At 66.8% G+C, this 55,498-nt stretch carries 56 protein-coding genes, 2 tRNA genes, 1 rRNA gene and 1 other RNA gene (1 of these 60 cut by a window edge); 37 read left to right on the forward strand and 23 right to left on the reverse strand.

The annotated features are described in order from the left end of the window. The 3 genes from rrf to KZ498_RS18990 all read left to right on the forward strand — a co-directional run. Positions 1 to 113, forward strand: a 5S ribosomal RNA gene (gene rrf, locus KZ498_RS18980); the annotation flags it as partial. A gap of 97 nt (positions 114 to 210) precedes the next feature. Beyond that, the gene (locus tag KZ498_RS18985; RefSeq protein WP_312620787.1) at positions 211 to 468 is read left to right on the forward strand and encodes a hypothetical protein; all 258 of its coding nucleotides are present in this window, start codon (positions 211 to 213) and stop codon (positions 466 to 468) included. Between the two features lie 46 nt (positions 469 to 514). Beyond that, positions 515 to 590: transfer RNA gene (locus KZ498_RS18990), tRNA-Cys, on the forward strand. Positions 591 to 698: 108 nt separating this feature from the next. Here KZ498_RS18990 and KZ498_RS18995 read toward each other — a convergent pair. After that, positions 699 to 1,334, reverse strand: a complete 636-nt coding sequence (locus KZ498_RS18995; RefSeq protein ID WP_312620789.1) for a hypothetical protein — start codon at positions 1,332 to 1,334, stop codon at positions 699 to 701. 139 nt (positions 1,335 to 1,473) lie between these two features. On the opposite strand from KZ498_RS18995, the gene KZ498_RS19000 reads away from it, so the two are divergent. The 3 genes from KZ498_RS19000 (at position 1,474) to KZ498_RS19010 (ending at position 3,021) form a co-directional block, all read left to right on the forward strand. Continuing rightward, on the forward strand, positions 1,474 to 1,653 hold the full coding sequence (locus KZ498_RS19000; RefSeq protein ID WP_312620790.1) for a hypothetical protein: 180 nt from the start codon (positions 1,474 to 1,476) through the stop codon (positions 1,651 to 1,653). 57 nt (positions 1,654 to 1,710) lie between these two features. Next, entirely contained in the window at positions 1,711 to 2,043 is a 333-nt protein-coding gene (locus KZ498_RS19005) for a hypothetical protein (RefSeq protein WP_312620792.1), read from the forward strand. A gap of 111 nt (positions 2,044 to 2,154) precedes the next feature. Next, on the forward strand, positions 2,155 to 3,021 hold the full coding sequence (locus tag KZ498_RS19010; RefSeq protein WP_312620794.1) for a hypothetical protein: 867 nt from the start codon (positions 2,155 to 2,157) through the stop codon (positions 3,019 to 3,021). A gap of 39 nt (positions 3,022 to 3,060) precedes the next feature. Here the strand turns inward: KZ498_RS19010 and KZ498_RS19015 are convergent, their stop codons facing one another. The 4 genes from KZ498_RS19015 to KZ498_RS19030 all read right to left on the reverse strand — a co-directional run bounded on the left by KZ498_RS19015 (position 3,061) and on the right by KZ498_RS19030 (position 4,480). After that, complete coding sequence (locus KZ498_RS19015) at positions 3,061 to 3,288, reverse strand: hypothetical protein (RefSeq protein WP_312620795.1); 228 nt, start codon at positions 3,286 to 3,288, stop codon at positions 3,061 to 3,063. A gap of 205 nt (positions 3,289 to 3,493) precedes the next feature. Beyond that, positions 3,494 to 3,567, reverse strand: a tRNA-Lys gene (locus tag KZ498_RS19020). Positions 3,568 to 3,601: 34 nt separating this feature from the next. Then, entirely contained in the window at positions 3,602 to 4,279 is a 678-nt protein-coding gene (locus tag KZ498_RS19025) for a hypothetical protein (RefSeq protein ID WP_312620796.1), read from the reverse strand. A gap of 48 nt (positions 4,280 to 4,327) precedes the next feature. Continuing rightward, positions 4,328 to 4,480 (reverse strand): hypothetical protein, encoded by a 153-nt coding sequence (locus KZ498_RS19030; RefSeq protein ID WP_312620797.1) that lies wholly within the window; start codon positions 4,478 to 4,480, stop codon positions 4,328 to 4,330. Positions 4,481 to 4,752: 272 nt separating this feature from the next. Between KZ498_RS19030 and KZ498_RS19035 the strand changes: the two genes are divergently transcribed. From KZ498_RS19035 to KZ498_RS19050, 4 genes are all read left to right on the forward strand, one after another. Next, positions 4,753 to 5,094, forward strand: a complete 342-nt coding sequence (locus KZ498_RS19035) for a hypothetical protein (RefSeq protein ID WP_312620799.1) — start codon at positions 4,753 to 4,755, stop codon at positions 5,092 to 5,094. Positions 5,095 to 5,186: 92 nt separating this feature from the next. Continuing rightward, a complete protein-coding gene (locus tag KZ498_RS19040; RefSeq protein ID WP_312620801.1) occupies positions 5,187 to 6,950 on the forward strand; it encodes a ferredoxin--nitrite reductase in 1,764 nt (587 codons plus the stop codon). 333 nt (positions 6,951 to 7,283) lie between these two features. Further along, an RNA gene (gene rnpB / locus KZ498_RS19045) (RNase P RNA component) lies at positions 7,284 to 7,735 on the forward strand. Positions 7,736 to 7,796: 61 nt separating this feature from the next. After that, the gene (locus tag KZ498_RS19050) at positions 7,797 to 8,405 is read left to right on the forward strand and encodes a rubrerythrin family protein (RefSeq protein ID WP_312620802.1); all 609 of its coding nucleotides are present in this window, start codon (positions 7,797 to 7,799) and stop codon (positions 8,403 to 8,405) included. Between the two features lie 42 nt (positions 8,406 to 8,447). On the opposite strand, the gene KZ498_RS19055 is transcribed toward KZ498_RS19050, so the two are convergent. Beyond that, a complete protein-coding gene (locus KZ498_RS19055) occupies positions 8,448 to 9,041 on the reverse strand; it encodes a hypothetical protein (RefSeq protein ID WP_312620804.1) in 594 nt (197 codons plus the stop codon). A 206-nt stretch (positions 9,042 to 9,247) separates the two neighbouring features. Here KZ498_RS19055 and uvrB point away from each other — a divergent pair, with 206 nt between their 5' ends. The 14 genes from uvrB (at position 9,248) to KZ498_RS19125 (ending at position 22,972) form a co-directional block, all read left to right on the forward strand. Beyond that, entirely contained in the window at positions 9,248 to 11,305 is a 2,058-nt protein-coding gene (uvrB, locus tag KZ498_RS19060) for an excinuclease ABC subunit UvrB (protein WP_312620805.1), read from the forward strand. 99 nt (positions 11,306 to 11,404) lie between these two features. Next, positions 11,405 to 12,949, forward strand: a complete 1,545-nt coding sequence (locus tag KZ498_RS19065) for an ATP-binding protein (protein WP_312620806.1) — start codon at positions 11,405 to 11,407, stop codon at positions 12,947 to 12,949. 82 nt (positions 12,950 to 13,031) lie between these two features. After that, the gene (gene cbiT, locus KZ498_RS19070; protein WP_312620808.1) at positions 13,032 to 13,640 is read left to right on the forward strand and encodes a precorrin-6Y C5,15-methyltransferase (decarboxylating) subunit CbiT; all 609 of its coding nucleotides are present in this window, start codon (positions 13,032 to 13,034) and stop codon (positions 13,638 to 13,640) included. Beyond that, entirely contained in the window at positions 13,637 to 14,434 is a 798-nt protein-coding gene (locus tag KZ498_RS19075) for a cobalt-factor II C(20)-methyltransferase (protein ID WP_312620810.1), read from the forward strand. Before cbiT ends, KZ498_RS19075 begins: the two co-directional genes overlap by 4 nt. Further along, on the forward strand, positions 14,427 to 15,305 hold the full coding sequence (locus tag KZ498_RS19080; RefSeq protein WP_312620811.1) for an SAM-dependent methyltransferase: 879 nt from the start codon (positions 14,427 to 14,429) through the stop codon (positions 15,303 to 15,305). Before KZ498_RS19075 ends, KZ498_RS19080 begins: the two co-directional genes overlap by 8 nt. Then, complete coding sequence (gene cbiG / locus KZ498_RS19085; RefSeq protein ID WP_312620812.1) at positions 15,305 to 16,276, forward strand: cobalt-precorrin 5A hydrolase; 972 nt, start codon at positions 15,305 to 15,307, stop codon at positions 16,274 to 16,276. Before KZ498_RS19080 ends, cbiG begins: the two co-directional genes overlap by 1 nt. Continuing rightward, positions 16,273 to 17,196 (forward strand): SAM-dependent methyltransferase, encoded by a 924-nt coding sequence (locus tag KZ498_RS19090; protein ID WP_312620813.1) that lies wholly within the window; start codon positions 16,273 to 16,275, stop codon positions 17,194 to 17,196. The genes cbiG and KZ498_RS19090 overlap by 4 nt, the downstream gene beginning before the upstream one ends. Positions 17,197 to 17,198: 2 nt before the next feature. Continuing rightward, positions 17,199 to 18,281, forward strand: a complete 1,083-nt coding sequence (gene cobJ, locus KZ498_RS19095) for a precorrin-3B C(17)-methyltransferase (protein WP_312620814.1) — start codon at positions 17,199 to 17,201, stop codon at positions 18,279 to 18,281. Beyond that, a complete protein-coding gene (locus KZ498_RS19100) occupies positions 18,281 to 18,565 on the forward strand; it encodes a ferredoxin (RefSeq protein WP_312620815.1) in 285 nt (94 codons plus the stop codon). The genes cobJ and KZ498_RS19100 overlap by 1 nt, the downstream gene beginning before the upstream one ends. After that, a complete protein-coding gene (locus KZ498_RS19105) occupies positions 18,562 to 19,221 on the forward strand; it encodes a cobalamin biosynthesis protein (protein ID WP_312620816.1) in 660 nt (219 codons plus the stop codon). The genes KZ498_RS19100 and KZ498_RS19105 overlap by 4 nt, the downstream gene beginning before the upstream one ends. Continuing rightward, complete coding sequence (locus tag KZ498_RS19110) at positions 19,218 to 20,441, forward strand: CbiX/SirB N-terminal domain-containing protein (protein ID WP_312620817.1); 1,224 nt, start codon at positions 19,218 to 19,220, stop codon at positions 20,439 to 20,441. The genes KZ498_RS19105 and KZ498_RS19110 overlap by 4 nt, the downstream gene beginning before the upstream one ends. A gap of 29 nt (positions 20,442 to 20,470) precedes the next feature. After that, positions 20,471 to 20,842, forward strand: a complete 372-nt coding sequence (locus KZ498_RS19115; protein ID WP_312620819.1) for a DUF3209 family protein — start codon at positions 20,471 to 20,473, stop codon at positions 20,840 to 20,842. Continuing rightward, a complete protein-coding gene (locus KZ498_RS19120) occupies positions 20,835 to 22,097 on the forward strand; it encodes a PQQ-binding-like beta-propeller repeat protein (protein WP_312620820.1) in 1,263 nt (420 codons plus the stop codon). The genes KZ498_RS19115 and KZ498_RS19120 overlap by 8 nt, the downstream gene beginning before the upstream one ends. Before the next feature lie 143 nt (positions 22,098 to 22,240). Further along, positions 22,241 to 22,972, forward strand: a complete 732-nt coding sequence (locus KZ498_RS19125) for a hypothetical protein (RefSeq protein WP_312620821.1) — start codon at positions 22,241 to 22,243, stop codon at positions 22,970 to 22,972. 35 nt (positions 22,973 to 23,007) lie between these two features. Here the strand turns inward: KZ498_RS19125 and KZ498_RS19130 are convergent, their stop codons facing one another. After that, positions 23,008 to 23,151, reverse strand: a complete 144-nt coding sequence (locus KZ498_RS19130) for a hypothetical protein (protein WP_312620823.1) — start codon at positions 23,149 to 23,151, stop codon at positions 23,008 to 23,010. Positions 23,152 to 23,224: 73 nt separating this feature from the next. Here KZ498_RS19130 and KZ498_RS19135 point away from each other — a divergent pair, with 73 nt between their 5' ends. Then, complete coding sequence (locus KZ498_RS19135) at positions 23,225 to 23,416, forward strand: hypothetical protein (RefSeq protein ID WP_312620824.1); 192 nt, start codon at positions 23,225 to 23,227, stop codon at positions 23,414 to 23,416. A gap of 6 nt (positions 23,417 to 23,422) precedes the next feature. Here the strand turns inward: KZ498_RS19135 and KZ498_RS19140 are convergent, their stop codons facing one another. From KZ498_RS19140 to KZ498_RS19150, 3 genes are read right to left on the reverse strand one after another with little or no spacing between them, the layout of a single operon-like run. Next, positions 23,423 to 24,133, reverse strand: coding sequence for a CbtA family protein (locus KZ498_RS19140; RefSeq protein WP_312620825.1), 711 nt, complete (start codon positions 24,131 to 24,133; stop codon positions 23,423 to 23,425). Further along, on the reverse strand, positions 24,133 to 24,339 hold the full coding sequence (locus KZ498_RS19145; protein ID WP_312620826.1) for a CbtB domain-containing protein: 207 nt from the start codon (positions 24,337 to 24,339) through the stop codon (positions 24,133 to 24,135). Before KZ498_RS19145 ends, KZ498_RS19140 begins: the two co-directional genes overlap by 1 nt. Positions 24,340 to 24,392: 53 nt before the next feature. Further along, positions 24,393 to 26,543, reverse strand: coding sequence for a VWA domain-containing protein (locus KZ498_RS19150; protein ID WP_312620827.1), 2,151 nt, complete (start codon positions 26,541 to 26,543; stop codon positions 24,393 to 24,395). A gap of 35 nt (positions 26,544 to 26,578) precedes the next feature. Between KZ498_RS19150 and cobN the strand changes: the two genes are divergently transcribed. The 3 genes from cobN to KZ498_RS19165 all read left to right on the forward strand — a co-directional run bounded on the left by cobN (position 26,579) and on the right by KZ498_RS19165 (position 32,069). Then, entirely contained in the window at positions 26,579 to 30,481 is a 3,903-nt protein-coding gene (gene cobN / locus KZ498_RS19155; RefSeq protein ID WP_312620828.1) for a cobaltochelatase subunit CobN, read from the forward strand. Beyond that, complete coding sequence (locus tag KZ498_RS19160) at positions 30,471 to 31,241, forward strand: precorrin-8X methylmutase (protein ID WP_312620829.1); 771 nt, start codon at positions 30,471 to 30,473, stop codon at positions 31,239 to 31,241. The genes cobN and KZ498_RS19160 overlap by 11 nt, the downstream gene beginning before the upstream one ends. Before the next feature lie 66 nt (positions 31,242 to 31,307). Then, positions 31,308 to 32,069 (forward strand): cobalt-precorrin-7 (C(5))-methyltransferase, encoded by a 762-nt coding sequence (locus KZ498_RS19165; protein ID WP_312620831.1) that lies wholly within the window; start codon positions 31,308 to 31,310, stop codon positions 32,067 to 32,069. Between the two features lie 12 nt (positions 32,070 to 32,081). Here KZ498_RS19165 and KZ498_RS19170 read toward each other — a convergent pair whose 3' ends face one another. After that, the gene (locus KZ498_RS19170; protein ID WP_312620832.1) at positions 32,082 to 32,549 is read right to left on the reverse strand and encodes a DUF2062 domain-containing protein; all 468 of its coding nucleotides are present in this window, start codon (positions 32,547 to 32,549) and stop codon (positions 32,082 to 32,084) included. 69 nt (positions 32,550 to 32,618) lie between these two features. Continuing rightward, positions 32,619 to 33,392 carry a CbiX/SirB N-terminal domain-containing protein gene (locus tag KZ498_RS19175; RefSeq protein ID WP_312620833.1) on the reverse strand — a complete coding sequence of 258 codons (774 nt, stop codon included), beginning with the start codon at positions 33,390 to 33,392 and terminating at the stop codon, positions 32,619 to 32,621. Between the two features lie 161 nt (positions 33,393 to 33,553). On the opposite strand from KZ498_RS19175, the gene KZ498_RS19180 reads away from it, so the two are divergent. Both KZ498_RS19180 and KZ498_RS19185 read left to right on the forward strand, forming a co-directional pair. Next, entirely contained in the window at positions 33,554 to 34,042 is a 489-nt protein-coding gene (locus KZ498_RS19180) for a TrkA C-terminal domain-containing protein (RefSeq protein ID WP_312620834.1), read from the forward strand. Between the two features lie 34 nt (positions 34,043 to 34,076). After that, a complete protein-coding gene (locus KZ498_RS19185; protein WP_312620835.1) occupies positions 34,077 to 35,288 on the forward strand; it encodes a cation:proton antiporter in 1,212 nt (403 codons plus the stop codon). Between the two features lie 22 nt (positions 35,289 to 35,310). Here KZ498_RS19185 and KZ498_RS19190 read toward each other — a convergent pair whose 3' ends face one another. Then, positions 35,311 to 36,351, reverse strand: a complete 1,041-nt coding sequence (locus KZ498_RS19190; RefSeq protein ID WP_312620836.1) for a zinc-binding dehydrogenase — start codon at positions 36,349 to 36,351, stop codon at positions 35,311 to 35,313. 463 nt (positions 36,352 to 36,814) lie between these two features. On the opposite strand from KZ498_RS19190, the gene KZ498_RS19195 reads away from it, so the two are divergent. Then, positions 36,815 to 37,009, forward strand: a complete 195-nt coding sequence (locus tag KZ498_RS19195) for a XapX domain-containing protein (RefSeq protein WP_058993102.1) — start codon at positions 36,815 to 36,817, stop codon at positions 37,007 to 37,009. 68 nt (positions 37,010 to 37,077) lie between these two features. Here the strand turns inward: KZ498_RS19195 and KZ498_RS19200 are convergent, their stop codons facing one another. Further along, a complete protein-coding gene (locus KZ498_RS19200; RefSeq protein ID WP_312620840.1) occupies positions 37,078 to 37,788 on the reverse strand; it encodes a hypothetical protein in 711 nt (236 codons plus the stop codon). Between the two features lie 3 nt (positions 37,789 to 37,791). Further along, positions 37,792 to 41,250, reverse strand: a complete 3,459-nt coding sequence (locus KZ498_RS19205; protein ID WP_312620842.1) for a CehA/McbA family metallohydrolase — start codon at positions 41,248 to 41,250, stop codon at positions 37,792 to 37,794. A 363-nt stretch (positions 41,251 to 41,613) separates the two neighbouring features. Between KZ498_RS19205 and KZ498_RS19210 the strand changes: the two genes are divergently transcribed. After that, positions 41,614 to 42,540 (forward strand): nucleoside hydrolase, encoded by a 927-nt coding sequence (locus KZ498_RS19210; protein WP_312620843.1) that lies wholly within the window; start codon positions 41,614 to 41,616, stop codon positions 42,538 to 42,540. Positions 42,541 to 42,718: 178 nt separating this feature from the next. Here KZ498_RS19210 and KZ498_RS19215 read toward each other — a convergent pair whose 3' ends face one another. The 5 genes from KZ498_RS19215 to KZ498_RS19235 form a co-directional block, all read right to left on the reverse strand. Beyond that, positions 42,719 to 43,585 (reverse strand): MBL fold metallo-hydrolase, encoded by an 867-nt coding sequence (locus tag KZ498_RS19215; protein ID WP_312620844.1) that lies wholly within the window; start codon positions 43,583 to 43,585, stop codon positions 42,719 to 42,721. A 45-nt stretch (positions 43,586 to 43,630) separates the two neighbouring features. Next, positions 43,631 to 44,713, reverse strand: coding sequence for a D-xylose 1-dehydrogenase Gfo6 (gene gfo6 / locus KZ498_RS19220; protein WP_312620846.1), 1,083 nt, complete (start codon positions 44,711 to 44,713; stop codon positions 43,631 to 43,633). A gap of 426 nt (positions 44,714 to 45,139) precedes the next feature. After that, positions 45,140 to 46,585 (reverse strand): aldehyde dehydrogenase family protein, encoded by a 1,446-nt coding sequence (locus tag KZ498_RS19225; protein WP_312620847.1) that lies wholly within the window; start codon positions 46,583 to 46,585, stop codon positions 45,140 to 45,142. 789 nt (positions 46,586 to 47,374) lie between these two features. Continuing rightward, entirely contained in the window at positions 47,375 to 47,764 is a 390-nt protein-coding gene (locus tag KZ498_RS19230) for a metalloregulator ArsR/SmtB family transcription factor (protein WP_312620849.1), read from the reverse strand. Positions 47,765 to 47,989: 225 nt separating this feature from the next. Continuing rightward, the gene (locus KZ498_RS19235) at positions 47,990 to 48,946 is read right to left on the reverse strand and encodes a M56 family metallopeptidase (protein ID WP_312620850.1); all 957 of its coding nucleotides are present in this window, start codon (positions 48,944 to 48,946) and stop codon (positions 47,990 to 47,992) included. 247 nt (positions 48,947 to 49,193) lie between these two features. On the opposite strand from KZ498_RS19235, the gene KZ498_RS19240 reads away from it, so the two are divergent. Continuing rightward, positions 49,194 to 49,916, forward strand: a complete 723-nt coding sequence (locus KZ498_RS19240; RefSeq protein WP_312620851.1) for a fumarylacetoacetate hydrolase family protein — start codon at positions 49,194 to 49,196, stop codon at positions 49,914 to 49,916. 94 nt (positions 49,917 to 50,010) lie between these two features. On the opposite strand, the gene KZ498_RS19245 is transcribed toward KZ498_RS19240, so the two are convergent. Then, the gene (locus KZ498_RS19245) at positions 50,011 to 51,756 is read right to left on the reverse strand and encodes an excinuclease ABC subunit C (RefSeq protein WP_312620852.1); all 1,746 of its coding nucleotides are present in this window, start codon (positions 51,754 to 51,756) and stop codon (positions 50,011 to 50,013) included. 33 nt (positions 51,757 to 51,789) lie between these two features. After that, positions 51,790 to 52,416, reverse strand: a complete 627-nt coding sequence (locus tag KZ498_RS19250; RefSeq protein WP_312620854.1) for a hypothetical protein — start codon at positions 52,414 to 52,416, stop codon at positions 51,790 to 51,792. Positions 52,417 to 52,490: 74 nt separating this feature from the next. Between KZ498_RS19250 and KZ498_RS19255 the strand changes: the two genes are divergently transcribed. Continuing rightward, positions 52,491 to 53,030, forward strand: coding sequence for a hypothetical protein (locus KZ498_RS19255; protein WP_312620855.1), 540 nt, complete (start codon positions 52,491 to 52,493; stop codon positions 53,028 to 53,030). Here KZ498_RS19255 and KZ498_RS19260 read toward each other — a convergent pair. Further along, positions 52,996 to 53,157, reverse strand: coding sequence for a hypothetical protein (locus KZ498_RS19260; RefSeq protein WP_312620857.1), 162 nt, complete (start codon positions 53,155 to 53,157; stop codon positions 52,996 to 52,998). The genes KZ498_RS19255 and KZ498_RS19260 overlap by 35 nt on opposite strands. 173 nt (positions 53,158 to 53,330) lie before the next feature. Between KZ498_RS19260 and KZ498_RS19265 the strand changes: the two genes are divergently transcribed. From KZ498_RS19265 to ligA, 3 genes are all read left to right on the forward strand, one after another. After that, a complete protein-coding gene (locus tag KZ498_RS19265) occupies positions 53,331 to 54,434 on the forward strand; it encodes an alanine--glyoxylate aminotransferase family protein (RefSeq protein ID WP_312620859.1) in 1,104 nt (367 codons plus the stop codon). 139 nt (positions 54,435 to 54,573) lie between these two features. Beyond that, a complete protein-coding gene (locus KZ498_RS19270; RefSeq protein ID WP_312620861.1) occupies positions 54,574 to 54,891 on the forward strand; it encodes a HalOD1 output domain-containing protein in 318 nt (105 codons plus the stop codon). 148 nt (positions 54,892 to 55,039) lie between these two features. Then, on the forward strand, positions 55,040 to 55,498 hold the beginning of the coding sequence (ligA, locus tag KZ498_RS19275; protein ID WP_312620862.1) for an NAD-dependent DNA ligase LigA. Its footprint extends 1,614 nt past the window's final position; only the first 459 of its 2,073 coding nucleotides appear in the window; the start codon lies at positions 55,040 to 55,042; its stop codon lies beyond the right edge, outside the window.

Raw genomic sequence — 55,498 nt, forward strand, 5'->3', positions numbered from 1 at the left:
ACAGCGGTGGGGTTGCCTCCCGTACCCATCCCGAACACGGAAGATAAGCCCACCAGCGTTCCGGGGAGTACTGGAGTGCGCGAGCCTCTGGGAAATCCGGTTCGCCGCCACCATTCATATCTCAGCCTACCACAGAGAGTCATCTCTGCGGTGGGCCTTTCGTATTTATAAGCAGTGCGTAACTACGTGACTGGACCGAGAGAGTGCCGTATGACTCGTGAAATCAAACTGAACGAACTCACGGAACTCCTCGAAACGGCGACGTACCCGCTACCGGTCGAAACCGCCCGAACTGAGTTCGACGACGTACAGCTCGTGTACGCAGACGGCTCCGAACGATTAGCTTCGCTACTGGCACGGGTCAACGACGAGCAGTTCGCCTCTCCGGACGAGGCACAATCGTCGATCTACAGTGCCATCCCGGTCGAGGGGGTCGGAGAACCAGGCCAGTCAGAGGGTGAGGGCTGATCGAATTCGCTACGCTTAAACGACCGAGTTGACTACCTCTATTCGCGCCAAGGTGGCAGAGTCTGGCCTAACGCAGCGGCCTGCAGAGCCGCCCATCGCCGGTTCAAATCCGGCCCTTGGCTTCGTTCTACCGAAGAACTCGTTGCGAGAACCCCTCTCGACCTGCTCCGCATCGCGGCTGGCGTAACTGCCGTTCCGGATGTGAGGTATTGCCGCCTCTGACCGGGTCGTCACTCTGTTTCGACAGGAATCGTGTGAACGCGCCGGAGCGATTCGATGTGGGTTTTCGCCGTCTCGTCCAGTGGAAAAGTCCCGTGGACGTCGGCCGGGACTCGGCCGTGGACGACACGCCCGAACGGCGCGGCGGCGGCAGGATACACTTGCTTGGCCAACCGAGCCACGGGGGCTGCGACGTCAAGTTCTTCCAGCGCTTCCTTCACAGCCGCTTCGCCGACGTGGACGGACTCCCCTTCGATCAGAATGAACGCGAACGGCAGGTCGTCGAACTGCGCCTGGAGGAACGCCTGGATCGCATCGGATTCCCAGGGGACGGGCGTGATGTCCGTGGCACAGCGGGTGACCGTCTCGGCAGCGCGCCGGAACAGATCGGTACTGCCGTCGTAGACGAGAAGGGACTGAGTCACACCTGCAGTACGGGTTTCGGCCGCTTGAACGTTGTGTAGTGTCACACCGAGCGGCCACTCCTGGTTCGACTGCTTGACCGCGAGCTCGCGGTCGAAAGGAGCGCTGGTCCCGGCGGGCAACGGTGGACGGTCGCGGTACGTGCGGACGGTGCGGTCGTGAGCAAGTTCGGGCAGTTCGAGACGGGCGACGGCGTCGTCGAGACGGTTGAATCGCCTGGACACTCTGACAGCCGGACTCGGGTTGCTGTGACGGCTAACGAGTGGCTGGAGCCCGTCAAACCACCCCAGTGGGTGTGTTCCAGCCAGCTACACATCGCTGGTGGGTAATCTCTATACGAGTTCAACGCCAACGAGCACGCGTATGAGTCTGCTCAAGAACAAGCACCTCCTCAACGGAATCGTCTCGCTGGTACTCAGCGTTGCTATCACTGTCTGGCTGGCCGACGACGAAGACGCGCCGTGGGGCCTGACTGACATGGCCCTGGCCGTCGCCATCTCTTCGTTCCTGTCCGGCTTTTTCACCAGCTATTTCGCTGACTGAGTCGAGCGACTCGGTGAACGGGGGAACACCGATGCCGTTCCAGCCCGTTCGAACAGTATGGATGAGCCAGAACCTGTCGACGACTGGCAGCACCGCCCGTTTTCGCCGGCGGAAGCCAGCGCCTTGCTGGACGATATCGACGACGCTGTCGCAGTCTGGGTGATGCACCACGACAACGACGTTCGGTCGGCCGTCGTTCTCGATGACGCCCCCGAGGACGCAGTCATCGATATCATCGTCGAGACTGGCTCCACCTTCGAAATGTACAGTTACACGAGCGGCGTCTGGATGGACTACGGCACACAGCGCAAAGACGACCCGGAGGCCCCGCCGATGGCAGGGACGCTGGACAGCTACGACGTTCTCGCGGGGAAATCTGAGACAGCTTGACCGGTGCAGTGCATTGCCACCTCCCCTGCCGGGCCGATAGCCCCTTGCCACCCGCCCACCGATACGCTCGAAAAGTAATCATTAAACGGCGCGGCGACTGACCGTCCTGATATGCAACGACGAGCCGCGGCGGCGTACTTCGCGTTCTTCCTCGTTATCAGTGTTGCTGCGTACGCCTACATCGGCGTCGCGGAGAGTCAGCGGCCGGCGGTGTCGCTCGACGCTGACGCCGAACTGACAAACGAGAGCACGTTCACTGTCGACGGAACGGAATACACAGCCACGAACATCCACATGTCCTCCGGCGGCGGTGGCGGCCACGGCGGTGGCGGTGGCAGTATGGCGGCTGACCTCTCGTGGACGAACGAGTCGTCACGGTATACGGCGACCCTAGAACACAACACCACGACGACCTACCAGAACGAATCCTACCGCGTGTACACTGACGGCAACGAGAGCACGGTCACGCTCGAAGAGGAGTTCAACGTCAGCGCGCTCCTCGTCGCGGACTCCTCGGTCCAGAACACGCTGGCGACCCAGAACGGGACCCAGTACGTGGTCTACCGGTCGAACAACACGCAGACCCCGCTGAGCGAGTGGCTGCCAGAGCCGGAGACGGTTTCGTTCACCACCGGCGATACTTACCCCCACGCGACCGATAGCGGGACCCAGGAGGCCACTATCTCCGAGGTGACCGACAGCGGCGCGACGCTCGAGTGGTTCGCACCGCGTGAGAACACAATCGAACTCTCAGAGGGCGGAAACGTCACGCTGAGCGGGCAGCAGTTCTTCACGCACTTCCCCGACCACAGCACCGTCGAAATCGTCTCGGTTCAGCAGTACGGCCAGTACCAGGCGACGCTCGACCGGCAGGACTACTTCCACGAGCGCAAGAACGGCATCTGGGGCGTCTCGATACTTTCGGGTATCGCCGCCGTGCTGATGCTGGGGATGGCGTACATGCCCGTCCGCGGATAACAACGACGCCTGTTTTCGACTCTGTTTTCGACGACCGACTTACGCGTCGGCTGCCCAGCTAATGTATGCGAGTGCCACGCCGATCACACCCATCCCGAGCGCCGCGACCAGTTGTACAATCACCGCTCCCATCGACGAGTATGTCTGCCACGGCGTGCTGGCAATCGCGGCGAGCGTGGCGGCGACGAGCAATACGCCGACAGTCACGCCCAGTGGGCGCAGCGGCCGCGCGAGTACGCGCTGAATTGTATCGGTATTTCCAGCCATACTGTTGGCATCCGCCGTCTCGGTGGTAAATGAACCGGTCTCGGACGACTCACCGCCGGACCCTTCCTTCTACCTGGACCAGCGAACCGGGAGGATTGAACCGAAGAGAGACGGTCGACCTCGCTCCGCTCGACCGCTGCGACTCTCAGGTTCAACGCCTTCCTGCCAGTTTTCACCGACTCGCAGTGCTCGTCGGTTCGTTGCACGGGCCGGGAGGGAGTTGAACCCCCGACCATCTGGTTAAAAGCCAGACGCTCTGCCTAACTGAGCTACCGGCCCTCGCTATTCGCTCGGGGGAGTGGCGATTAAGACCTTACGGTCCGCCGTCGAAGTACGACTCGACAGCCTCGCTGATGACTTCCCCGGGGGAGGCCCCGTCGAGTGCGGCCTGCCGGCGGAGTCGGCAGTAGGCGTCGCGACCGAGCTGTGTCCGCAACTCGCCCAGCGCGTACCCCTTTCTGGCGAGCGCCGCGTCTACGGACGCGCCGTCGTTGACGCTGCTGGCAACTGACCGTATCTGACGGACGGTGAGGTCGTGGTCGAGGGCGGCCCACGCCAGCAGGAGGCGGGACTCGCCGGAGACTCTGGCGATGTGTTTGGCCGCCGTCGGCGCGATCTCTCCCTTGGCGACGTGAATACGGACGGACCGGGGGAGGTCGTGCACGCGGGACCACTTTCGGATGAACGAGACCGAGGCTTCGCCCCCGGCCCGTTCGGCAGCGGCCTTGTAGGACCCTTCACCGCGAACCAGGGCTGCACACGCGGCCGCGCCACGCAGAATGAACACGTTGTCGTCGGCGCCGGCGGTGTTCTCGGAGAATTTCTTGACTGTTCTGGCGGCGAGCTCGAGGCTCTCGGGGTCGTCGGGATCGAACTCGATGGCCTCCTCGGGCCGCTGTCCAGTGAGTGCTGGGTCCCCGCGGATGACCGGTTTGCCGACCGGGGACTCACGGTCGGTCGATGGAATTTCGTTTTCGGGCCCCTCAGGCATCGATACGTGTTTGGGGAGCGCCGCACAAAAGTATCCCGTACAGGGGTGTCAGTCGTCGGATGCGCTCTCGCCGTCGCGCTCCTCGCTCATGTGCTCCCAGATCTCTGTGCAGCCACACCCGTCCTCGACATTGTCGAGGTGGTCTGTCGTTGGCTCTTCGCGCTCGGCGTCGTCGTCATGGGTTTGGTGTGCGTTCGTCATCGTTTCTCTCACAGCGACGACCGGGGTGGCCGCCACGGAACGTCGTACTCCTCCGTAATATCCCCATTATGTTAAGCACGGACTCTCCTGTAAGCTTGGCCCGCACTGCGACTTACAGGCAACATCTGTGTGTATCTTGTACAGCGCTCGATACGCAGCGTGTGTTGGTAACAACACACACTTACCACCCGAGGGCTGTCGTTCCGCCCCGGTTTCGGTGATACTTGCGACCGCCGATGCCCTCAGGTGTCTCGGGAATCTAATGACATGTAATGACGACCGACGTTCACCAGCTTGACGACGGGGCCTGGATCTCCGTCAACGACTCGCGTGAAGTGAACGTTTCGGACCTGTGGTTGTTGGCTCGAAGCGACTTCTGCGGGTGTGAGACGACGGATTTACTCGCTGAGGGGTTCGTGAAAGTGGGCATCGATTACCCTGATATTCAGGCACGAATAGCCGGGCAGTGCATCTCCTGTGGCGAAAGCGGCGTTACCGACTGGCTGACGGTCGGTCGCGTCGTAGACCCCGACTCCGGCGAGTTCCACGGCGTTGTCCACGAGAGCGTCCATTTCCCGGAGAAGCGAACCCGCCTTGCCCGCCCCGAAGAGTAGGCAACAATCTCCTGTTTCGGGGAGTGGGGGAGACGGTTGACGGCAAAGTGTGGTGTATAAGTCTGTGAGACTTCTGGAAAACCACATTAGCTATGCCCAGTAAAGTCGAGAAATGGAAGGACGATATTTACGGTAACGAGATCCGGGAGCATCTGATGGAGTTCGCAGAGCAAGGCTGGGACGCCATCCCGGAAGACGAACACGACGCCTGGTTCGAGCGCTTCAAGTGGTGGGGCCTGTACCACCAGCGCTCCGGTCAGGAGTCGTATTTCATGATGCGTATCGGGACGCCGAACGGCGTCATCAAGCCCGGCCAGCTCGAGGTCATCGGCGAAGTCGCGAAGGAGTACGCGACCGGTCCCGCCGACAACCCCGAGTTCGGCGACGCCTACTGTGACTGGACGACCCGCCAGAGCATCCAGCTCCACTGGATCAAGCTGGAGGACATCCCGGAGATCTTCGAGAAGCTCGAAGCCGTCGGTCTGGGAACACAACAGGCCTGTGGCGACTCCTGGCGGAACATCGTCGGCTGTCCCGTCGCCGGCAAGGACAAACACGAGCACGTCGACGCCTGGCCCGTCGCCGAGGACCTCCACGAGACGTTCAAGGGCAACGACGACTACTCGAACCTCCCGCGCAAGTGGAAGGTCGCCATCGCCGGCTGTGACGAGGGCTGTGGGCAGGGCGATATCAACGACCTCGCCTTCGAACCGGCCGAGAAGGACGGCGAACTCGGCTTCAACGTCCGTATCGGCGGCGGCCTCTCCCGCAAGGAACCGCGCCTCGCCCGCGACATCGACGTGTGGGTCCCGCCGGAGCAGGCCGCCGACGTGGCCCACGGCATGTCCGCGCTCTTCCGCGAGCACGGCGACCGCGAGGACCGCTTCAACGCCCGCATCAAGTTCCTCATGGACGAGTGGGGCCCCGAGAAGATGCGCTCGGTCCTGCAGGAGGAGTTCGTCGACTTCGAACTGCCGACCGCCGGCGAGGACATGCGCGACCAGTACAGCTACAACACCGGGTCCCAGGACGGGCACAACGACCACGTCGGGATTCACGAGCAGAAGGACGGCAACTACTACGTCGGCCTGAACGTGCTCGTCGGCCGCATGGGCGCCGACGACGTGCTCGAACTCGCGGAACTCGCCGACGAGTACGGCTCCGGCGAGGTCCGGCTGACCCAGCGCCAGAACATCATCGTCACTGACGTCCCCGAGGCGGACCTCGACGAGTTCACCAGCGAACCCCTGCTGGAGCACTACTCTCCCGAGCCGTCGCCGTTCATGCGCGGCTCTATCGCCTGTACGGGCACGGAGTACTGCTCGCTGTCTATCGTCGAGACGAAGAACCGCCAGGTCCGCTACGCCCGCTGGCTCAAGGACAACGTCGAACTGCCCGCGGACCACACGGACTTCCACATCCACCTCTCGGGCTGTACGGCCTCCTGTGCCCAGCCCCAGATCGCCGACGTGTCCTTGCGCGGCATGAAGACCCGCAAGGACGGCGAACCGGTCGAGGCGCTGGACATCGGTCTCGGCGGCGGCCTCGGCGACGACCCGCGCTTTGCCGACTGGGTGGAGATGCGTGTCCCGGCCGACGAGGTGCCCGGCGCGATAAAGAACCTCGTCAACAACTTCAAAGACGCCCGCGAGGACGGCGAGACCTTCCGTGACTTCGTCGAGGACCGCGACGAGGAGACGCTGGCCGAGATGGTCGACCCCGAAGAGACGGACTACCACGACCCGTACATGCACAACACGAAGATGACGTGGTACCCCTACGCGGAGGACGACGACATGCAGGCCTCGCCCGCGCCGACCGACGGCTCCGGCGAACCGCTGCCGTCTGACGACTAAGTCACACTGCTGGGAATTCGCGTCTCGACTGTTGTCGAATTGCGCTGTGACCCGCTTTCTCACACAGTTTCTCCCGACGCTGTGGCCGGGAGCGCGCTCTGTCGCGCGACCCGGGGGAGGGCAGGTCTGCCTGAGAATCAGACACAGACGTTGTAGTCGCTGTCGGTGAGCATACCGCGAGCGGAGCGAGCGGTTTCCCCGGACTCGCCGCGGTGTGGCGAGTCCGGCCTTTTTCGTCGACGTTTTTCAAGGAGTGGTTCGCGCTTCGCGCGAACCCGACGCAGAAAAAGGTCGTTGGTAAGCCTTATTCGCGGCACTGGCGTAGCAGTAACTGGCAGCGGGAGGCCGGCTCCCGTGGCGCAAGCCATGAGGAAAGTCCCCCCACCTGTCGGACAGGTGACCGGGCGCAAGCCCGGGGCGGGAGACCGTCGGCTCTGGAACAGCAACGACACGTCGTCGCCGGACCGATGAGGTGTGCGAATCCCGAGCGAGGCGACCCGTGCTCCACCAGACGGTGCAACACGCCGTCAAAGCGAGGGAGAGTTAACCCACCGAGGGCAGTCGCGACCCGGTGACTCCGGGGCGCGCGTTCGTGGACCACAATCCGTGCTCCACACGTGGGCCATCTTCGATGCCCCACGCTCCCGGCGACGGACCGATGGAACGGCGAAACCTCACCGGTGCAAGGCCGCGTCGACAGGTAGTCCGACACCGCGCGCAAGCGCTGGACGTGGCCGCTCAGCCGAATGCTGGCCCGAACAGAAGGGGGCTTACTCCCCGCAGCCGCGTTAGCCGCCGAGCGACGGGTCCGATGGTTACAAGCCCGCGCCGGCCGCAGGCCCGAGTATGACAGCAGCCGATCTTATCGACGCCGTTCGTGACGACCAGCAGACGGAACTCTCCCGACTGGGCTCCTCGAAGACGCTGTACGCCGACACCCGCGGCGAGATGGAACCGGACGTGGTACTGGCGGCGGCGGCCGCCCGCGAGGGGGCGGCCCACGAGACGTTCGACGCCTGGGACGACGACCACGACGACGCGGCGGCGCTGTTTGCCGACGCGGCGGCCGAGACGGCCGAGCGCCGCGATAGCATCGACGCCGACCCGGTCGACCGGACGCCGGCGATGCACGGCGTACTCGATTCCTTCGACGGGACCGTCGAACGCCTCGGCGGCTTCCTCGGCTGGACGCTCGTCGACAAGAAGGTCAAAGAGCAGTACACGGGCTTTTTCACCGGCCAGGCGGACCCACGGACGGCGAGTACGTTCCGCAGTGCCGGGAGCGACGTGGTGGCCCTCAGAGAGGAAGCCGCGGAACTGCTCGACGCTGTCTGTGAGAGCGACGACGACTGGGACGCCGCGGAGGCGGCCGCTATCGAGGTCATCTCGACGGCCTACGACGAGTACTTCGAGACGCTCGAGGACCTCGGCGTGAACCCGAAGCCGGTCTGCTAACCGGGCGGTTCGACCCGAGCCCCCGGTGACCGACGGGACGCGTCAGTCGTTCCCGCCGACGGCTTCGTCCGAGTCAGGTCGCCGGTCCGTCGACCCGCCGTCGGCCTCGCGTGTCGGCGTCACCGCCTCTCTGTCCGGTTGCCGGCCGAGCAGGCGGTCGGCCAGCCCGCCGAGCCACTCGTAGGCAACGTTGACGTAGAGACCGACGAGGAACGGGAGCCCGGTGGCCAACTGCGTCGACCCCAGTGCCGTCGAACTGAGTGCGAGGCTCCCGAACTGGTACACCCCGGCAGCAAGGAGCCACGCCGCGGGGATCCGCATCCCCATCTCGGCGAGGTTCTCGAAATCGCTCCACTTGTCGTACTCTTTGAGCGATGTCATCAGCTTGGTGAACACGTAGCCCAGCGCCCCGAGCGTCGCGTACAGGAAGACGGCCAGCGGCACGGTCACAGTGGAGCCGTCCCCGCCTACCGTTTCGGTCAGGAGGCCACGGCCGAACAGCCCGGCGCTCATCGCCACACCGATGACGGTGAGGAGAAAGAACACCCCGATAACTGCCCAGTTGCCGACCGACCAGCGGCCAGTGTCGAGCACGTCCTCGCTCCCGGTCGATGAGTCGGTTTCTGTCTTGCTCATATCAAATACCTAATTATGACACAGATTAAAACGAGGTGACCGTTCATTTACCGGTCGGAACCGAATGAGTTGCTTACTTTCGGCCGCTGTCCGACGGAAATACGGCCCCGCTTCCAGGGTGTTCTATCAACTTTACAATACAAGTTCTCAGGCTCACATTCGCGTGAACCACGCGGCTCAAGTCCGTCCAGCCCGAGGTGTAGGCAATGAGCGACACCGGCGGACCACTCTCTATCGACCGACCAGACGTCGACCGCGAGTTCCGCGTCGACGCCCCGTTCGACCCCGCGGGCGACCAGCCCGAGGCTATCGAGCAGCTCGCGTCGGGCTTTCGCCAGGGGATGGACCGACAGACCCTGCTCGGTGTGACCGGTTCCGGGAAGACCAACACCGTCTCGTGGGTCGTCGAGGAGATCCAGCAGCCGACCCTCGTCATCGCCCACAACAAGACGCTCGCGGCCCAGCTCTACGAGGAGTTCCGCGAGCTGTTCCCGGACAACGCCGTCGAGTACTTCGTCTCCTACTACGACTACTACCAGCCAGAGGCCTACGTCGAGCAGACGGACACCTTCATCGATAAGGACGCCTCAATCAACGACGAGATCGACCGGCTGCGCCACTCCGCGACGCGCTCGCTGCTCACCCGGGACGACGTCATCGTCGTCGCGTCGGTGTCGGCCATCTACGGTCTCGGTGACCCGCGCAACTACGTCGACATGTCCCTCTCGCTCGAGGTGGGCCAGGAGATCGAGCGCGACGAACTGCTCGGTCAGCTGGTCGACCTGAACTACGAGCGCAACGACGTGGACTTCACGCAGGGGACCTTCCGCGTGCGCGGGGACACGCTGGAGATATACCCGATGTACGCCCGCTACGCCCTGCGCGTGGAGTTCTGGGGCGACGAGATCGACCGGATGCTGAAGGTCGACCCGCTCGAGGGCGAGGTCAAAAGCGAGGAGCCCGCCGCCCTGCTCCACCCGGCGGAGCACTACTCGATTCCGGAACAGCGGCTCCAGCGCGCCATCGACGAAATCGAGACACTGCTGGACCAGCGCATCAGCTACTTCGAGCGCCAGGGCAACCACATCGCCGCCCAGCGCATCGAGGAGCGGACCACGTTCGACATCGAGATGATGCAGGAGACGGGCTACTGCTCGGGCATCGAGAACTACTCGGTCCACCTCTCGGACCGCGAGACCGGCGAAGCCCCCTACACGCTGCTGGATTACTTCCCCGATGACTTCCTGACTGTCGTCGACGAGTCCCACCAGACGCTCCCCCAGATCCGCGGCCAGTTCGAGGGCGACAAGAGCCGCAAGGAGAGCCTCGTCGAGAACGGCTTCCGCCTGCCGACGGCCTTCGACAACCGCCCGCTCACCTTCGAGGAGTTCGAGGAGAAGACCGACCAGACGCTGTACGTGAGCGCCACGCCCGGCGACTACGAGCGCGAACACAGCGACCAGGTCGTCGAGCAGATCGTCCGCCCGACCCACCTCGTGGACCCGGCCGTCGAGATCGCATCGGCGACGGGGCAGGTCGAGGACCTGCTCGAGCGCATCGACGAGCGAACCGAGCGCGACGAGCGGGTCCTCGTCACGACCCTGACAAAGCGGATGGCCGAGGACCTCACCGAGTACCTCGAGGAATCCGGCGTCGATGTGGCGTACATGCACGACGAGACGGACACGCTGGAACGCCACGAACTCATCCGGTCGCTCCGCCTGGGCGACATCGACGTGCTGGTCGGCATCAACCTCCTCCGGGAGGGGCTTGACATCCCGGAGGTGTCGCTGGTCGCGATTCTCGACGCCGACCAGGAGGGCTTTCTCCGCTCGGAGACGACGCTCGTCCAGACGATGGGGCGCGCAGCCAGAAACGTCAATGGCGAGGTGGTGCTGTACGCCGATGAGCGCAGCAACGCCATGCAGTCGGCCATCCAGGAGACCCAGCGCCGCCGGCGTATCCAGCAGCAGTACAACGAGGAACACGGCCTCGAACCGACGACCATCGAGAAGGCAGTCGGCGAGACGAACCTGCCGGGGAGCAAGACCGACACCGGCGGCATCTCGGGCGATGGCGCGAGCGACGCCGACGAGGCCGCCCGTCAGATCGAGCAACTGGAAGCGCGGATGCGGGAGGCCGCGGATAACCTGGAGTTCGAACTGGCCGCGGACATCAGAGACCGCATCCGGGACCTGCGAGCGGAGTTCGACCTGGACGGCGACGACAGCGACGGCGTCCCGGCGCCCGACCCGGAGTTCTGACCGGTCGGTTCGCACAGCTCACGCCGGGCCTGGGGAACCGATTTGTACTCTGAAGTAAAATGGTACGTATCTCGATGGTATCTCTGTCGGGGTTAGACCATGTTCGACTCCATCCGTTCCCTGGCCCGTGGCGTCTCGCCGACCGGACTCGTCGTCGCCGGCCTCGGCTTTTTGCTGACCCGGTTCACGGTCACGCTGGCGGTCAGTGACGGCCCGACGGCGTTCGTCTTCGGCGGTGTGGTGCCGCTGGTCCTGGGCCTGGGGCTGTCGGCGTTCGGTGTCGCCCTCACTGTCGGTGAGTTCGAACGCGGGTTCGTTCGGACGGTCACGCTGTGGTGTCTCGCCGGGACCGGCGCGATGTTCGTCCTCGTCCTGTTGACGCTGGTCGGCAACGGGAGCATGGGGCCGCTGTCCACTGGCGCGAGCCGGACGTACCTGTCGAACTTCCTCATCGGCGGGGGCGTCGGCGGGGCGCTCACCGGCGTCTACGCCGGCCGCTCGAACCGACAGCGACACGAACTCGAACAGCAGGCCGCCAGGCTGGACCTGGTCAACCGCATCCTCCGTGACAGGGTGCTGAACGCCCTGACGGTCATCCGGGGCCGGGTCGAGATCGCGGAGTCGCGAGAGGGTATCGGAACGGCCGACGTCCTGTCGGTCGTCGACGACCGCTCGGCTGGCGTCCAGCAGGTCGTCGAGAACATGAAACACATCACCAACGGCGGGGCCGACCTGTCGCTGGACGCCGTGCCCGTGGTCCCGTGCGTTGAATCGGGCGTCGACGCAGTCCGGGAGACCCACCCGACCGCGGAGTACGACCTGCAGACCGACGTGCCTGCGGACCTCCGAGTGCGAGCCAACACGATGCTCGACAATCTCGTCGCGCATCTGGTCGAGAACGCGGTCGTCTACAGCGACAGCTCCCGCGTCGAGGTTGCGGTCACCGACTCCGAGGACACTGTCACCATCAGCGTCAGCGACGACGGCCCGGGGTTGCCCGACCGGCAACTCGACCTGCTGGAGCGCGGCGAGATCGGCTCCTACGAGGACCGCTCGACCGGCTTCGGGCTGGACCTCGTTCGCCTGCTCGTCCGGAGCTACGGCGGGCGGACGGCGGCCACCGTCACGGACGGCGGGACGACGATAACGGTGACACTGCCGCGAGTCTCGACCGACGGCGGCGTCGCGACGCTCCAGTCGACGGACGTGCTGGGACTGTCGCCGCGCCGTCTGGGCCTTGCGGTCGGGACGTCGCTCGTCGCTGCCGTCGTCATGGGCCTCCCGTTGCAGTTCCTCTCCGGGGGCGTCCCGGTCATCGGCGCGCTGTACGGCGTCCAGAACCCCCTGGTCGGGTGGCTCACCCACGGGTTCCACAGCGTCGTCTTCGGGCTGGTGTACGCCGCGCTGGTCCAGACTGCGCCGGGCCACCTCTCCGACCGGGTCCGATACTACGGGGTGGCTCTCGGCTGGTCGCTCGCGCTCTGGCTCGTCGCCGCCGGGTTCATCATGCCGCTGTGGCTCTCGCTTGTCGGTATCGAGGCGGGTCTCCCGAATCTCGGTGTGGTGGCGTTGCTGGGCCATCTCCTCTGGGGCGGTTCCCTGGCTGCGCTCTACCGCTACGGCTGCCGCGTCTGGACTCCCTGACTCTCCCCGAACCCTGCTATCAGCTGAATTTGGACTAATACAACCAAAATTGTTTTACGCGCTACTGTAGTTGTATAGCGTGATGTCCCGCGTCTCGCTCCCACACGATGCGAAGGCCGGTCCCACCAAGCCGGAGGTCCGGGCCGTCCTCGCCAGCAAACTCGCTCTCACCGGGTCCGACCACTTCGCGGAGGTCGGTTCCTGTACCGGTGCCGTCACCATCACGGCGGCGCGCCGGGCCGGGCGGGTCACTGCGCTCGAACGCAAGGGGAACCGACTCGACGTGACTCGCAAGAACCTCGCGGCCAACGACGTCGACGCCGACGTCGAACTGCGCGAGGCCGAGGCCCCGGAGGGCCTACCGGACGACGCCGACGCCCTCTTTCTGGGCGGGTCGCGCAACTACGAGACCGTCCTCGACCACGCGGTCGAGACCGGCGTCGACCGGATCGTGATGAACGTCTCGCGGCTCGAAGTCGCCGGCGCGGCCACGGAGGCCTTCCGCGAGCGCGAAATTCTGGAGGAGGTCGTCCAGTTCCAGGTGAGCCACGGCTACGAACTCGCCGGCGCGACGAGCTTCGACTCGGAGAACCCGGTATACATGCTCGTCGGCAGCGCCAGCGAGGACGTCGCCGCCGACGGCGCTGGCGGACCGAGTGACGCCGATGCCGAAAGCGGAGGCGAGCGATGACCCTCTACGGCATCGGCCTCGGACCCGGCCAGCCCGACCTGGTGACGGTGCGGGGGAAGCGCGCGCTCGAATCGGCCGACGTGGTGTACTCGCCCGGGCGGCTCTCGCGGTCGGTCGCGACCGAGCACGTCCCCGAGGAGCGCATCGGCGACCTCGACTTCCCGATGACACGCGACGAGGAGAAGCTCCGGACGGCCTGGAAGGAGGCCGCCGCCGAAATCGCGCCGACCGCCCGCGACGGCGACGCCGCCTTCGTCACGCTGGGGGACCCGAACGTCTACTCGACCTTTGGCCATCTCCGGCGGACCCTCGCCGCCTTCCACCCCGAGGTCGACCTCGAAGTGGTGCCCGGCGTCAGCGCCATGTCGGCGTTCGCGACGGCGCTGGGCGTCGAAATCACCGCGGGGTCGAGCCTCGCACTCCGAGAGGCCGACCGCGGCGCGTCGCCGACCGGTCCCGACCGGATGATCCTGTTCAAGGTTACCGACGCGCCGGCCACCCACGAGGGGCTGGTCGAGGCCGGCTACGACGTGGTGTACGGCCGCCGGCTGTTCATGGAACAGGGCGAGACAGTCGTCACCGACGACCCGAGCGAGATCGACGAGCGAGACTACTACACGCTGGCCTACGCCGAGAAGCCCGAGACGCGCGTCGAGCAGGCGACCGACGCCTTCCTCGAAGCGGCCGACGAGAGCGGCGTCGTGACCGACGGCGGCGAGCAGTCCATCGGTGACCTCGCCAGACAGGAACGTTCCGAAGCCGCCCTCTGTGGCGACGAGGTGAAACATGACTGACGAGACTGGCGAGACGGACCCGCAGACGGCGATCGATTCCGTCGCCGGGAACCGAGACGACCGCGTCTACGAGTACAGCGCCGGCGACGAACAGGAGGGCATCCCCTTCGTCGGGGCCGGTCCGGGCAACCCTCGACTGCTGACCGTCGCCGGCCGCAAACTGCTGGCCGACGCCGACCTCGTGGTCCACGCCGGCTCGCTCGTCAACAGCGAACTGCTGGCACAGTACTGCGAAGACGCCGAGACGGTGTCTTCCATCGGCAAGGACCTCGAAGAGCTGATTCCGCTGATGCGGGACGCCTACGAGGCCGGCGACACCGTCGTCCGCCTCCACAGCGGCGACCCGGCCATCTATGGGGCCGCGCTGGAGCAGATGGACGCCCTGGAACACGAGGGCGTGCCGACCTACATCGTCCCCGGCGTCACTAGCGCGTTCGCCGCCAGCGCGACGATGCGGACCCAACTGACGCTCAACGAGGTCGCCAACCACGTCGCCTTCACCCGCCCGCAGGGCAAGACCCTCGACGAGGACGAGGACCACATCTCCGAGTTCGTCGGCATGGGCGACGTGACGACCTGCATCTACCTGGGCACCCACGCCGTTTCCGAGACGATGGAGCGACTGCTCGAAGACGGGCACGACCCCGAGACGCCCGTGGCGGCCATCTACCACGCGTCCTGGCCCGACGAGGACGTCATCGAGGGGACGATTGCGACCATCGGCGAGAAACTCGAAGACGCCGGCTATCGCGCCTCCGCGATGGTCGTCATCGGCGACGCCGTCGGCGGCGAGGACTACGAGCGGTCCTTCCTCTACGGCGACTGGGCCAACCGCGGCAGCGACGCGGACTCACAGGAGGCTGACGACTGATGAGCACTGACACAGACACCGATTCGAGTTCGAACAGTTGCAAAGCGCCCGATTCGGACGGCGAAGTAGCCGAAGACATCGCGATCGTCGCCTTCGAGCGGAAGATGGACACCGCCGAAGATATCGTCGACGGCATCGGCGACCGCTACGAGTCCATCGATATCCTCGAATACCACGGCGACGTGTTCGAGGAACACTGGGGCGAGTACGACTGCTTTATCGGCCTGATGGCCAGCGGAATCGCGATGCGCAAGACCGCCCACCTGCTCGACGACAAGTGGGACGACCCCGCGATCTGTGTCGTCGACGAGGAGCTCACCTGGGCCATCCCCATCACTGGCGGTCACCACGGCGCGAATCAGGTCGCCGACGACCTCGCGTCGATGGGCGCGGTGCCGGCGATGACGACCGCCAGCGAGGCCGCCGACAAGCAGGGCGTCGAGAAGCAGGCCAAGGCGCTGGACGCCCACGTCGTCAACGGCGACTCGACGGTCGCGACGAACCTCGCCGTGCTCGACGACGAACTCGGCCCCATCGAGCGCCTCGACGGGCCGAAGGCCGTGCTGGTCGACGACGACGTGACGGTGCTCAAGCGCAACAAGGCCGATGGCGTCGTCCTGGGCACCGGTAGCGTCGCCGGGGCCGACGTCGAGCAGTTCCACGCGGCCTGGGAACGGGCCCTCGACGAGGCCGGTCTCGACCGCGACGACGTGGAGTTCGTCGCGACGGGCACCCGGAAAGCCGACGAGGAGGGGATGCTCGCTGCGGCCGAAGAGTGGGGCCTGGGTGTCGTTGCCTTCGAGAAGGAGACGCTGGAGGGGTTCGAGGGGCCGACTCCCTCGCGGTCGAAGGAGCTCATCGGCTGGCCGGGCATCGCCGAGGCGTCGGCCATCGCCGCGGGTAGCGAGCACGACCTGCTGGCCGAGAAGACCCGCTACGACGAGGCCGTGACGGTGGCGATCGGCCGATGAGCGGGACCGAGGACGTGGCCGCGTCGGCCCCGACGACCGCGACGCCCGACGACTACGGGACGCTGTACGTGGTCGGCATCGGGCCGGGCCTGCCCCACGACATGACCCAGCGGGCCAAGGACGTCATCCAGACCGCCGACTGCATCATCGCCTCGAACCTCTATCAGGAGTTCCTCCGGAAGGACGGGACGCTCCCACCCCAGTCCGCGGAACTCGACGGCGAAACCGACGACGGCGAGGTCGCCGACGAGGAGGGAACCGTACTGGAGCGGCCCGACGGCAGCCGGCAGACGCTCATCCGGTCGTCGATGGGCAAGCAGGTCGAACTCGCCCGGGAGGCGTTCGAGCGGGTCCGTGCCGGCGAGGACATCGCCCACGTCTCCGGCGGCGACCCCAACGTCTACGGGAAGTCCGACCTGCTGTTTACGATGGCCGACGCCGACGACGCCGACGACGTCCCCATCGAAATCGTCCCCGGCGTGACCGCGGCGCTGTCGGGCGCGGCGAACCTCGGCGCACCGCTGTCGAACGATTTCTGTACCATCTCGCTGTCCGACAAGTGGCGCGGCTGGGAGGAAATCGAGGAGAAGCTCCGGGCGGCCGCTATCAGCGGTTTCGTCGTCGTCCTCTACAACTGCTGGCGCGACTACGAGCGGGCCGTCGACGTTCTGCGGGAGGAGCGAGCGGACGACGTGCCCGCCGCCATCGTCAACGACGCCGGTCGCGGCGAGGCCGGCCGCAACCTCGACGACGAGACGGAGACCATCACGACGCTCGGCGAACTGTCCGAGCACGACGACGAGGTCGGCGGCATGGGCTCGTCGATCGTCGTCGGCACCCACGAGACCGAGGTCTGGCGCAACGACTACCGGGAGTTCCTCGTCACCCCGCGCGGCGGGCGTGACGTCGACGATTTCTGACAATGAGCACTGACAACACTACCGACGCGAGTACAGACACGGAATCGAAATGCGGAGCGAGCGGGGCCGACACCGCCTCGGCGGAGTCGAGCGCCGACGCCGCGAGCGCGGACAGCAGTTCGAAATGCGGCGCGAGCGCCTCGACAAGCGAGGCGAGCACGTCGACGGCGAGTACGGAGACCGACGACACCAGCTCGAAGTGCGGTGCCAGCGGCTCCTCGTCCGCATCCGGCAGTAGTTCCTGTGGGGCGTCGTCTGCGTCCGGGGAAGACGAGGAGGAGGTCGGCGCGACCGTCGACGACTTCGACGCCGAGCCGGGCCGGCTCATCGCCGTCGGCCTCGGTCCCGGCCAGCCGGAGGGGATGACCGCCCGCGCCCGCTCCGCGCTGCTCGACGCCGAGCACATCGTCGGCTACACGACCTACGTCGACCTGCTGCCCGACGAGGTGACCGAGGGGGCCGAGGACATCTACGACACGCCGATGTGCGGCGAGGTCTCCCGGACCGAGGAGGCAATCGACCGCGCGCTGGCGGGCAACGACGTGGCCATCATCGGCAGCGGCGACCCGAACGTGTACGCGCTGGCCGGCCTCGCACTGGAGATAATCGAGTCCAAGGGCGCGACGGCGACGATGCTCGACTTCGACGTCGTCCCCGGTGTCCCGGCCGCCCAGTCCTGTGCGGCCCGCGTCGGCGCGCCGCTGGTCAACGACACCGTCTCCATCTCGCTGTCGGACCACCTCACCGACATGCCGACCATCGAGTCGCGCCTGCACGCCGCCGCCAAGGAGGGCTTTACCATCACCATCTACAACCCCTGGAGCCGCAAGCGCCGGGACAACTACGAGAAGTGCTGTGAGATCCTGCTGGAGCACCGCGACCCCGAGACGCCGGTCGGCGTCGTCCACGCCGCCGGCCGCGAGGACGAGCAGGTCGAGATCGTCGAACTCGGCGAACTGCCGGAACTGGGCGAAACAGACCTCGTGGACATGACAACCACCCTGCTCGTGGGCAACGAGGACACCTACGTCTGGGACGACCGGATGGTGACCCCGCGGGGTTACGAGACCAAGTACGACTACTAATGTACCGCATCACTATCGACCGCGAGGCCTGCGACGGCGTGTTCGCCTGTCTCGTCCGGGACGGCCGCTTCGCCGAGGACGGCGAGGGGCTGGCGACCCTCGACACCGAACTGGAGGTCGACGACGAGCGCACTATCGCGGCCACCTTCGACGACGACCGGCGGGACGACGCCGAGCAGGCCGCCGCGGCCTGTCCGCTGGACGCGATTCGCGTGGAAACCGTCGAGGAGGACGGGGCGGCAGACGCCGCTCCTGCGGGTGACACCGAGGAGGTCCGGCCATGAGCGTCGAGACCGGCGCGCCGCGGGACATGCTCGCGGCCCACCCCGAGACGGCGTACTTCTGGGGGCGGGTCGCCGGCGACGGGGACTGCGAGGACGGCTGTGTCACCGTCCGGACGAACGACGAGACGGCCGCCCGGCGGCTCGCGTCCGTCGCCGGCGCGGAGCGGGCCGACCGCCGCATCGTCGAGCGGGCCTACGCCCACGACACCTCCATCACCCGTCGCGAGGAGGAGTTCACCGTCCAGGTCGTCGGCGGCCTCGCGGACCGCGCCAGCGCCGCGCTGGGCCTGCCCTTCGAGGGCGATTCGGGCGGCTACCGCTTCGACGCGCTGGCCGACTACGACCGCCAGCTCCTCCGGGGCCTGCTCGAAGGCTGTGGGACGGTGTGTTTCAAGTCCGACGACAACGCGGTCGGCATCTCGTTCGTTCACGAAGACGAACGACTCCTCCGGACGATACAGACGCTGCTGGACCGCTGTCCGGTCGACGCGCCGTACGACAGTCTCTCGGAGACTTCGTCGGGCTACTGGTTCGGCGTCGACGACGACGCGGCGCCTGCCCTCGGCGAGTGGCTGTACGAGGGTAGCGAGGAGACGGGGCTGTTCGCGCCGAGCCGTCGGCGCAAGCTCCGGAAGAGCATCGAGCGAGTCCGATGAGCGAGGCTATCAGCGCACCAGAGACGCTGGACGACGAGGCGGTACTGCTGGTCGGCCACGGCTCACGGCGCGAGAAGTCCAACGAACAGGTCCGCGAACTCGCGGTCGAACTGGAGGGGCGGCTCGGCATCCCGGTCGACGCCGGCTTCCTCGAACTCGCCGAGCCGGCCATCGACGACGCTATCGCGGGCCTGGCCGGAGCGGTCTCGCAGGTGTCGGTGGTCCACCTCTCCCTGTTCGCCGCCAGCCACGTCAAAAACGACGTGCCCCTGGCCGTCGAGCAGGCCCGCGAGGCCCACCCCGAACTGACCATCAACAACGGCGCCCACCTGGGCGTCCACCCGGCGCTGCTGGACCTGCTGGACGACCGCGCGGCGGCTGTCGAGGCCGAACTGGGCGTCGACCGCGAGGACGACGAGGTGGCCGCCGTCGTCTGCGCTCGGGGGTCCAGCGACCCGGACGCCAACGCCGACGTGCACAAACTCGCCCGCCTGCTGTACGAGGGCCGCGAGTTCTCGCGGGTCGAAGCCTCGTTCATCGGCGTCACCGAGCCGCTGCTCGATGACACCCTCCACGACATCGCCAAGGCTCGGCCCGACGCCGTCGTCGTCATCCCGTACATGCTCGGCGACGGCGTGCTGACCGGCCGAATCAAGGACGGCGCACGCGAGTTCGACGCGGAGTACCCCTACGTCGACGCCGCGCCGGGCGAACCGCTCGGGACTGACACCCGTCTGCTGGACGTACTCGGCGACCGCTGGCAGGAAGCGAGGACCGGGAGCGTCGAGATGTCCTGTGACACCTGCAAGTACAAGGTCGAACTCGACGGCTACGAGGAGGACCAGGGCGGCGCTCGCGCGATGTTGCGGGCGCTGACCCACCAGGCCGAACACGCCGACCGCGAGAACGTCGACGACGACCCGCACGTCCACGACGCCCCGGAAAAGCACGTCGCCGTCTGCACGAACCAGACCTGCGCGGGGGACGGCGCGCCGGCGGTCCTCGAACGGCTCCGGCAGGCCGCCCGGGACAGCGACCAGTGTGACGCCCGCATCACGCGGTCGTCGTGTCTCGGCCGCTGTGGCGAGGGGCCGATGGTCGCCGTCTACCCGGACGGCGTCTGGTACGGCGGCGTCGAGGACGAGGACGCCGCCGACATCGTCTCCTCGCACCTGGACCGGGACCGAATCGTGAGCGAACTCGTCGACCAGACGCTTTGAGAAGACACCCCTACAACACTACGACACCCATGAGCTGCTACGAAATCGAGGCTCTCAGACTGGGCCTCATGAACGTTCTCGGTACCGAAGACGACCACGCCCGCCAGCACGCACAGCAGGAGCTGGAGGGCCACATGACCGGCCCCATCGAGGCGCTGGCCGGCGCGGAGACGCTCGCCGCCATCGAGCGCCACCTCGACGCTGCGCTCGTCGACCTCGAAGAGGAGATCGCCGCGACCCCCGAAGACGACCCCGAGTACGACTACCTCCGGGGGCGGCTGGTCGCGGTCCGCGACGCCGAGCGGGCGGTGTCGCGAATCACCATGCAGGGCGAGGACGTCCTCGGCGGGCTCGGCGAGGCCCACGACGTCCTCCACGAGGCGTTCCCGGTCGATGAGTAGCCAGCGCGCCCCGACCGCCGACCTCGGAGACGTGGCGCCGGCCCGCTCGCGCCACGGGGGCCGCCGCTCGGCGGTCACGCTGACCGACGGCCTCGCGGTCGTCGGAACCGCCGACGGGGACCTCACGGCCTTTGACGTGTCGACGGAGTCCGGCCCCCCACGTCGGCGCTGGCGGTACGAAACGGACGGGGAGCCAAGCGTCGTCGCGGCGGTGCCCTTCGACGGCGGCCTCGTCGTCGGCGAACGCAGCGCCCGCGGCGAGATCCGCTGTCACGACGCCGACGGGGACCTGCGCTGGCGGTACGAAACCAGGACGGACCTGGGCGACCCACAGCAGGAGACGCGCTTCCTGCTGCCGTTCGTCGCCAGCCTCGCGACCGACGGCGACCGCTGCTACGCCGCCGCTCGGCGGTACGAGCGCCGGACCGGCGACGACGGGACCGACCGGCGCCACTTCGAGAGCGTCGTCTACGCCTTCGCGCCAGACGGCACCGTGGACTGGATGTACCGGACCGACGGCTCGCCCATCTCGCTCGACGCCGACGATGGTCGCGTCGCCGTCGCCTACAACCGCTGTCCCGGCGACCACCAGCACGGCCTGGTCGTCCTCGATGCCGACGGCGGCGACCCGCGCTGGATGTGGGACCCGGGGACCGACGGCCAGCGCCGCGCCGGCGACGTGGTCCTGCTTGAGGACGGCGCTGTCGTCACCAGTCACGGCGACTACTGCGGCTACCGCCTCGATGGCGGCGGCCGGGAGCGCTGGACGGTCCCGCTGGCGACGCCGACAGACGTGGGCGGCGACACCGTCTACGCGTACCCGAACCACGTCCACGCGACGGACGAGGGCGCGGTGTTCGTCACTGGCAACACCTACCCCGAAGAGGGTCGCGAGACCGACGCGCGACACCCCCGGGAACACACCGCAGTCGGCGTCTCGCCCGACGGTGACCGCCGCTGGGACGCGCCCGTGGGCGGCTTCGCCAGCGGGCTGGGCACCGACGGCCCGTTGCTGGCCGTCCCGGGCGCACAGAACTTCCGGGACCGCGACGCCGACGACCACGCGCTCCGACTGTTCGATGTCGCCGACGGCCCCGTCGGAACGCTCGACACCGACGGCGTCGTGACCGCAGCCGCCGTCTCCGACCGCATCGCTGTCGCGGTCGAGGAACCGGTCGTCTACCACGACGAAGGCCGCGAGCGCGGGGCGTATAGACTGCATAAAACGACCACCGGCTCTGTGATGCGGCCGTAACTGCCTGATTAGACACTCCTTTCGAAACGGACCGGCGCGCCAGCCCGTCCGGCGGCGGCGGCCAGTTTGGCCCCGGCTACTATGTTAGGGACTAGCAAACTAACCGTTTGCTGACCCGTACTCCTCCGACACGAGCGCGTACCATGGCCAATGACACAGACGCCGACGGCGAGGAAGGAGCGACCGACACGGAACCGACCGCTGCTGGCGCCGCTGACGACGAGGAGTCAGACCCGATTGCGGCGCTGGAGTCCGACTCGGAGAGCGCCGCGACGGACCAGCCGACCGAGCGCGAGCGGGAGTTCGCGACGATGCAGCGTCGGCTCAACGAACGGGAGATGGGGCTCGACCAGCGAAGCGAGGAACTCGACCGGCGCGAGCAGAAAGTCGACGCTCGCGAGACGGAACTCGACGAGCTGGAAGCTGACCTGGACGAGCGGGAGTACCGACTCGACGAGCGCGAAGCCGCGCTCGACGAACGGGAGACGGAACTGGACCAGCGGGAGGCCGAACTGGACGAGTACGACAGACAGCTCTCAGAGCGAGCGGATACGCTTGACGAACACGAGGAGACGCTGAACACGTACCTCCAGGGACAGATGGCGGACGTCGAGGAGTCTGTCACGGAGACGATGCACGACGCACTTGACCGGCACCAGGCGAGGTCGGCCGGTCGCTTCGGGCCGACCGGCACCGTGCTCGTGGGTCTGGCCGGCGTGGCCCTTGCCGTCGCCGGAATCGGACTGGGTGCCCTCGCCGTCACCGGGTCGCCGGTGGTCGGAGCGGGCGGCCAGACGACGAACCTCGTCATCGCCGCCGTCGTCACTATCGTCGGACTGGCGCTTAATCTGGGAACGGTCGCCGGCAGGCTCTGAACTGCGGCCGATCCAGTCGACGGTCGATAGGCGGTTCAGGTCGTCTCCCGGACGGCGTTACTGTCGCCGATGGCGATCGTCCCGAAGGCGAGCAACGCCAACACCCGATACCGACCGTCGCTGCTACTCGTTCGCAGCGCGATGGGCCCCGGCCGCTTCAATACTGACCGTTCTGACACGAGTCACGCACAGCGCCGGCGGGGTATGTCACCACGAAAATATTTATGCTGGATTAGTGTGATATGAGTTGGCATGGCAAGACACGACGCCGACCTCGGTTTCCCGAGCTGCTGTGCTCACTGTCCGTACCGGGATGACGGCTCGGCGTCCTGTACACACGATTTCCGCCAGGCGCTCGCGTGGGAACTCGACACCGGCCGGACCTGTTCGGTGTATCAGCGGCAGAAAACGGACGCGATGCGACAGCTCGCGGCGACCCGATAACCGGGGTCAGTCAGCTGTCGCGGAGTAGTCCAGCTCCTCCGCGGCCGCGGTGTCACTGTCACCGAGCCAGGCGTGGACGCCCGCTATCGTGGTCCACAGCAGCAGTTGGCCGAACACGACCGTCCAGCGGTAGGCGGCCACCAGCGCAGCGGGCACGTCGCCGTGGACCGGGTTCGCTGGCGCGAGCGCAACCGGAACTGCGAATACCGCGAGCGGCAGCGCCGTCGCGACGAGTCGAACTGCGATGTGGCGGCGCTCCGTCCGCTGGTATGCGAGCCCGGCGAGCACTGCGACCAGCGCGCCCAGCGCCATCAGGCCGGCGTACCAGACCAGTCGCGTGTCGGTGCCGAGCGACTGCTCGACGCCCGGTGGCTGTGGCGGGAGGACGAGCCACGGCGCCCCGGAGACGGTGAGGAAGCCGGCCCCTGCAAGCGCCAGTCGCTTCGTCGCCCCGGTGCCGGGAATCGCGGGTTCGAGGAAGAAGTACGCCATCCCGAAGGCCGCGACGCCGAACAGCAGCCCCCAGAGGACGCCGCCGCCGACGCTCGCGGCGGCCGTCGTGAGTTCCGAGACGGCGGGACCGCCCCCGCCGTGGCTGTGTTCGAACGTCTCCAGCCCGGCGGTGAAGGCGTTCCCGACCGTCGCGACGAACAGGCCGTAGACCAGCCCGCCCGCCACACCGGCCACCGCGCCGCGTTCGAGGTAGTCAGTCGCCATCAGTGGCAGGTGATGCCGGCGCTGTGCCGGAAGTTGTGCAGCGAGTCGTGTAGCATCGGGTCCTGCACGAACAGCAGGGTGAACCCGAGCGCCGCCACCAGCGCGACGGCGATGGCTATCTGCGGGCCGGTCAGGGACGCTCTGGCGCGTTCGATGCGGTCGTGCACGCTGTCCGTGGCGCGTGCGGTGGCAGTGTCGTCCTGCATTGTAAGCTCACTTGCGTTAAGAACAAGTAAGATTGTAAAACTTCCGCCTCATTCTACCGTTCGTCCGCGACCGCGTCCACACGTTCAGCCGTTAGCGCGTCGAGCGGCACCACTGAGGCGTCCGTCTCCTCGGCTACGACGTCTAGCAGGCCGGCACGACCGTCGTCGCCGGCATCGACGACGACAGTCCGGTCGGCCGCTTCGCCGAGCGTCCGCGCCGCGGTCCGGGTCGAATCGACCGGGCTCCCGTCGGCCGTGTTCGCCCGGCCGTCGGTCACGACGAGGACGACGCCGGCGTCCGGGTCCGCCCGGTCCAGCACCTCGCGCGCGGCCGTCAGCCCGTCCGGCAGCGGCGTCCGGTCGCCGGTCGGGAGGTCTTTCAGGTGCCGCGCCGCCAGCGAGACGCTGTCGGTCGGCGGGAGGACCACGTCCGCACCATCGCCGGCGAAGGTGACGACGGCGACCTGGTCGCGGGCCTGGTAGGCGTCCTTCAACAGTTCCAGCACGGTGCCTTTCGCGGCCCGCATCGCCGGCCGCATCGACGCGCTCGCGTCGACGGCAAACACCACCAGGGTCTCGGCGTCGCCCGCCCGCACCGACTTGCGGAGGTCACGGGACTCGACGCGGCCGCTCCCGCGCCCGGCCGCCGCCCGGACCGACGCCGCGGCGTCGACCTCGTCGTCGCGGCCGGCGCGCTCGGTGCGGACCGTCGCGCCGCGCCTGGTGTCTGTGGCACTCGCCCGCCCGCTTGCGCTTCCGCCGTCGGTGTCGACTGACGGGGCCTCCACGTCGGGCGCAGCGCTGTCACCGACTTCCGCGCGGGACTGGCCCGGTAGCAGTGGGGTTGCGCTCTCCGGGTCGTCGGCGTCGTCGGGGTCGCCTTCCCCCTCGTCGTCCCCAGCGTTCCCATCAGCCCCCTCGTCGCCTGCATCGCCCGCATCGGTCTCCTGTTGCTCGCCGTCGCTGTCAGCCGATGCGGGCGTCGGCTGTTCCCCCCGGCCGTCCGATTCATCTCCATCCACCTCACCGGACTGGTCGTCGTCGTCCGGCCGCCGTTCTTGCCGTTCGCTCCCATCCCCGCCGCCTTCGGCGTCGCCGCCGTCATCTGCCGACTCGCTGTCTCCCTCTTCGCCGTCCGCCTCACTCCCGTCGTCCTCTGCCGACTCGTCCTCGGAATCGCCCTCCTCGTCCTCGAAGTGGTCGTCGAGCACGTCGTCCACGTCCGGCGCGTCCTCGAAGGGTCGGGACGTGAGCCGGTGGGGCAGCGCGAACTCGGCGGCCCGTTCGATGTCCGACTCGAGCACCGTCGTCCGCCCGTCGAGTGCGGCGAAGGTCCGGGCCGCCCGCGCCGTGGCGATATCCCCGCGGTGACCGTCCAGCCCGGCGTCCCGGCAGAGCTCGGCGATCTGCTCGCGGAACTCGCGGGCGAGGTCGACCTCCCCGAGTAGTTCGCGGGCGGTCCGCAGTCGCTCGCCCGGGTCGCGGTCGGGGTCGGCCCGTGTCCCTTCGTCGCTGTCCTCCCCGAGCGCCCGGTCGATGATAGCGACGCGGTCGTCCAGGGCCTCGCAGGCGCTGACCTCAGTCTGGAGGGCGAAGCGGTCCCGTAGCTGTGGGCGCAGGTCTCCCTCCTCGGGGTTCATCGTCCCGACGAGCGTGAACTCGGCGGGGTGGGTGACGGTGACGCCGTCGCGTTCGACCCGGTTCCGGCCGCTCGCAGCGGCGTCGAGCAGCACGTCGACGAGGTGGTCGTCCAGCAGGTTCACCTCGTCGACGTAGAGGATGCCGCGGTTCGCGCGGGCCAGCAGGCCGGGGTCGAACTCGTGGTCGCCGTCGAGCGCGTCGGCCACCGACAGCGTGCCGACGACGCGGTCCCGGGTCGCACCGAGCGGGAGCGTGACAAGTGGAACCGACCGCGTCTCGACGGGCGGGTCCGCCCGCGTTCGGCAGTCCTCACACTGGGCCCCCGGCCTGTCCGGCGGACAGCCGTAGGGGCAGTCCGCGACTGCGCGCTGTTCGGGCAGCAGGTCGGCGAGGGCGCGAACCGCCGTCGATTTGGCCGTCCCCTTCTCGCCCCGGACCAGCAAGCCATCGAGGTCGTCGTCCGTCGCGACGGCCAGCAACCCGTCCTTGAGGTCCCGCTGGCCGACGACGGCCGCGAAGGGGGCCCCCTGCGAAGCTTTTTTGCCGTCGCCGAGTACAACCATACTTGTATTAGTGCAAACGGAGATTTAATAACGTTATGCCACAGCTAGGACTCTACACCGCGACGGAGAACGAACTCGGGGCCGTCCAGCGGGCCGCGGGCGAGGTCGACGCCGACCTCGTCGTGCGCTCGGAGAGCGACCTCGACGACGAGCCAGCGGTCGAGGCGTTCGTCGACGAACTGACCGACGCCGACGCCGTCGTCCTCTGGCTCCACGGGGCCGAGGACAGCATGCCCGGCTACGACCTCGCCGTCGAGCGGTTGCGCGAGGCCGGCGTCCCGCTCGTTGTGAAAGCGACGGGCGACGCCTTCGCCTTCGAGGACACGTCGGTCCCCGACGAGCATCGCGAGACCGTGTACGACTACCTCGACAAGGGCGGGGCGAGCAACGTCGCCAACTGCGTCCGCTACCTCGTGGCGCAGTACGGGGACGCCGACCCATCCTACGACGACCCGGTGACACTCCCGACGGAGGGGGTGTATCACCCCGACCACCCGGGCGCGACCATCGAGGACCTGCGGGCGACGTTCGACCCGGCGAAGCCGACCGTCGCCGTCTGGTTCTACGAGTCCCACTGGACCCACGAGAACACCCGCTACGTCGACGCGCAGGTCCGGGCCATCGAGGCCCAGGGCGCGAACGCGCTCCCGATATTCTGCGAGCCGGCGACCGACGCCGAGGGGCAGTGGAACGCCGAGCAGGTCACCGAGGAGTGGCTCCTCGATGCTGACGGCAATCCCCGCGTCGACGCCGTCTGCTCGTCGTTCATGTTCTCGCTGTCGATGGACGAACGTGGCCGCAGCGCCGAAGACGAGGGCCAGAGCGCACAGGACGTGTTCCTCGATAAACTCGGCGTCCCGGTCATCCAGACGGTGACGACGATGCGCTCCCGGTCCCGTTACGACAGCAGCGACACGGGCGTGATGGGCTTCGAACTCGCGCTCTCGGTCGCTCTGCCGGAGTTCGACGGCAACGTCATCACCCATCCCATCTCGGGGAAGGAACGCACCGACGACGCCGCCGACATCGGGAGCGCGCCGAAACAGCACTTCCCTATCGAGGACCGCATCGACCACGTCGCCCGGTTGGCGGTCAACTGGGCCGAACTGCGCCACACGCCCAACGACGAGAAGCGGGTCGCCGTCGTCCTGCACAACTACCCGCCCAGCGACGACGGCATCGGAACGGCGTTCGGGCTCGACTCGCCCGAGAGCACGGTGAACCTGCTGGAGGAGCTGGCTGAACGTGGCTATGAGTTAGGGGATACGATGCCCGACAGCGGCCAGTCGCTGGTCGAACGCCTCACCGCCCAACTGACACTCGACGACCGCTGGGTCGCACCCGAGGACGTGCGCGAGCTGAGCGTCGACACCGTCTCGCCGGACCAGTACGGCGAGTGGTTCGAAACGCTCGACGCCGACTTCCGCGAGAACGTCGTCGAGGAGTGGGGCGACCCGCCCGAGCGCCCGTTCGCGATTCCCGGCGTGGAGTTCGGCAACGTGCTCGTGACGGTCCAGCCGCCGCGTGGCTTCGGGATGGACCCCTCGAAGGTGTACCACGATTCGGACCTCCAGCCGCCACACGACTACGTCGCGTTCTACCGCTGGCTCCGCAACAGCTACGAGACGGACGCCGTCGTCCATCTGGGGACCCACGGCAGTCTAGAGTGGTTGCCGGGCAAAACGGTCGGCCTGGACGGCGAGAGCGCACCGGACCAGCTCATCGACGACATCCCGAACGTCTACCCGTACATCGTCAACAACCCCGGCGAGGGCACGCAGGCGAAGCGCCGCTCCTACGCCGCCATCGTGGACTACCTGACGCCGGTAATGGGAAACGCCGGGACCTACGACGACCTCGCGGACCTGGAGGAACTGGCCGACCGCTACCGCGAGGCCGGGATGGAGGACGCCCGGACCGACGACGGCGACCACCTCGCCGAACAGATCCGAGCGACTGTCGACGAACTGGACCTCGCTGTCGAACTCGGGATTGCGGGCGAGATCGACGAGAAAGCCGACGTCCGCGGCCCCGACGAAGCCGGGTCGACGCTGGCCGAAGGTGAGGTCGCCGGCGAGGACCTCGATATCGACGAACTCGTCGAGCGCGTCCACGAGTACCTCACCGACGTGAAGACCACCCAGATTCGGAAGGGCCTGCACACGATGGGCGAGCCGCCCGCCGACGACCGACTGGTCGACTATCTGGTCGCGCTCACGCGCCTCGAGAACCCGGGCGCGCCGTCGCTGCGCGAGAGCGTCGCGGGCGTGCTCGGCGTCGACTACGACAAACTCCGGAACGCGCCGGGCGAGTACGACGAGGCGCTGGGGATGACCTACGCCGAGGCCGCCGACCGCGTCCACGAGACGAGCAAAGCCCTCGTCCGGACGCTGGCCGAGCACGGCTTCGACGTGCCCGAGAGCGAACTCGAAGACAGCAGTTCGGAGGTGAACATGAACCTCCTCGTGGTCGACCTCGAACCGCTCGGGGACGCTCGGGTGCGCTCTGGCGCACACGAGGACCTCCGTGCCGCGCTGGCCTACATCTGCGAGGAGGCGGCCCCGCGGGTGGCCGGCGCGGCCGACGAGATTCCGCGCACCGCCGACGCGCTGGCGGGCGAGTACGTCCCGCCCGGCGGCTCCGGCGCGCCGACCCGCGGCGGCGTCGACCTGCTCCCGACGGCCCGGAACTTCTACACGCTGGACCCGCGGAAGGTGCCGGCCAAGACGGCCTGGGATGTCGGCAGCGAGGTGGCCGACGGCGTGCTGGAGCGCCACGAGACGGACGAGGGCGAGTACCCCGAGGAGATCGGCGTCGTCGTCTGGGGGACGCCGACGGTCCGGACCCGCGGTGAGACCATCGCGCAGGTGCTCGCGCTGATGGGCGTCGAACCGGTCTGGTCCGACGCCGGCCGCGTAGAGGACGTGGAACCGATTCCCCTCGACGAACTCGGCCGCCCGCGCATCGACGTGACGACGCGCGTCTCCGGCCTGTTCCGGGACGCCTTCCCGGCGGCCGCGGGGGTCGTCCACGACGCTGTCGACGCCGTCGTCGACCTCGACGAACCCCACGATATGAACTACGTGAAGAAACACGTCGAGCGCGAGGTCGAAGACCTCGTCTCGGATGGCATGGACGAGGGCGACGCCGAGAGCGCGGCGAAACACCGCGTCTTTACCACGCGCCCCGGCGGCTACGGTGCCGGGACCAACAAGGCGGTCGACGAGGGCAACTGGGACGACCGCTCGGACCTCGCCGACGTGTACGTCCAGTGGGGCGGCTACGCGATGGGGTCCCGGGGCCGCGTCAGCGACGCCCACGAGGCCTTCGAACGCCGCCTCTCCTCGGTCGACGCGACGGTCAAGATCGAAGACACCGCAGAGCAAGACGAGTTCGACTCCTCGGACTGGTACGCCTTCCACGGCGGGTTCATCTCCGCGGTCACGGAAATCGCCGGCGAGGAACCGAACTCCTACGTGGGCGACTCGTCGGACCCGGACAACGTCGACGTCTACACCAACGAGGAGAAGGTCCGGAAGGCGATGCGGGCCCGCGTGCTCAACCCCTCGTGGCTCGACTCGATGGAGGAACACGGCTACAAGGGCGCTGGCGACCTCTCGACGACGGTCGACGTGGTGCTTGGCTGGGACGCGACGACCGACGTCGTCAGCGACACGCTGTGGGACGACGTGGCCGAGCGCTACGCCTTCGACGAGGACCGACAGGACTGGCTCCGCGAGGTCAACCCCTGGGCGCTGGATTCTATCACCGACACGCTGCTGGAGGCCATCGACCGGGGGCTCTGGGACGCCGACGACGAGACGCGGGACAGACTGCGCGACCTGAACCTGGAAGTGGACGGGGACCTGGAGAGCCGAGCGACGGGTGGTCCGGAGCGAGGCTCTCCGAACGAGGAGGTGACCTCAGATGACGACTGATGGCGTCTCCGAGAGCGAAGCGAGCGGAGGCGGTGAAACCGCCGACGCAGACGACGCGACAGACGGCGAGACGAACAGCGACGACGACTTCGAGGAGTACGCCGACCTCGGCGCGACCACCTCGAACGCGATGGACATCGCCGAGACGTCGATGGACCGCGTGCGCGAACTCGTCCCTGACGAGACGCTGGCCGACCGGGTCCGCCAGAAGTCCGTCCACGCGACCGGCGACCCCGAGTTCCAGTACCTGATGCGCTTTACCGGCGCGGACGACGACGAACCCGTCCGGGCCGGCGCACAGGCTGTGCTCGACGAGCAGCCCATCGTCACCGACATCACGATGGTCAAGGCCGGCATCACCGGCCGCGGCCACGACTGTCCGGTGCAGAAGGCCATCGGCAACGGCGCGGAACTGGCCGCCGAGACCGGGATGACCCGGACGGCGGCGTCGGTACTCGAACTCGACAGGCAGGGCGTCTACGACAGGGCCATCGCCGTCGTCGGGAACGCGCCGACGGCCGCCCTGGCCCTGGCGGACTGCATCGAGGACGGCACGCGCCCGGCGGTCGTCGTCGCCACGCCCGTCGGCTTCGTCAAGGCCGCCGAGAGCCGACAGCGACTCCGGGCGGTCGCCGCCGAACACGGCGTCCCGGCGGTCACGAACGTCGGCCGTCGCGGCGGGAGCGGACTGGCCGCCGGGCTGACGAACGAACTGGTGCACGTCGCAAGCGACGTGCGCGAGGGGGTGGTCGACCTATGACCACCCCCTCGGGACGAGCGAGTGGGGAGGGACGACCCGCGAGCCGCGAGGGGGCGGTTTCCCTCGATGACTGACGACGACTACGACCTCGACTCGGGCTCGGACCCGGCAGCTATCGCGGCGAGCGTGCCCGAGGACCCCGACGCCGACCGGCCGGTCCACGCCGTCGGCATCGGTCCGGGGAACCTCGATTTCCTGACGCCGCGGGGCGAGCAGGCGATCCGCGAGGCCGACGTGGTCGTCGGCTTCGAGACCGTCGTCGACTTCGTCGCCGACCGGACCGACGCGGACCTGCTGACCTGTGGCTACCGGGACGAACTCGACACGCTGGACACCTTCGCCGAGCGCGTGGCCGACGGCGAGCGCGGGACCGCTGTGCTGATGGGCGACCCGAACCACTCGGGGTACCAGTTCGTCGGGAAGGTCCAGCGCGCCGTCGACCGGCCGGTCCGGGTCGTGCCGGGCATCTCCTCGCTCCAGGTCGCGGCCAGCCGCGCGCGGACGCCGATGGAGGACACGACCTTCGTCACGCTGCACAAGAGCGGCGACCTCTCGGCCGACCTCGACCGCCTCCGACGCGACGTCGGCGAGCGCCACCTGCTCGTGTTGCCACGACCCTTCGACCTGATGCCCGGAGACATCGCGGCCGAGCTGCTGGACGCCGGTGGGAACCCCGAGCTACCGGCGCTGGTCTACGAACGACTCACCCACGACGACGAGGCCCGGACCGCGACGACGGTCGGCGACCTCGCAGCCGAGGCCGGCGGCGACAGCAGCGAGGACACCCGGTTCTCGGACCTGACGGTGTTCGTCGTCCGATGCGAGTGACGACGGCCCCGGTCAGCTAACCCCGGCGGTACCTCGCTGCCGCCGCCTGTACTCGTTTATCACACGGAACGCGAGCACGTAGCCGACAGCGGCGAACACGACGGCCAGGATGACGTTCCCCGTCCACAGTCGGACCAGCACGTCGCCGCCCATCGAGACAGAGACGCCGTCGAACGATATCCCGGGCACCGGCCCCAGAATCTGATTGCCGAGCCAGAAGCTCGTCGCGTACACGCCCCACTTGACCGGCGGATTGAGTACCAGCACAGACGCGAACAGCGCGACCTTGCTGAGCTGTTTGAACAGGTACGCGAGGACGAGAAAGGCGATGAACCCGGTGCCCAGCGTCGGCAAGGCGGTGAGGAACACGCCGACGCTGAAGCTCACAGCGACCTCCTGCGGGGAGTGTTCCTCGACCAGCGCGGCCACTAGCTTCTCTGTGACCTGCTCCCGCGTCTGTGCCACCCGTCGGCGAACCATCTACGTGTCAGAATGTACCGTGGGTACAAATCGCTTCCTCTCGCTGGGTCCGGACCGCCCCGCGACGGCCTAATCGCCCTCGCCGTCGGTCGCCATCGGGCGGTTTGTCGCGGCCAGCGTCGCCTCGAACGTCTGTGGTGTGCCCGTGTCGGCCATGGTCCGTGCCGTCTCGACGGCGGTTGCGACGGCCTCGGTGACAAGCGGGTGGTCGCCCAGCGTGTCGGTGTAGGCGAGCCCGCCTCTGTCGAGGTCGAGCCTGGCGGGAATCTGCGTCTCGGTCGCGTCGGTGGGTGCGAGAAAGAGCGGCACGGCGACGGCGTGGTCGTGGGTGAGGCTGTACCTGACACATTCGACGGCGGGGTTCTGGAGCAGATAGCACGGTTCGACCTCGCCGAAGGCCGAGCGCTCGCGCAGGCGCTCGGCGTGGTACTCCGTCACCTGGCGCTGGTACGGCTTGCCGCTGGAGCCGAAGGCGACCAGCGCGACCGAGGAGTCCGCGGTCTCGGGAACTGCCGTCGCGGCGCGGTCCCGGAGGGCTTCGGTCAGCAGCGGACTGCGTCCGACCGGCTCGCAGTAGTGCGTCTCGGCGTCGACCGCGTCGAGCGCCGCCGGCACGTCCGTCACTGTCGTGTGGTCGTGAGCGACGGTCATCGGCAGCGCGAACACGCGGTCGGCGTCGATGGCTACCAGGTCGTCGCGTAACTCCCGACGGGGTTCGTGGTCGTAGGTCAGCACCGTCACGTCGGTGGCTACCCCGCGCTCGCGCAGGCGGCGAGCGTGTGTCTCGTAGGGCGTAGCGCGTGACGTGTCCCGACCGATGAGCAGGAGTGTGTCGTGTGGCATTGGTAGCTCCCGTCGCTAAAACAATCTGAGTTGTTTTAGCGAAAGTTTGCTTGTCTGAACGTTGGCAGGAACCCACTAATACCTTTGGGTCCCCGTCGTCGACCGCCCGGTCACGGCACCGGGCACCGGGTCTTATACACGCCCGACCGCAATCTCGGGCCATGGACGTGACTGAGAGCGACTTACCCGGTGTGGGGAAGAAACACGAGGTGGACATCGGCGGTGGCCGGCAACTGGTCGTCGTGACCCACAACACGGGCACCCGCGAACTGTATCTGAAAGAGAGCGAGGACGCCGACTCCGAGAAACTGGTCGAACTCTCCGACCGGATGGCGCGGATGGTCGGCACGATACTCGAAGGCGCGTACTTCCAGCCGGTCGAATCCAACCACGTCGAGACAATGCTGTCGGAGGGCACGCTGCTTGAATGGTACGCGGTCGAGGCGGAGTCGCCGCTGGTCGGGGAGACCCTGGAGAGTGCCGACATCGGCCAGCGGACCGGTGTCACCGTCGTCGCGATACAGCGCGACGACGACGTCATTGCCGCCCCCACGTCCACCGCCGAAATCGAGGCCGGCGACACTATCGTCGTCATCGGCGAACGCGACAACTGTGAGCGGTTCGAGAAGCTCCTTGGCGGAGAGCTGTAGATGGCGGTAAACGAGCAGTCGGGGGTGTACAGCCGTGGCTGACTTACTCGGTATCGGCGTGTTGTTCGCCGCCGTCGCGGCCGCCACGCTCGTCGCTGTGTGGCTGAACAAGTCGGTGATTCCGTTCTACATCATCATCGGGATGGTGCTGTCGCCGTCTGTCGCGGGGCAGTTCTCCGTCGCCGGCTACGGCCTTCCGGTCGTCGAGTCCTCGGAGTTCGTCGAACTCGGCGCGGAGCTCGGTATCGTCTTCCTGCTGTTTTTCCTCGGACTGGAGTTCAATCTCGACCGGCTGCTGGAGAGCTGGGAGCGCATCACCAGAGCGGGGACCATCGACCTCGGTATCAACTTCGGGGCCGGTCTCGTGCTCGGGTTCGCGCTGTTCCGGGACCCGCTCGCGGCCTTCCTGGTCGCCGGCATCGTCTACATCTCCTCGTCGGCCATCATCACGAAGTCTCTCATCGACCTCGGCTGGATCGCCAACGACGAGGCAGACCCGATGCTCGGGACGCTCGTGTTCGAGGACCTGTTTATCGCGGTGTATCTCACGATTGCTGCCGCGCTCGTCACCGGCGGGTCCGACGTCGGGGCCGCCGCGATGTCCGTCGGCGTCGCGCTCTCGTTCATCGTTGCACTCCTGCTCCTGGCCCGCTACGGGACGCCGTGGTTCGAGCGGGCCTTGCAGACGACCTCGAACGAGTTCACGGTGGTGCGGGCCGTCGGTATCACGGTCTTCATCTCCGGTCTCGCCCTCGCTATCGGCGTCAGCGAGGCCGTCGCCGCGTTCTTCGTCGGGATGGCCTTCGCTCCGACCTCCCACACGCACAAACTGGAAAGCCTGCTGGAGCCCCTCCGCGATACGTTCGCGGCGGTGTTTTTCTTCTGGATCGGCGTCGAGACCGACCCCCGGCTGTTCGCCGGCGTCGCGGGGCTCGTCGCCGCCGCCGTCGTCGTCACGACGCCGACGAAAATCCTGTCGGGCTACCTGGGCGGCCGTGCGTACGACCTCGGTCCGCGCCGGTCGATGCGCGTCGGCCTCGGCATGGTCACTCGCGGCGAGTTCTCCCTGATTATCGCCGCCGTCGCGCTGACCGGCGCAGGTACGTCGCTGTCGTCCGAACTAGCCAACGCCGTCTACTCTTTCACCGTCGCCTACGTGCTCGTCATGAGTATTCTCGGAACGATGCTGATGCAGTACTCGGCTCCCTTCGAGGAGTTCGCGACGGCCCGCTTCGGAGCGAAGTGACGGCGAAACGGGGTGGCCGGTCCTACAGTTCGCTGTCGGGAACGACGACGACCTTCCCGAAGCCCTCGCGGTCCTCGATTATCTCGTGTGCCCGGGCGATCTCGCTCATGGGCAGCGTCTCGCGGACCCGCGGCTCCATCTCCCCCTGCCAGACCAGGTCAAGCACCTCGTCGGCCTGCCCCGGGGTGGCCATCGTCGAGCCGATGACCTGTAACTGGTTCCAGAAGATGCGGTTGAGGTCCGTCTCCGGATTGCCGCCGGTGGTCGCGCCGCAGGTGACGACTCGACCGCCCTTGACGAGGCTCTTGAGCGAGTCCTGCCAGGTCTGTGCGCCGATGTGGTCGACGACCATGTCGACGCCGCGGCCGCCGGTCAGGTCACGGATCTCGCTCGCGAAGTCCGCCTCCTCGTAGTTGATGGTGTGGTCCGCGCCCAGTTCCTCGGCGTAGTCCAGTTTCTCCTGGCTGCTGGCGGTGGCGAACACCTCGGCGCCGGCGTGGTCGGCGACCTGGACGGCTGCGTGGCCTACGCCACCCGACGCCCCGAGGACGAGGACGGACTCGCCGGATTTCAGGTCACCACGGTCCCGGAGCATCCGCCAGGCGGTCTGGAACACCAGCGGGGACGCGGCGGCCGTCTCCCAGTCGACGCCCTCCGGGACCGGTGTGAGGTTCTCGGCGGGGACGGCGGCGTACTCGCTGTGGACGCCCCGGACGTGTTCCCCGATGATGTGGAAGTCCGGCGCGAGCGTCGGGTCCCCTTTCCGCGTGAACTCGTCGCCGCCGCCGCTCTTGCCGGCGAGGACGGCCACTCGGTCGCCCGGTTCGAACCGTGAGACGCCGTCGCCGACCTCGTCGACGACACCCGCGGCGTCACTGCCCGGGATGTGTGGCATATCGAGGTCGATTCCGGGGAGGCCGCGCCGGCTCCAGATATCGAGGTGGTTCAGCGCGGCCGCCTTCACGTCGATGACGACTTCGTCGCGGTCCGGTTCGGGGTCGGGAAATTCGCCATACTCGAGTACATCACGGTCGCCGTGACTGTCGAACTGAACGGCTTGCATCGTCACCACTTCCCGTGGCTTGCTTATAAACTCCAGCCTACCGGAGACTGTCGGCAACCCCTACGGTGTCCGCTCCGATTTGGTCGAACTCATCTCACAATGGGCCGCTCTCGACCCTATCTGTCTGTACTCTTTTCCATATATCTGCCTTTCACGACATACTCTCTGCAATCCTGTCTCATATGGGTATACATGCGTAACAAACAGAGCCACATATCGATAACGTATGCTTAAGAACCGCGACTTTCGGAGATACAGCCGTAGCTCTCGCCCAACGGAACCATCCATGGCTGTTGTGTGCTAGATCACACCACTGCTGTCCCGAGGAGGAGCATACTTACCGCTCGAACCCGTCCACTATGTCACCAATGACACACTCTACAAACACACCCGCCGACCGCTCTCGGGGCGTTCCGGGACGCGACTGGACGGGTCCTCGCTGTGGGACAGCGGTGACCGACCGATGAATCTCTCGCTCGTCATCATCGCGACGATGACCGGCGTCGCCACCGGCGTCGTGTTCGGACTGCTGGACGTCCCCATTCCGGCCCCGCCGAACCTCGCCGGCGTCATGGGCATCCTCGGTATCCTCGTCGGCTATCGCCTCATCGAGTACTTCGACGTCGGCGTCAGTCTGCTGTCGTTGCTGAAGGTCTAAGTAGCTCTACGTCCCTTTCTCCGAACCGACCGTACCACCGCTACGTAAACGACGGTGACGGTAGTGACTCAGTGGTCCGCGTGTTCGGTCCCGTTGTCGTGCCGGTGGCTGCTCTCGTTCCCGCTGTGGTCGGCGCCGCCGTGGTCGTGGTCGCGAGTGAGTCGCCCGTGGTACGTATCGAGCGTCCGTTCGAGGAGCGCGGTCCGCGTCTCGTGGCCCTCGACGACCGGTTCGACCCAGCGTGACTCGGTCCGCCAGTAGCCCATCACGTCGCCGGACGGTTCGATCACCTCCGCGTCGAGGCCCTCGACCCCCCAGTCGTCCGTGTAGGCCTGGATGAACGAGACGACGACCGTTTCGATGCCGGCGGCGAGTTCGTGGCTGCGCGTGCTCTTGGTGACGTAGGTCAGCCTGACGCGGCTGTCTTCGACGGCAAGCGAGTCGACGTCGACGAACCACTCCCGCAGGTGGGACTCGAACGCTGCAAGCTCGGTCTCGCCAGCGACTTCGGGGTCGCTATTCGCGTGTTCGCTGCCGTGGGTGTGTTCCCCGCCGCCGTCGGTGTGGGTGTGTCCGCTCTCGTCGTGATGTCCCCCGTCGTCTGTCTGTGTGGGCGCCTCACCCGCGTCGGGCGTGGCCGTCGGCCCGCTGGCACCGACCCCGCCCGGGTGGCCGTTCTGGGTTCCGCCGAGACCGCTACAGCCGGCGCTGGCGACCACAGCCAGCCCGAGGGCTCCGAGGAACCCGCGTCGCGTCCGTCGCTGGCTGGCGTCAGGCATTGCTTACGTCCCCCGTCGCGTCGCGAGCAACGCCGCGGCGACGAGCGCGAGCAGCGTGGCGACGGCGGTGAACCCGGGCCCGGACGTGGCGGTCGTCTCCGGTTCCGCGGTCGCAGTGTCGGCTGCCGTCGTCGTCGGGGTTTCGGTGGTGGTGTCCACTGGCGTCGCGGTCCCCGTGGCGCCGCCGGATTCACCGTTGCCGTCGGTCCCGGACTCGGCTTGCTGAGCGGCCGAAATCCAGACCGGACTGGTCAGCGCCCGGTCGCCGTCCTCGTCGACGACGCGGAACGCGACCCAGGCGTCCCCGTCCACGGCAACGTCGGTGCTCACGGTGTCGTTCGTGCCGTCGAGGGTGACGTTCGCGACGGTCGTCCCGTTCCGGATGACGTGGGCGTAGGCGAGCTCGTCGAGGTTCCTAACCGTCGCGGACGCTTCCACCGAGGACCCGGCGGTCGCGTTCACGGTCTCGCCGGGCATCCGGTCCGCGACGGTGAACTGCACGGCCGGGCCGTAGGTCGCGTAGGTGTGGCCGTCTTTCACGGACTGGGCCCACTTGTCGGCGGTGACGGGGCCCTCGACGTAGGCCCGCGTGCGGGCGCTGCCGTACTTGACCGGGAAGCACTGCGAGCAGTGGTCGTCGCTGACGCCGGTCGCGGCGATGTCGTAGCCCTGGTTCCAGAGGTTGAACAGCCCCTGGACGCTGCTTGCGTCACCGGCGCCGTACTCGCCGTTGTACGCCTCGATGGCGTCGACCATCGGGAGGTACTCCGCTTCCTGTCCGGGCGCTTCCGAGAGGTCGACGAAGCGGTCACCGGGATGGTTGATCTGGAAGACGGTCGCGTTGTGGCGGGCGCGGGACTCCTCGATGAACTCCACGAGCGTCCCGTCTGAGTCGATCATCTCCTCGCCGTGCATCGGGTAGGGGTTGAAGTGCCCGAGGTCGCCGGTGGTAATCTCCTCGCTCCGGATGAACAGCACGTCGCGTTCTTCGGCCTGGGACTGCATCGAGCCCCAGCCGCCGATGGCGTTGTGGTCGGAGATGAACACCGCGTCGACGCCCGCCGATTTCTGGATGGCGACGAAGTTGTCGATGGGCGTCTTGCCGTCGAAGCTGACGCTGCTGTGGGCGTGTGGGTCGACGCCGACCCAGTCGTTCTCGCTGGGGTCGAGTTCCTCCGTGAACGTGGCGTCGACCGTGACCGCGTCGCCGGGCGTCACGGAGATGTTCTTCCGGACCGGTTCGGTGGTGTACTCCGTCCCGTGGTTCAGGACGAGCGTGTAGTCGCCCGGCGGCAGTTCGAAGGAGGCCGTGCCGGCCGGCGTCGTCTGCGTGTAGACGGTCCTGACGGCCGTCCCCTCGTCGAGGACCGTGATACGGGCGTCGGCCGGACTGACCTGTCCGCTGTCGTTCAGCGATGTGGTGACGTTGACCGGCGCTGGACCTTCGAGCGTGTCGAAGGAGGCGGTGGTCGTCTCGCCTTCGGTGACGGTCACACTCTTGGACTCGGAGGGCGCAAAGCCCTGTGCCTCCGCCCGGAGCGTGTACTCGCCGGCGGGCAGGTCGAGGTCGTACGAGCCCGCGTCGGTCCCGACGGTGTAGGTGAACTCGCCGCCGTCCGTCGAGGCGGTGACCGTCGCCCGCGAGACGGACTCGTTGTCCGCGCTCTCGACTGTGCCGGTCACGCTCCCCGACCCGGTTCCTCGCTGCCGGTTGTAGTACTCGCTGGTCGCGCTGCTGGAGCCATCCGCGCCGACGAAGAAGGCGAACTCCGCGGATTGCGTCTCGCCGGGGTCGAGGCGGTGTTCGAGCCACGGGTCGACCCACGTCGAGGAGGCCGTGTACGAGGTGAACGAGCCGTTCCCGCCCCAGACGCCGTAGCTGACGCGGTCGCCGGTGAGCGCGGCCCACGGCTGGGTGAGCGAGTCGGCGCTCACCGGCGGCGCGCGCGTCTCCTCGATGGCCCCCGAACCGGGGAGCCAGGTAGACTGGCCCTCGGAACTCAGTGCCGCCCCGCTCTGGAGGCGCTCGGAGTCGTTGACCGGGAGGCGCTGGTCGCCGCCGTTCTCCATCGTCGTGTTTATCCAGACGTGACTGGAGTTGGCCGGCAGCGTGTACGTCGTCGTGACCGAGACGTTCGGACTCGTGCTGACGTGGCCGGTCGCGGTGACGACCGCCGCGCCGTTCGGTCCGGTGGCGTTCTGGCGCTCGAAGGACTCGTAGACGGGCCACGTGCCGAAGTTGTCGAACGCGAACTCGGCGACGCCTATCTGGTCGGTCGTCAGTCCGTAGGCGTTGGCGTCGTAGATGCCGCCCGGCAGCGTGCCGAAGGGGCCGTTGCTCTCGGTCCCGATGGCGACCGCTATCTCACTGTTTTTCAGGACGATGGTCTCGTCCGCCGGCGTCTCGCCGCCCTTGATCCGCTCGCCCGTGACGGCGACCGGCCTGTCGGGCCGTTCGACGTGACCCGACGCCGCGAGCCACTTCACCGTCCGGAACAGGAAGGGCCGGGTGTCCGTCTGCTGGTGGTCGGCCTGCCACTCGTCGGTGAGATACGTCGTGAGCGACTTCTGGCTGCCGAAGGCGACGACACGCCCGTTCTGGCCGATGTCCCACGCCGCGGCCGCGCCGACGATGCGCTCGCCGCGCGGGAACTCCTCTTCGGTGGTGGAGTAGGTGTACTCGTAGGTGTCCTCGTCGCCGTACAGGAGCGGGGCCTGCGTTCCGTTGTCCGTGTCGGTCACGTTGAGGCTGACCCCGTCGTACTCAACGGTGTCGACGTTGTTCATTATCGGATGGCGGCCCGTGTTGTGGAGAACCACGCGCCACTCGTACTCCTCGACTGTCTTGTTGGTCGGGTCCTGGATGTTCCGGAGCCACGTATCGCTCTCGCCGTTGAAATGCAGGCCGTACGGGTCGGTGATGTCGTTGAGCTTGCCGGCGTGGCCCTGCAGCGGCGAGGTCCAGTCCCCGACGACGAACAGGCTCCCGCCGTTTCTGACGTACTCGTCGATTGCGGCCTGTTCGGCCTCGCTGTAGGCCGTCTGTGGGACGGGGATGATGACCACGTCGTAGTCCGACAGTCCGCTTGCGGAGGAGTCGTTCCACGAGTCCAGCCCGCCGGTCGTCGACCGCTTCGTGTCGACGTCGTACCCGCGCTCGCTGAGTCGGTTCGCGAACTCCGTGAACGTAGAGCCCTGATGACTCCCGTCGATAAGCACGTCGACGCCGGCACCGCTGTTGTTGAGGTCGACCGAGCTATCAGCTACCGGACAGCTACCGTCTAGCTGACAGGTCACCGCATCGGCCGGTGCCGCCTGTGTCGCCGTCTGGCCGTTTCCCGTTGCTAACTCGCTTTGCCCGTTCGGGACAGCAGCGGCGTTTCCGAGGAGGCCCGCGCTGATAACCGAGAAAACGAGCAGTATGCTGAGTGCTACTGAGCGTACGTGATTTCTGTCTATCATCTCCTGTACAGTATCGAGACTACATAATTAAAATTTACGCTGGCCGAACTATTTCTCGATAATGACTGAATTCTGTAACGAAGTACCGGCTCCACATCGTCCCCGAGTACCGCAGTCCAGACTTCTCATCCGAGGGTAGGCGTACCCCTGACCGTTCCTTGGTACCGCATCGCTTGGCCAGTACAAGACGGTTGTGGCGAACACACCCGGTTTGGCAGTCACAGATTTCGACACACTCTCTGTGGTGGCGGCGACGGCCCGACACATGGCCCACAGAACGCGACCGGTCTGTCCACACAGGCTTCTCGTGTCACAGACAGTCCGTACCAGCTTTTAATACCTGCTGGGGGGAACTTCGGAGGTATGTCACGCAAAGTGTTCTTCGATACGGACCCCGGCTGCGACGACGCGGTCATGCTGGCGATGGCGCTGGGCCACGACGGGATCGACGTCGTCGGCCTCTCGACCGTCTGCGGGAACACGACTATCGAGAACACGACGCACAACGCCCACGCGATACTGGCGCTCGGTGGCTACGACGTCCCGGTGGCCCGGGGCTGTGGTCGCCCGCTCGTGGACGACCTCGAGACCGCCGAGTGGATCCACGGTGAGAACGGGCTCCACGGCGACATACCCGACGTCGACGGCGACACCCGCGATATCCACGGGGCCGACGCGATCGTCGAAGCCGCCCACGAGTACGGCGACGAACTGACGATTGCGGCCGTCGGCCCGCTCCCGAACCTGGCAATCGCGCTGGCCAGGGAGCCCCGCCTGCCCGACCTCGTCGCGGACATCTATCTCATGGGCGGAGCGGCGATGACGACCGGGAACGTGACGCCGATGGCCGAGGCCAACTTCCACAACGACCCCGCGGCGGCCAGCCGCGTCATCCAGGACGCCGCCCCGCGGATGGTCGGTCTGGACGTGACCAACCGCGCGACGGTGGCCCCGGAGTTCATCGAGTCGTTCCGCGAGGCTGACGGCGTCCGCGGGACCATCGCCGAGTGGCTCGACTACCGGCCCGATTCCGGGACCTACCCGCTGGCCGACGCGCCGGCCATCCACGACGCCGCTGTCGTCGCAGACATCATCGACGAGTCGGTACTCACCTTCGAGGAGTACTACCTCGACGTGGACACGACCGGCGGCCCCTGCCACGGCGCGGTCATCTGTGACGAACACGGCACGACCGACAACGACCCGAACGGCCGCGTCGCCGTCGACATCGACGTGGCTCGATACCGCGAAATCCTCGAAACCGGCGTCCGGGCCTACGCGGCGGAGTGACTCGTCGGTCGGGCCAACGCGGCGGAGTCCAGCGTCCGGGCAGATGCGGCGGAGTCCGGCGTCCGGGCCGATGCGGCTGAATGACCCGTCGGCCGCTCCGACGCGGTGGACCGACGGCCGGGTGTTCTGGGCGTCCGGGTGGACCAGCGCCCGGACCAGGACGGAACCGCCGGCTACGTCAGCCCTCACCCAGCGCACCGATACGCCGGATACCGGGCTCGCCCAGCCGCAGCGAACAGCCGATGTAGAGCGGTTCGACGATACGGGGGTACTCGAAGGACACCGCGTGCTCGTGGAGCACTTTCGGGTCGCCGGCTTCGCCCTGCCACATGTCGTGATGCGAGGGGAGCAGGCGGGGAAGCCGGAGCTGGTTCGCGGCTTCGATGATCTCGTTTTCGTCCATGTACCACTTCGTTCGGACGCCGCGGTCGGGTTCGGGCTCGTAGATCGAGCCGACGGTGCCAAACGCCAGCGCGCCCGCGTCGATGTCGAACCGGTCGCCGACGCCGATGAACGCCTCGGCAGGCCGGCTGTCGCCGGCGTGGAAGAACGTCCCGGCGTCGTGCTCGACGACGTAGCTCACCGGTTCGATGGCGTCGGGGTCGTTCGCGCCGGTGACGTGGACGGTGAAATCCCCGACGGCGAACTCGTCGCCGACGGCGATTTCGTTTCGCCGGTCGGCTGGCACCCGCAGGTCGCCGTCGTAGTCCGGAGACTCGTACGACGCCGACGGGGCGTACAGGGCCGCTCCGAGGTCCTCGACCAGTGGGCCGTACGACGGCGGGTGCATGTGGTCGATGTGTTCGTGTGTGACGAGTGTGGCGTCACACTGGGTCACGTTGCCGGGGTCCATCGGCACCGGAATCATGCGGATGAGGGTCGGCGGGTCGCCCGTCCCGAAGTAGGGGTCGATGTACAGCGTCGTCGTCTGAGAGCGAAGGACGAAGCCGTTACAGCCGAGATACCAGACCACGACGCCGTCGCCGGGGTCCGTCGCCTCGACTTCTTCGCGGACGAACCAGTCGCCCCACGTTGACTGAACCATACGCCCAGCTATGCCCGACCCGGACAAAAAATCACGTGGCGACACTCAATCGAGCGTGACCGTCGACTCCGTCTCGGCGGCCTCGTAGACGGCCGTGACGGTCTCGATGTCGACGAGGCCGTGCTCGCCGTCGGCGTAGGGGCCGCTGTCGGTCAGCAGGCAGTGGGCGAAGTACTCGAACTCCTCTTCCATCTGGTCGACCTGTTCGAAGTCGATATCGACGGTCGTGCCCTCGCGGGAAAGCTGGAGTGCGCGGTCGTCCCAGGGGTAGAAGGCCGGCTCGACGCGGACCTTCCCTCCGGTCCCGAGCACGGAGATGTGGCTGTCGAGGTGGGCGTTCTGGCTGGCGGTACACACGGCGTACACGTGGCCGGGGAAGTCAAGCTGGAACGCGCCGTGTTCGTCGGGGACGTCCGCGAACTCCTCCTGCACGGAGGCGACCGTGCCCCGGACGGCAACCGGGTCGGCATCGAGCAGGAACCGACTCGTGTTCAGCGGATACAGGCCGATATCCATGACGGCACAGCCGCCGGCGAGCTCCCAGTCCAGGCGCCACTGGTCCGGGTCGGGAACCAGTTCGAGGATGGGCTCGGTCATGTTGCCGTGGACGAACAGCGGCTCGCCGATGTACCCCTCGTCGATGAGGTCCTTCGCACGCCGGACGGCCGGCTCGGTGTGCATCCGGTAGGCGATCATCAGCGTCGTGTCGTGGTCGGCACACACCTCGACCATCCGCTCGGCGCGCTCGACGGTGGCCTCCATCGGCTTCTCACAGAGTATCGCCTTGTCCAGCTCCGCTGCCGTCTCGACGAACGGGAGGTGGCGGGCGTTGGGGGTGACGATGTAGACGGCGTCGTACGCCTCGCTTGCGGCCCCGTCGTGGAACTCCTCGTAGGTGATTGCGCGCTCGACTGTCTCCGAATCGGTCGCAACGTCGGCCGCCTTCTCGCGGTCGCCGCTGACCAGCACAGTCGTCTCACAGAGGTCCCCCGCGTCGACGGCGGGCATCGCCTGCTCGGTGGTCCACCAGCCCAGGCCGATCATCGCGAACCGGACTGGACTGTCGGTCTCTGTCCGTTCCTGCCAGTCTCGGCGATCGAACCCGGCCGTGAGCGCGTCAACGTTCATGTCGACGGTGTCGGCTGGCTAGCTGTTATGTTTTGTGTTGGCATGCCCGTGTCCGTTTGTGCTGTTTGAAAGTAACGGATGACAGTTCATGTATCGACCAACTCAGTCCCGTCAGTCGGCATGGCTGTTTGACATCGTGGGATTGTTCGACTCTCTACGCAGTCGGTGTTCTGTGAGGACAGGTCGAGGACCTGAGTCCAAAACGCTGTGTCACTGGGTGTCTGTCGGCGATTTCCGCCCGTCTACTCTGTCCTGCGTATCGAGAATAACGACAGTACAACCGTTACGGTATGCGTTCCATCAAAGTGAACAACCTCGGATAGCCTCCCACGCCTCGTCCGCTCGCGGACCGCGGCGAGACTGCGTTCCGCTCGTCCGACACGGTTGGGATGTGACGACCCAGTTCGCGGGCGGTGGCAGCCTCGATTAGCTGTTGCGGTACACCGTCTTGATGTAACTGAAGAACTCCAGTCCGGCATCGCCCTGCTCGCGGTAGGTGTTCGTCGAGGAGCGCTTGAGGCCGCCGAAGGGAACGTGCAGTTCCAGGCCGGTCGTCTTCTCGTTGACCTTGACCACGCCGGACTCGGAGCGCTCGATGAACGCGTTCTCCTCCTCGACGCTATCCGTCACGATGCTGGCCGAGAGCCCGTAGTCGATGTCGTTGGCGACCTCGACGCCCTCGTCGAAGTCGGAGACGGGCATGACGGCGAGTACCGGCCCGAACACCTCCTCCTGTGCGATGCGCATGTCGGACTCGACACCGGAGAAGACGGCCGGGGAGATGAAGTTCCCGCCGTCGTACTTGCTGCCAGTGAGCTCTTCGCCGCCCGTTTCGAGGGTCGCTCCCTCCGACTGTGCGACGTCGATGTACTCCAGGCTCCCGGCGAGTTCGTCCTCGCTGACGTGGGGCCCCATGTCGGCCCGGTCGAGGCCGTTTCCGATCTTGAGGGACTCAGCGTAGTCGACGATGGCATCGAGGAACTCGTCGTACACGTCCTCGTGGACGACCGCTCTGGATGTCGCGGTGCAGGCCTGGCCCGTGCCGCCGAAGGCTCCGCCACCGACGATATCAGCCGCCCTGTCTACGTCGGCGCTTGGCATGACGACGGTCGGGTTCTTCCCGCCCATCTCCGCCTGTGCGCGCTTGCCGGTGCTCGTCGCCTGGTCGTAGACGTGCTCGCCGACCGAGGCGCTGCCGGTGAACGACACCACGTCGACGTCGTCGTGGGTGGTCAGCCGTTCGCCGACCTCGCTTCCGGGGCCACAGACCAGGTTGATAGCGCCGTCCGGAATCCCAGCCTCGTCCAGCGCCTCGACGATCATCGCGCCGACGGTCGGGGCCTGCATCGCGGGCTTGATGACGACCGTGTTGCCGACCGCGAGCGCCGGGGCGATCTTCCAGGCCGGAATCGCGATGGGGTAGTTCCACGGCGTGATAAGCGCCGCGACGCCCATCGGCTCTTTTCTCGTCTGCAGGCCAGCCCGGCCGCCGCTGGGCTGTTTGACGGTGCCGCCGAAGTCGCGGGCCTTCTCCGCGTAGTAGTAGAAGATATCTATCGCCCGCTGTACCTCGCCCTCGGCCTCGCCGAGTGGCTTCCCCTCCTCGCGGGTCAGCGTCTCCGCCAGTTCGCCTTTCCGGGACTTCAGTATTTCACCCGTCTCGCGCAGGACCGCGCCGCGCTCCGGCCCGGGCATCCCGGCCCACTCGCCCGTCGCTTCCGCCGCGGCCGCGACCGCGTCGTCGGTTTCCGCCGTCGAGGACACCGGAACCGTGCTGACGACGTCAGTCTCGTCCGCGGGGTTCGTGACGTCCTGTGTCTCCCCGCTCCCGGTCCACTCGCCACCGATATAGTTCTCGTAGGTCTGCGTCATAGTCTGATTCATCGCCTCCCCGATACTTACGCGTTTCCCATCTCGCTGTGCTGTTTCGTCCGGCGATGGCTGCTACAGGGCCAGAATCAGGGTTCTGAGACCCGGCGCCAATTTCTGAGGTCGACAGAAACCGTTCCGCCGTGCCAGATTTTGCTACACTCAGACACGTGGCCGTCTGGTATCAGTACTCCGCTGCTGGCAGCCGCTACCGCTGAACCGGTTGCCGTCGGCTGGTGGCTTCACCGAAATTTGATATGGCGAAATGCGATTTATCATAATAAAAATGCTGACCCCAACTGGTGCAACGAACTACGGCTCGATGCTTTCGAAACAGACGAATCTGTCGGGTCAGATACGTCGTTTCACTGATCGACTCCCGAAATCTATCTTCGACCGGGCTGATACGGCGTCAGATCCTGTGTCGGCTATCGAAACGACGGTTTAGCTACCAGCAGCCGATGCCGCGCTCCTCACCAGAACCGAACAGCGGGCTACTGGTCACAGTCCACTCTCTCGAGGAGGGCGCCAGCGAGTGCTCTCTTTCGGTGTGAGACCATCAGATGGCAGTAAATATCGTTTTCACTGTCCGCACTGCAGCTACACAGCGGACACGCATACGTGTGGCCGGCTGTCGTCTCAGTCGCTCGCCGCGGGATGCTGGCTTGCATACACGGATATAGGGACCGTCTGAACATAGCGGTTTCTAGGACCGCTATGTCGCTCTCAATGTGCATATAGAGACTGCTCGCACGACACCTTTCGCTCCTGATGACCACACTTCCCGGCCACTCATTCCTGTGTCTGGTCAAGCGCCGCAGTGAGTGCCACAGCCCGGTCCGTCGGCTCATAGAACCGCCACTGTCCGTCTTTCTCGCGGGTGACGAGGCCAGCGTCGCGGAGATCCGACAGTGCGTGGCTGATCGCGCTGTCGCTTACTGCGACGAGCTGGGAAACCTCACAGACACAGAGCGGCTCGTCAGCTGTGACCAGCAACTGCACGACGGTGTACCTGGTTCCGTCTCCGAGCGTCTGTAACGCGTCGAGGTCTATCTCTGACGGGGCGGGAGATGCCGCGTCGTACTCTTCTAGCGTCTCGAGCCGTGCTTCGACGTCGGCCACACAGCAGTCCTCGAGTTCGTCCGCCATGAGGCGTTCGAACCGCTCCGTCGGGTGTGTCATATCCGAACCGTTGTACAACTGTTCGTATAACTATTCTGCGTGCCAAACAGGGAGTCCTCGACCGTACGCGTGCTCCGAAACTAGCTCGGGAGACGCATCCTGGATGAACGCGACCGTTTGTTCGATAATTTCCTCCGATATATAGAGCTAGATTGTACTCTTATACATCTTGAATGGTGGCTTTGAACGCTATCTAGGTACTATCGACCGCCGACGAAGCAGCTGTCACCGGCAATTCCCCGGCACCTGGCCCACCTTCGCGCCATTGTTCTGCTGTGCTCGCTCCTGTAACCGCTGTATGCGCTCGTCCATGGGGGGATGAGTCGACAGGAGGCGCGACAGCTCGCTGTCCGCCTCGCTGTGTACGTACAACTGTCGCAGGGGGCCAACCTCCGGCGTCGAGGCCCGCTCGATCGTCCTGAGGGCCCGGGCAAGCGCGCCGGGATTCCCCGTTACCTCGACCGCGCGGCCGTCGGCTGCTAACTCGCGACGCCTGGAGTAGCCGAGTAGCAGCAGCGTCACGGCAAATCCGAGACCGGCAACCACCTGTAGCGCGTATCTCTGCGCCCGGCCGAACCAGGAGCGCGACCACGAGGACGGGTCCCCGCGCAGTAACGCGAGTGAGCGGGCGATGCCACCGGTAAGCACTACGACGGGAAACAATACGAGCCCGACGAGCCCGACAACCGTCTGGACGAGACTGTACGCGACGGTCTGAACGAGCGCATCGCGGGTCTCCAGGTGCGCGAGTTCGTGTGCCAGCAGCGCCTCGAACTCCGCCGCGGATAACAGTCGGAACAGCCGCCGGTCGACGACGATAGCGCCGGCCCCGCCGCCGATGGCGAACGCGTTGGGGACTGGTAGCTCCGCCAGCAGCAGCGTCGGCGTCTCGACGTCCATCCGCTCGACGAGCGCGTCGAGGCGGCGGTAAACTCCGGGTGCACGCCCCCGCGGGAGTTCGGCTGCATCGAGAGACCGCTTGAGTCGCGCCGTCACAGCCCAGTAGTTCACGACGCCGAGGCCGATGGCCGTCCCGACGACGACCAGGGCGGCCACCGTCGGCGACGGGCGGCTGTCCCACACCGGCAGAAGCAGCGTATACCCGACGTACGCCGCCACCAGGTAGACCAGCAGCGACAGCAGTCCGACGACGGCCATGAGGAGCCGTCGGGTCACACCCATATCTGGGATACGTGCTGCCGGGAAAAATCACTTCGGTAGACAAGAGGGGGTCGAGGCTGGCAGGTAGCAGTCGAGGTCGCATAGCTGATTTGATATAGCACCAAGAGATTTATTCGCTCCCGCTTCCGGGTCCACAGTATTCCACGGAGCGGCCCTGAAACGGCTCGAACCCCGCTCGAACGCGGTGACAGAGCGGTGGTTGGAGTGGTGCGACACGCCTTTTTAATCGGCTCCCGGACCACTGGGTATGCGAATCACACGACTGCTGACGGATGAGGGACCGGTCACGGGTGAATACGTCGATGGCGTCGTTCACGCAGACGACGGCCAGTACACGGTCGGCCGCGACGGACGACTGCTCCCGCCGTGTGAACCGACCGCGCTGTACTGTGTCGGCCGGAACTACGCCGCGACCAACGACCAGATGGACTACGACCGGCCCGAGGAGCCGGACTTCTTCATCAAGCCCCCGACGGCGCTGCTCGCCCACGAGCGGGACATCCCCTACCCGCCGTTCACCGACGAACTCACCTACGCCGGCGAGCTGGCCGCAGTCATCGACGACCGGTGTCACGACCTCGACCCGGCTGACGTCTCCGACGCCGTCCGGGGATACACGATTCTCAACGACGTCGACGCGCTTGACCAGCAGGGCCGAACAGCGCGAAAGGCCTTCGACGGGTCCGCACCCCTGGGGCCGTGGATCGAGACCGACGTCGAACCCAGCGCCATCGACATGTACACGGACATCAACGGCGAGCGCCGCCAGTCAGCCAACACCAGCGAGATGCTGTTCGGTCCTCGCGAGGTGATTGCGTACCTCTCGGAACGGTTCACGTTCCGACCCGGCGACGTCGTCGCCTTCGGCAGCCCGGCCAACCCGGGGACCGTCGAGCCAGGCGACGGCGTCGAGATAACCTACGAGGGAGTCGGCACGCTCCGGAACTCAGTCGTCGAGCCCCAGACGTAGGATAGACGCCCTTAGCGCCCTTTTCACGCTGCTTTACCGGATTACGGATGAGTCCCCGCCTCAACCGGAATAAATCGCTATCCGCTATACGAAATCACTGCAGTCGGGTCCGGATTGTCTCTGCGGTCCCTTCACCGATGCCGTCGACAGCCGTCAGCTCTTCGTCGGAGGCTGTCCTGACGTTGTCGACGCTGCCGAAGCGCCGGAGCAGTCGCTTCCGCGTCTCGGGGCCGATGCCGGGCACGTCGTCAAGCGTCGTCGACACCTCGTCCCGCAGTGTCTGGTGGTACTGCACGGCAAAGCGGTGCGCTTCGTCGCGAATCCGCTGGAGCAGGTGCAGTTGTGGAGCGTCGTCCTCCCAGTCGTACACGCGGTCCGGCGTCACGACCAGCTCCTCGTCTTTCGCCAGCGCGATAGCCGGCACGTCCCAGCCGGTCTCGGCGAGTGCGTCCCGGGCCGCTCCGAGCTGGCCGTCGCCGCCGTCGATGAGCAGCAGGTCCGGGTCCGGTCGGTCGTCCCGGCCCTCGACGGCGCGAGCGGCCCGCCAGCGGACGAGTTCGCGCATGTTCGCGTAGTCGTCGTTTTGCTCGGTGAGCTTCTTCCGCCGGTAGTCGCTTTTCTCGGGCGTCCCGTCGACGAAGGTGACGTTCGAGCCGACGGCCGACCGGCCCTGTGCGTGGCTCACGTCGAACCCCTCGATGCGGTTCGGGCGGTCGATGCCCAGCGCGTCGGCCAGGCGGCCGGTCTCGTCGTCGGTCCCGCCGCGCTGGCGGGCGTTTTTCAGTGCGAGGTCGACCAGCGTCGCCTCCCGGCCCGCGCCGGGCACGCCGAGCGTGACGCCCTCGCTCTCGAGCCACGCCTCGATGTCCGGGTCGGCGGGGTCTTCCGCACAGAGAATCCGGTCCGGCAGTTCACGCTCGGCGTAGTACTGTGGAATGAACGCCCGGTACACGCCGGCGGTGCCTTCGCCGTCCGGGGCCTCCAGCGTGTGCCGGTCCCGTTCGACGAGTTTGCCGCCCTCCGCGTGCAGTCGGGCGACGATAGCGCGCTCGCCCTCGACGGCAGCCCCTAACACGTCCGTCGTCTGGTAGCCCGCGGAGTCACTGACGGCGGTGTCGCCTTCGCCGTGGAGCGCCTCGACGGCCCCGAGCTTGTCCCGGAGGTTCGCGGCGCGCTCGAACTCCTGGGCCCCCGCGGCGGCCTCCATCTCGCGGCGCAGCGGGTCCGCGAGGACGCCGGTCTCGCCCTCGAAGTACCGCGTGACCGCCTCGACATCTCCGGCGTAGTCGGTTTCGCTGATTTCGCCGGTACAGGGCGCGGTACAGATGCCCATCTCGTAATCGAGACAGGGCCGGTCCCGGTTGCTGTACTTGTGGTCGGAACACCCCCGCAGCCCGTACGTCTCCCGCAGGGCCTTTACTACCGTCTCCACCCGCCCCTTGTCGGTGAACGGCCCGTAAACCGTCGCGCCGTCCTCGGGGTCACGGGTCACCTCGATTCGGGGGACGGAATGGTCGGTCAGCTGGACCAGCGGGTAGGACTTGTCGTCTTTCAGCCGGACGTTGTACGGCGGCCGGTGGCGCTTGATGAGGTTCGCTTCGAGCAACAGCGCCTGCGTCTCGGTGTCCGTGACGGCGAAGTCGATGGTCTCGGCCCGCCCGACCATCTTGGCGATGCGCTCGCTGCGCGGGTCGGCATACGAGCGCACGCGGTCACGCAGGTCGACGGCCTTCCCGACGTAGAGGACCCGGCGCTTCCCGTCCCGGCCCTGCTCGAACAGGTACACGCCGGGCTCCCGCGGCAACGACCCCGCGCGCTCTCGAACTCCGTCAGCGTCCATTAGGTCGGGATTGGCGCTCGGCGGAGTTGAACGTCACGGGAGCGGGTCTTCGGGCGGCTGCTTGCCCGTGTGTCCGGCGTCGGCAGGGGCCGCCTCCGGAACGATGGCGGCCTCGATCCGCTCGACGACGCTTTCGTCCTCCGGGGCGGTCAGTTCGATGTCGTCGTCGCCGGCGACGCGTACGACGAGCAGTCGGTCGCGGCTCCAGAGATAGACCCCGAGGACGACGGCGGCAACGGCCAGCGCGAGGCCGCCGAACAGGCGCATCAGGTCGTCCAGTTGCGCCAGCAGTGTCAGCATCGTCTGGAGCAGCCCCACCATTCCGCTGATACCGACGGCGCTGGCGGCGCCGCCGCTGTCGAGCGAGACGGTGCCCACGAGGCCGTCGAGGCTCACGGTCATCCCGGCGGCTACCAGCACGACGCCGACGACCAGCGCCTTCACGCCGAGCTCGAGGAACGTCCAGTCGCCGCTCGTGGTGACATCGACGCCCTCGACGTTGGGGCGGTCGACCTGCCGGTAGTTCGACCCCTCGCGGTCGGGCGTGAACACGAGGACGCGGTGGCTCGTCACGACGACGCCGCCGCGGTCCAGGCGAACGTCCGCTTCGATTACCTCGCCGTCGTACAGGAGGCTCTCGGCCTGTGCGACCCAATCCATACACCCCATTTACCGTGGACGCCTGTATATTCTCCCCCCGTAACCGCTAACTGTGCGCCCTCGAACATGACAGTATGACCGCCGACCCCCGCTGCCCTCACTGCTCGGAGAAAGTCAGTGCGACCGCGACGTGGTGTATGCACTGCGGTCGGGACTTCGATAGCCCGGTCGACGCCGGGACCGGAACGACGGTCCTCGATGCCGGCGGCAGTCAGACCGCGTCGGACCTCGAAACGGCGCTCAACGCCGGCGACCTCGACGGAGTACGAGGGGCGCTCACCGGAAGCGGCCGGGGACCGACGCTGGTCGGTATCGGCCTCGCCGCTATCGCCCTGTTCACGCTGCCCTACGCCACGCCACCGGGGAACACACTGTGGTACCTCCTCGCCGTTGCCGGTGTGGGGGCGGTCGCCGCCACGCAGCCGACGGTCGACGACGCGGTCGGAACCGGGGGGAAGTCGCTCGCACTCGCCCCGTTTTTCGTGGTCTTCGTCGACGTACTCTGGGGTTACCTCGTGTCGGGACTAGTGAGTGCCAGCCCGACCGTCCTGTTCGGGCCGGCGATATATGCCGGGCTGGTCATGTTCGGCATCCGTCGATATCGCCGCCGCTGAGCGGTTTGCGTTGCCTCGGCCGGGTCGACCCCTCGTCCATCTCGCCGAGCGTGGCAGCGACCTGTTCGACCGCCCTGTCGGCCACGGCCGCTCGCTGGGCGTCCGTGAGCGGGGTGTGGCGGCCCATAGACCGACATGACCGTTCAACCGTGAAATATCTCCTGGAGAGTACAACCGCTGTCTGAGCTATCCCCCGGCGCGAGCGACCCGACTGCCGGAGGGGCGAGCCGATTCCCTTCGCCCGGTATCAAAACTACCATGCCCCCCGGATTCGAGAGTCCACCTACTACAGGTGGTTCTGTGACCGAAAAACGCGAATACAAAGACGACTACCAGGACAAGACGCTGTATCTCCCGGGGCCGACAGAGGTGCGCGAGGACGTTATCGAGGCGATGGCCGAGCCGATGTTCGGCCATCGGATGGACCGGATGACGGACCTCTACACCACCATCGTCGAGGACACGAAGGAGTTCCTCGGCACCGACAACGACGTCATCGTGCTCACGGCGTCGGGCACGGAGTTCTGGGAGTCGACGACGCTCAACCTGGTCGAGGACAGCATGCTCGTGCCGACCTCCGGCGCGTTCAGCGAGCGCCAGGCCAACGTCGCAGAGCGACTGGGCAAGGACGTCGACCGCGTCGAGTACGACTGGGGCACGGCGGTCAAACCGGAGGATATCCGCGACGCGCTGGAGGCCGGCGATTACGACGCCGTCGGAGCCGTGATGAACGAGACCTCGACCGGCGTCCGCAACCCCATCGAGGAGATCGGCGACGTGGTCGCGGAGTACCCGGACACCTACTTCATCGTCGACGCGATCTCCTGTCTCGGCGGCGACCAGATCGACATCGAGGCCCACGGCATCGACGCCATCTTCACGTCCACGCAGAAGGCCTTCGCAATGCCGCCCGGACTCGCGGTCTGTGCCGTCAGCGACGCGGCCTACGAGCGGGAACTGGAGAAAGAGTCGGCGTCGTGGTACGGCGGCTTCCAGCGCTGTCTGGACTACTACGACCGGAAGGGCCAGACCCACTCCACGCCGGCGATTCCGCTCATGCTCGCGTACCGCAAGCAGATGAAACACATGCTCGACGAGGGCCACGACGCCCGCGACCAGCGCCACCGGGAGATGGCCGAGTACACGCGCGAGTGGGCCCGTGAACACTTCGACCTCTACCCCGAGGACGGCTACGAGTCCCAGACGGTGACCTGCATCGAGAACACGCAGGGCATCAACGTCGCGGAGACGGTCGACGCAGTCTCCGAGGAGTACGACATGGTGTTTTCCAGTGGCTACGGCGACATCAGCGAGGAGAGTTTCCGCATCGGACACATGGGGGAACACACCGTCGAGAGCATCACGGAACTGACTGACGCAATCGAAGACGTGGCCGACCTCTGACCCGGGCGAGAACCGACGAAAGTCGGGGTACGGCCCGATTCATAGCGGCTCACTACCAGGACATGGCGTTTTCATAGTTTGATAATGCTGGGAAGACTATATTACCGTTTACTGTATTGATGCAGATAGGCGAACCACTATGAGTAAAAGTAACAGGCGGAGTGGGGACGGCGACTCTTCGGCACCGATGAACGTAACCCGGAAACAGTTCGACTGGACCGAGACATGTCCGAGCGCGGCAGTGACGGAGTACATCTCCGCTATGACCGGCCGGGAGCAGACCGACTTCCCACCGCTGTACGAGACTGTCGACCCCGAAGCGCTCGATTCGCTCATCGACTCTTCGGACCGCTCGACACCTGTCAGTATCTCGTTTGAATACGCCGGTCACTCGGTCACTGTCCGAAGCGACGGTGAACTCGTCATCAAGGCGCCCAGCGCCAGAATCGGCCGATAGCCGCCGGGTTCTAGAGCCGCTGTATCTCTGCCGGCCGCCGTAACGGGTGGCAACGATGCGGGGCGGTATCTGTTTCTGCACGTCTCCTCTCAGTTCTGCGGCGAGGAGCAGAGCCGTTTTTGTATGCGAGGGGCAACACTCGCCCAGCATGACCACTGCCGAGGACGTCGCCGGGAACCCCTACATCTCCGACCCGCGGACTGACTTCGAGGCCGCCGGGAACATCGACGCCGAGACTGCCCGAGAGCAGGCCGACCAGCTGCGCGAGGCGATCCGCTACCACGACTACCGGTACTACGTCGAGAACGACCCGGTCATCGGCGACCGGGCCTACGACGCGCTGTTTGCCCGGCTCCAGCGGCTCGAATCGGCGTTCGATCTCGACACCGACGGCAGTCCGACCCAGCGCGTCGGCGGCGAACCCCTGGACGAGCTCCCCGAGGTCGAACACGTCGCCCGGATGGGCTCTATCGACCAGGGCGGCGAGGAAGCGGACGTCCGGGCCTTCGACGAGCGGGTCCGAGACCGTCTCGACGGCGACGTGCAGTACTTCTGTGAGCCGAAGTTCGACGGCCTCTCCGTCGAGATTGTCTACGAGGACGGCGTC

Source organism: Haloarcula sp. 1CSR25-25 (genome assembly GCF_032027985.1).
Lineage (GTDB): Archaea > Halobacteriota > Halobacteria > Halobacteriales > Haloarculaceae > Haloarcula.

Coding starts and splice junctions, on each gene's coding strand:
- KZ498_RS19055 (WP_312620804.1), bottom strand. CDS start 9,041: ATGAGCAAGACAGAAACCGACTCATCGACCGGGAGCGAGGACGTGCTC.
- cobN (WP_312620828.1), top strand. CDS start 26,579: ATGCCACAGCTAGGACTCTACACCGCGACGGAGAACGAACTCGGGGCC.
- KZ498_RS19050 (WP_312620802.1), top strand. CDS start 7,797: ATGACAGCAGCCGATCTTATCGACGCCGTTCGTGACGACCAGCAGACG.
- cbiT (WP_312620808.1), top strand. CDS start 13,032: ATGTCCCGCGTCTCGCTCCCACACGATGCGAAGGCCGGTCCCACCAAG.
- KZ498_RS19080 (WP_312620811.1), top strand. CDS start 14,427: ATGACTGACGAGACTGGCGAGACGGACCCGCAGACGGCGATCGATTCC.
- KZ498_RS19170 (WP_312620832.1), bottom strand. CDS start 32,549: ATGGTTCGCCGACGGGTGGCACAGACGCGGGAGCAGGTCACAGAGAAG.
- KZ498_RS19140 (WP_312620825.1), bottom strand. CDS start 24,133: ATGGCGACTGACTACCTCGAACGCGGCGCGGTGGCCGGTGTGGCGGGC.
- KZ498_RS19115 (WP_312620819.1), top strand. CDS start 20,471: ATGAGCTGCTACGAAATCGAGGCTCTCAGACTGGGCCTCATGAACGTT.
- KZ498_RS18985 (WP_312620787.1), top strand. CDS start 211: ATGACTCGTGAAATCAAACTGAACGAACTCACGGAACTCCTCGAAACG.
- KZ498_RS19150 (WP_312620827.1), bottom strand. CDS start 26,543: ATGGTTGTACTCGGCGACGGCAAAAAAGCTTCGCAGGGGGCCCCCTTC.
- KZ498_RS19230 (WP_312620849.1), bottom strand. CDS start 47,764: ATGACACACCCGACGGAGCGGTTCGAACGCCTCATGGCGGACGAACTC.
- KZ498_RS19195 (WP_058993102.1), top strand. CDS start 36,815: ATGAATCTCTCGCTCGTCATCATCGCGACGATGACCGGCGTCGCCACC.
- KZ498_RS19105 (WP_312620816.1), top strand. CDS start 18,562: ATGAGCGTCGAGACCGGCGCGCCGCGGGACATGCTCGCGGCCCACCCC.
- KZ498_RS19190 (WP_312620836.1), bottom strand. CDS start 36,351: ATGCAAGCCGTTCAGTTCGACAGTCACGGCGACCGTGATGTACTCGAG.
- KZ498_RS19165 (WP_312620831.1), top strand. CDS start 31,308: ATGACTGACGACGACTACGACCTCGACTCGGGCTCGGACCCGGCAGCT.
- KZ498_RS19255 (WP_312620855.1), top strand. CDS start 52,491: ATGACCGCCGACCCCCGCTGCCCTCACTGCTCGGAGAAAGTCAGTGCG.
- KZ498_RS19250 (WP_312620854.1), bottom strand. CDS start 52,416: ATGGATTGGGTCGCACAGGCCGAGAGCCTCCTGTACGACGGCGAGGTA.
- KZ498_RS19235 (WP_312620850.1), bottom strand. CDS start 48,946: ATGGGTGTGACCCGACGGCTCCTCATGGCCGTCGTCGGACTGCTGTCG.
- KZ498_RS19120 (WP_312620820.1), top strand. CDS start 20,835: ATGAGTAGCCAGCGCGCCCCGACCGCCGACCTCGGAGACGTGGCGCCG.
- KZ498_RS19040 (WP_312620801.1), top strand. CDS start 5,187: ATGCCCAGTAAAGTCGAGAAATGGAAGGACGATATTTACGGTAACGAG.
- KZ498_RS19260 (WP_312620857.1), bottom strand. CDS start 53,157: ATGGGCCGCCACACCCCGCTCACGGACGCCCAGCGAGCGGCCGTGGCC.
- KZ498_RS19015 (WP_312620795.1), bottom strand. CDS start 3,288: ATGGCTGGAAATACCGATACAATTCAGCGCGTACTCGCGCGGCCGCTG.
- cbiG (WP_312620812.1), top strand. CDS start 15,305: ATGAGCACTGACACAGACACCGATTCGAGTTCGAACAGTTGCAAAGCG.
- KZ498_RS19175 (WP_312620833.1), bottom strand. CDS start 33,392: ATGCCACACGACACACTCCTGCTCATCGGTCGGGACACGTCACGCGCT.
- KZ498_RS19010 (WP_312620794.1), top strand. CDS start 2,155: ATGCAACGACGAGCCGCGGCGGCGTACTTCGCGTTCTTCCTCGTTATC.
- KZ498_RS19090 (WP_312620813.1), top strand. CDS start 16,273: ATGAGCGGGACCGAGGACGTGGCCGCGTCGGCCCCGACGACCGCGACG.
- KZ498_RS19075 (WP_312620810.1), top strand. CDS start 13,637: ATGACCCTCTACGGCATCGGCCTCGGACCCGGCCAGCCCGACCTGGTG.
- gfo6 (WP_312620846.1), bottom strand. CDS start 44,713: ATGAACGTTGACGCGCTCACGGCCGGGTTCGATCGCCGAGACTGGCAG.
- KZ498_RS19240 (WP_312620851.1), top strand. CDS start 49,194: ATGCGAATCACACGACTGCTGACGGATGAGGGACCGGTCACGGGTGAA.
- KZ498_RS19210 (WP_312620843.1), top strand. CDS start 41,614: ATGTCACGCAAAGTGTTCTTCGATACGGACCCCGGCTGCGACGACGCG.
- KZ498_RS19025 (WP_312620796.1), bottom strand. CDS start 4,279: ATGCCTGAGGGGCCCGAAAACGAAATTCCATCGACCGACCGTGAGTCC.
- KZ498_RS19065 (WP_312620806.1), top strand. CDS start 11,405: ATGTTCGACTCCATCCGTTCCCTGGCCCGTGGCGTCTCGCCGACCGGA.
- KZ498_RS19145 (WP_312620826.1), bottom strand. CDS start 24,339: ATGCAGGACGACACTGCCACCGCACGCGCCACGGACAGCGTGCACGAC.
- KZ498_RS19135 (WP_312620824.1), top strand. CDS start 23,225: ATGGCAAGACACGACGCCGACCTCGGTTTCCCGAGCTGCTGTGCTCAC.
- KZ498_RS19000 (WP_312620790.1), top strand. CDS start 1,474: ATGAGTCTGCTCAAGAACAAGCACCTCCTCAACGGAATCGTCTCGCTG.
- KZ498_RS19005 (WP_312620792.1), top strand. CDS start 1,711: ATGGATGAGCCAGAACCTGTCGACGACTGGCAGCACCGCCCGTTTTCG.
- KZ498_RS19100 (WP_312620815.1), top strand. CDS start 18,281: ATGTACCGCATCACTATCGACCGCGAGGCCTGCGACGGCGTGTTCGCC.
- KZ498_RS19035 (WP_312620799.1), top strand. CDS start 4,753: ATGACGACCGACGTTCACCAGCTTGACGACGGGGCCTGGATCTCCGTC.
- KZ498_RS19205 (WP_312620842.1), bottom strand. CDS start 41,250: ATGATAGACAGAAATCACGTACGCTCAGTAGCACTCAGCATACTGCTC.
- KZ498_RS19270 (WP_312620861.1), top strand. CDS start 54,574: ATGAGTAAAAGTAACAGGCGGAGTGGGGACGGCGACTCTTCGGCACCG.
- cobJ (WP_312620814.1), top strand. CDS start 17,199: ATGAGCACTGACAACACTACCGACGCGAGTACAGACACGGAATCGAAA.
- KZ498_RS19225 (WP_312620847.1), bottom strand. CDS start 46,585: ATGACGCAGACCTACGAGAACTATATCGGTGGCGAGTGGACCGGGAGC.
- KZ498_RS19125 (WP_312620821.1), top strand. CDS start 22,241: ATGGCCAATGACACAGACGCCGACGGCGAGGAAGGAGCGACCGACACG.
- uvrB (WP_312620805.1), top strand. CDS start 9,248: ATGAGCGACACCGGCGGACCACTCTCTATCGACCGACCAGACGTCGAC.
- KZ498_RS19180 (WP_312620834.1), top strand. CDS start 33,554: ATGGACGTGACTGAGAGCGACTTACCCGGTGTGGGGAAGAAACACGAG.
- KZ498_RS19215 (WP_312620844.1), bottom strand. CDS start 43,585: ATGGTTCAGTCAACGTGGGGCGACTGGTTCGTCCGCGAAGAAGTCGAG.
- KZ498_RS19110 (WP_312620817.1), top strand. CDS start 19,218: ATGAGCGAGGCTATCAGCGCACCAGAGACGCTGGACGACGAGGCGGTA.
- KZ498_RS19245 (WP_312620852.1), bottom strand. CDS start 51,756: ATGGACGCTGACGGAGTTCGAGAGCGCGCGGGGTCGTTGCCGCGGGAG.
- KZ498_RS19160 (WP_312620829.1), top strand. CDS start 30,471: ATGACGACTGATGGCGTCTCCGAGAGCGAAGCGAGCGGAGGCGGTGAA.
- KZ498_RS19030 (WP_312620797.1), bottom strand. CDS start 4,480: ATGACGAACGCACACCAAACCCATGACGACGACGCCGAGCGCGAAGAG.
- KZ498_RS19200 (WP_312620840.1), bottom strand. CDS start 37,788: ATGCCTGACGCCAGCCAGCGACGGACGCGACGCGGGTTCCTCGGAGCC.